General features: G+C 70.3%; 60 protein-coding genes and 1 riboswitch (1 of these 61 cut by a window edge). Of the genes, 22 read left to right on the top strand and 38 right to left on the bottom strand.

The genetic code is table 11. The annotated features are described in order from the left end of the window. Together V1318_RS19330 and V1318_RS19325 are read left to right on the top strand one after the other, a co-directional pair. Positions 1–39, top strand: partial view of a hypothetical protein gene (locus tag V1318_RS19330; protein WP_332941395.1) — the 3' portion only. It extends 336 nt beyond the left edge of the window; 39 of the gene's 375 nt are visible here — the last part of the coding sequence; its start codon lies off the left edge, out of view; its stop codon occupies positions 37–39. A gap of 128 nt (positions 40–167) precedes the next feature. After that, positions 168–1,982 carry an SLC13 family permease gene (locus V1318_RS19325; RefSeq protein WP_332941394.1) on the top strand — a complete coding sequence of 605 codons (1,815 nt, stop codon included), beginning with the start codon at positions 168–170 and terminating at the stop codon, positions 1,980–1,982. A 67-nt stretch (positions 1,983–2,049) separates the two neighbouring features. Here V1318_RS19325 and V1318_RS19320 read toward each other — a convergent pair whose 3' ends face one another. After that, positions 2,050–2,394 (bottom strand): hypothetical protein, encoded by a 345-nt coding sequence (locus tag V1318_RS19320; protein WP_332941393.1) that lies wholly within the window; start codon positions 2,392–2,394, stop codon positions 2,050–2,052. Positions 2,395–2,526: 132 nt separating this feature from the next. Here V1318_RS19320 and V1318_RS19315 point away from each other — a divergent pair, with 132 nt between their 5' ends. Then, the gene (locus tag V1318_RS19315; RefSeq protein WP_332941392.1) at positions 2,527–3,147 is read left to right on the top strand and encodes a GIY-YIG nuclease family protein; all 621 of its coding nucleotides are present in this window, start codon (positions 2,527–2,529) and stop codon (positions 3,145–3,147) included. A gap of 12 nt (positions 3,148–3,159) precedes the next feature. Here V1318_RS19315 and V1318_RS19310 read toward each other — a convergent pair whose 3' ends face one another. Both V1318_RS19310 and V1318_RS19305 read right to left on the bottom strand, forming a co-directional pair. Continuing rightward, entirely contained in the window at positions 3,160–4,413 is a 1,254-nt protein-coding gene (locus V1318_RS19310) for a sigma-70 family RNA polymerase sigma factor (protein ID WP_332941391.1), read from the bottom strand. Further along, a complete protein-coding gene (locus V1318_RS19305) occupies positions 4,413–4,817 on the bottom strand; it encodes a YciI family protein (protein ID WP_332941390.1) in 405 nt (134 codons plus the stop codon). The genes V1318_RS19310 and V1318_RS19305 overlap by 1 nt, the downstream gene beginning before the upstream one ends. Before the next feature lie 259 nt (positions 4,818–5,076). Between V1318_RS19305 and V1318_RS19300 the strand changes: the two genes are divergently transcribed. After that, positions 5,077–5,340 (top strand): hypothetical protein, encoded by a 264-nt coding sequence (locus tag V1318_RS19300; RefSeq protein ID WP_332941389.1) that lies wholly within the window; start codon positions 5,077–5,079, stop codon positions 5,338–5,340. Between the two features lie 77 nt (positions 5,341–5,417). Further along, the gene (locus tag V1318_RS19295; protein WP_332941388.1) at positions 5,418–6,011 is read left to right on the top strand and encodes an HAD family hydrolase; all 594 of its coding nucleotides are present in this window, start codon (positions 5,418–5,420) and stop codon (positions 6,009–6,011) included. A gap of 48 nt (positions 6,012–6,059) precedes the next feature. Here the strand turns inward: V1318_RS19295 and V1318_RS19290 are convergent, their stop codons facing one another. Next, a complete protein-coding gene (locus V1318_RS19290) occupies positions 6,060–7,037 on the bottom strand; it encodes an alpha/beta hydrolase (RefSeq protein WP_332941387.1) in 978 nt (325 codons plus the stop codon). 141 nt (positions 7,038–7,178) lie between these two features. Here V1318_RS19290 and V1318_RS19285 point away from each other — a divergent pair, with 141 nt between their 5' ends. From V1318_RS19285 to V1318_RS19265, 5 genes are all read left to right on the top strand, one after another. After that, complete coding sequence (locus tag V1318_RS19285) at positions 7,179–8,015, top strand: helix-turn-helix transcriptional regulator (protein ID WP_332941386.1); 837 nt, start codon at positions 7,179–7,181, stop codon at positions 8,013–8,015. Between the two features lie 13 nt (positions 8,016–8,028). Then, positions 8,029–9,171 (top strand): histidine kinase, encoded by a 1,143-nt coding sequence (locus tag V1318_RS19280; RefSeq protein ID WP_332941385.1) that lies wholly within the window; start codon positions 8,029–8,031, stop codon positions 9,169–9,171. 362 nt (positions 9,172–9,533) lie between these two features. Then, on the top strand, positions 9,534–10,685 hold the full coding sequence (locus V1318_RS19275; protein ID WP_332941384.1) for a histidine kinase: 1,152 nt from the start codon (positions 9,534–9,536) through the stop codon (positions 10,683–10,685). Further along, the gene (locus V1318_RS19270) at positions 10,682–11,461 is read left to right on the top strand and encodes a LytTR family DNA-binding domain-containing protein (RefSeq protein WP_332941383.1); all 780 of its coding nucleotides are present in this window, start codon (positions 10,682–10,684) and stop codon (positions 11,459–11,461) included. The genes V1318_RS19275 and V1318_RS19270 overlap by 4 nt, the downstream gene beginning before the upstream one ends. Before the next feature lie 110 nt (positions 11,462–11,571). Further along, positions 11,572–12,672: a serine hydrolase domain-containing protein gene (locus V1318_RS19265; protein WP_332941382.1), complete on the top strand. Its 1,101-nt coding sequence runs from the start codon at positions 11,572–11,574 to the stop codon at positions 12,670–12,672. Between the two features lie 19 nt (positions 12,673–12,691). Here V1318_RS19265 and V1318_RS19260 read toward each other — a convergent pair whose 3' ends face one another. From V1318_RS19260 to gcvP, 11 genes are all read right to left on the bottom strand, one after another. Next, positions 12,692–13,063 (bottom strand): VOC family protein, encoded by a 372-nt coding sequence (locus V1318_RS19260; protein ID WP_332941381.1) that lies wholly within the window; start codon positions 13,061–13,063, stop codon positions 12,692–12,694. Positions 13,064–13,105: 42 nt separating this feature from the next. After that, positions 13,106–13,531 carry a hypothetical protein gene (locus tag V1318_RS19255; protein WP_332941380.1) on the bottom strand — a complete coding sequence of 142 codons (426 nt, stop codon included), beginning with the start codon at positions 13,529–13,531 and terminating at the stop codon, positions 13,106–13,108. Positions 13,532–13,603: 72 nt separating this feature from the next. Then, entirely contained in the window at positions 13,604–14,101 is a 498-nt protein-coding gene (locus tag V1318_RS19250) for an SRPBCC family protein (protein ID WP_332941379.1), read from the bottom strand. A gap of 12 nt (positions 14,102–14,113) precedes the next feature. Next, a complete protein-coding gene (locus tag V1318_RS19245) occupies positions 14,114–14,470 on the bottom strand; it encodes a metalloregulator ArsR/SmtB family transcription factor (protein ID WP_332941378.1) in 357 nt (118 codons plus the stop codon). Between the two features lie 229 nt (positions 14,471–14,699). Continuing rightward, complete coding sequence (locus tag V1318_RS19240) at positions 14,700–15,335, bottom strand: DUF998 domain-containing protein (protein ID WP_332941377.1); 636 nt, start codon at positions 15,333–15,335, stop codon at positions 14,700–14,702. Then, positions 15,332–15,733, bottom strand: a complete 402-nt coding sequence (locus V1318_RS19235) for a hypothetical protein (protein ID WP_332941376.1) — start codon at positions 15,731–15,733, stop codon at positions 15,332–15,334. Before V1318_RS19235 ends, V1318_RS19240 begins: the two co-directional genes overlap by 4 nt. A gap of 118 nt (positions 15,734–15,851) precedes the next feature. Beyond that, positions 15,852–16,619, bottom strand: a complete 768-nt coding sequence (locus tag V1318_RS19230; protein WP_332941375.1) for a LytTR family DNA-binding domain-containing protein — start codon at positions 16,617–16,619, stop codon at positions 15,852–15,854. Continuing rightward, positions 16,612–17,880 carry a histidine kinase gene (locus tag V1318_RS19225; RefSeq protein WP_332941374.1) on the bottom strand — a complete coding sequence of 423 codons (1,269 nt, stop codon included), beginning with the start codon at positions 17,878–17,880 and terminating at the stop codon, positions 16,612–16,614. The genes V1318_RS19230 and V1318_RS19225 overlap by 8 nt, the downstream gene beginning before the upstream one ends. A 160-nt stretch (positions 17,881–18,040) precedes the next feature. Next, the gene (locus V1318_RS19220) at positions 18,041–18,907 is read right to left on the bottom strand and encodes a hypothetical protein (RefSeq protein ID WP_332941373.1); all 867 of its coding nucleotides are present in this window, start codon (positions 18,905–18,907) and stop codon (positions 18,041–18,043) included. A 21-nt stretch (positions 18,908–18,928) separates the two neighbouring features. Continuing rightward, complete coding sequence (locus V1318_RS19215) at positions 18,929–20,440, bottom strand: XVIPCD domain-containing protein (protein ID WP_332941372.1); 1,512 nt, start codon at positions 20,438–20,440, stop codon at positions 18,929–18,931. Between the two features lie 220 nt (positions 20,441–20,660). Continuing rightward, complete coding sequence (gene gcvP, locus V1318_RS19210) at positions 20,661–23,540, bottom strand: aminomethyl-transferring glycine dehydrogenase (protein WP_332941371.1); 2,880 nt, start codon at positions 23,538–23,540, stop codon at positions 20,661–20,663. A 100-nt stretch (positions 23,541–23,640) separates the two neighbouring features. Next, positions 23,641–23,807, bottom strand: a riboswitch (glycine riboswitch). A 424-nt stretch (positions 23,808–24,231) separates the two neighbouring features. Between gcvP and V1318_RS19205 the strand changes: the two genes are divergently transcribed. The 5 genes from V1318_RS19205 to V1318_RS19185 all read left to right on the top strand — a co-directional run bounded on the left by V1318_RS19205 (position 24,232) and on the right by V1318_RS19185 (position 29,449). Beyond that, positions 24,232–24,954, top strand: coding sequence for a hypothetical protein (locus tag V1318_RS19205; RefSeq protein ID WP_332941370.1), 723 nt, complete (start codon positions 24,232–24,234; stop codon positions 24,952–24,954). A gap of 113 nt (positions 24,955–25,067) precedes the next feature. Next, the gene (locus V1318_RS19200; RefSeq protein WP_332941369.1) at positions 25,068–25,505 is read left to right on the top strand and encodes a VOC family protein; all 438 of its coding nucleotides are present in this window, start codon (positions 25,068–25,070) and stop codon (positions 25,503–25,505) included. Further along, positions 25,505–26,767 (top strand): multidrug effflux MFS transporter, encoded by a 1,263-nt coding sequence (locus tag V1318_RS19195; protein WP_332941368.1) that lies wholly within the window; start codon positions 25,505–25,507, stop codon positions 26,765–26,767. The genes V1318_RS19200 and V1318_RS19195 overlap by 1 nt, the downstream gene beginning before the upstream one ends. A 17-nt stretch (positions 26,768–26,784) precedes the next feature. Beyond that, positions 26,785–27,987, top strand: coding sequence for a DegT/DnrJ/EryC1/StrS family aminotransferase (locus V1318_RS19190; RefSeq protein WP_332941367.1), 1,203 nt, complete (start codon positions 26,785–26,787; stop codon positions 27,985–27,987). A gap of 94 nt (positions 27,988–28,081) precedes the next feature. Continuing rightward, the gene (locus V1318_RS19185) at positions 28,082–29,449 is read left to right on the top strand and encodes a M1 family metallopeptidase (RefSeq protein ID WP_332941366.1); all 1,368 of its coding nucleotides are present in this window, start codon (positions 28,082–28,084) and stop codon (positions 29,447–29,449) included. Here V1318_RS19185 and V1318_RS19180 read toward each other — a convergent pair. From V1318_RS19180 to V1318_RS19130, 11 genes are all read right to left on the bottom strand, one after another. After that, positions 29,425–30,717, bottom strand: coding sequence for an amino acid permease (locus tag V1318_RS19180; RefSeq protein WP_332941365.1), 1,293 nt, complete (start codon positions 30,715–30,717; stop codon positions 29,425–29,427). The two genes, V1318_RS19185 and V1318_RS19180, sit on opposite strands and share 25 nt — an antisense overlap. Continuing rightward, positions 30,714–31,814 (bottom strand): aromatic ring-hydroxylating dioxygenase subunit alpha, encoded by a 1,101-nt coding sequence (locus V1318_RS19175; protein ID WP_332941364.1) that lies wholly within the window; start codon positions 31,812–31,814, stop codon positions 30,714–30,716. The genes V1318_RS19180 and V1318_RS19175 overlap by 4 nt, the downstream gene beginning before the upstream one ends. A 121-nt stretch (positions 31,815–31,935) precedes the next feature. Beyond that, positions 31,936–32,160 (bottom strand): hypothetical protein, encoded by a 225-nt coding sequence (locus V1318_RS19170; protein ID WP_332941363.1) that lies wholly within the window; start codon positions 32,158–32,160, stop codon positions 31,936–31,938. Position 32,161: 1 nt separating this feature from the next. After that, the gene (locus tag V1318_RS19165) at positions 32,162–32,791 is read right to left on the bottom strand and encodes a TlpA disulfide reductase family protein (RefSeq protein ID WP_332941362.1); all 630 of its coding nucleotides are present in this window, start codon (positions 32,789–32,791) and stop codon (positions 32,162–32,164) included. A gap of 505 nt (positions 32,792–33,296) precedes the next feature. Continuing rightward, entirely contained in the window at positions 33,297–35,288 is a 1,992-nt protein-coding gene (locus V1318_RS19160; protein WP_332941361.1) for a M2 family metallopeptidase, read from the bottom strand. Positions 35,289–36,440: 1,152 nt separating this feature from the next. Continuing rightward, complete coding sequence (locus tag V1318_RS19155; protein ID WP_332941360.1) at positions 36,441–36,941, bottom strand: hypothetical protein; 501 nt, start codon at positions 36,939–36,941, stop codon at positions 36,441–36,443. Positions 36,942–36,945: 4 nt separating this feature from the next. After that, positions 36,946–37,719, bottom strand: coding sequence for a hypothetical protein (locus V1318_RS19150; protein ID WP_332941359.1), 774 nt, complete (start codon positions 37,717–37,719; stop codon positions 36,946–36,948). Next, entirely contained in the window at positions 37,716–37,976 is a 261-nt protein-coding gene (gene minE / locus V1318_RS19145) for a cell division topological specificity factor MinE (RefSeq protein ID WP_332941358.1), read from the bottom strand. Before minE ends, V1318_RS19150 begins: the two co-directional genes overlap by 4 nt. 2 nt (positions 37,977–37,978) lie before the next feature. Further along, on the bottom strand, positions 37,979–38,788 hold the full coding sequence (gene minD, locus V1318_RS19140) for a septum site-determining protein MinD (protein WP_332941357.1): 810 nt from the start codon (positions 38,786–38,788) through the stop codon (positions 37,979–37,981). A gap of 25 nt (positions 38,789–38,813) precedes the next feature. After that, positions 38,814–39,593, bottom strand: coding sequence for a septum site-determining protein MinC (gene minC, locus V1318_RS19135; protein WP_332941356.1), 780 nt, complete (start codon positions 39,591–39,593; stop codon positions 38,814–38,816). Then, positions 39,590–40,201: a GNAT family N-acetyltransferase gene (locus V1318_RS19130; RefSeq protein WP_332941355.1), complete on the bottom strand. Its 612-nt coding sequence runs from the start codon at positions 40,199–40,201 to the stop codon at positions 39,590–39,592. Before V1318_RS19130 ends, minC begins: the two co-directional genes overlap by 4 nt. Before the next feature lie 195 nt (positions 40,202–40,396). On the opposite strand from V1318_RS19130, the gene V1318_RS19125 reads away from it, so the two are divergent. From V1318_RS19125 to V1318_RS19105, 5 genes are all read left to right on the top strand, one after another. Next, complete coding sequence (locus tag V1318_RS19125; RefSeq protein ID WP_332941354.1) at positions 40,397–41,602, top strand: sensor histidine kinase; 1,206 nt, start codon at positions 40,397–40,399, stop codon at positions 41,600–41,602. Further along, positions 41,599–42,276, top strand: a complete 678-nt coding sequence (locus V1318_RS19120) for a response regulator transcription factor (RefSeq protein WP_332941353.1) — start codon at positions 41,599–41,601, stop codon at positions 42,274–42,276. Before V1318_RS19125 ends, V1318_RS19120 begins: the two co-directional genes overlap by 4 nt. A 427-nt stretch (positions 42,277–42,703) precedes the next feature. Next, positions 42,704–43,780, top strand: a complete 1,077-nt coding sequence (locus V1318_RS19115) for an SRPBCC family protein (protein ID WP_332941352.1) — start codon at positions 42,704–42,706, stop codon at positions 43,778–43,780. Positions 43,781–44,101: 321 nt separating this feature from the next. Continuing rightward, positions 44,102–44,470 (top strand): DUF423 domain-containing protein, encoded by a 369-nt coding sequence (locus tag V1318_RS19110; RefSeq protein ID WP_332941351.1) that lies wholly within the window; start codon positions 44,102–44,104, stop codon positions 44,468–44,470. 3 nt (positions 44,471–44,473) lie between these two features. After that, on the top strand, positions 44,474–45,148 hold the full coding sequence (locus tag V1318_RS19105) for a DNA-3-methyladenine glycosylase (protein WP_332941350.1): 675 nt from the start codon (positions 44,474–44,476) through the stop codon (positions 45,146–45,148). Between the two features lie 146 nt (positions 45,149–45,294). On the opposite strand, the gene V1318_RS19100 is transcribed toward V1318_RS19105, so the two are convergent. The 12 genes from V1318_RS19100 to V1318_RS19045 all read right to left on the bottom strand — a co-directional run bounded on the left by V1318_RS19100 (position 45,295) and on the right by V1318_RS19045 (position 52,552). Further along, a complete protein-coding gene (locus V1318_RS19100; protein ID WP_332941349.1) occupies positions 45,295–45,987 on the bottom strand; it encodes a class I SAM-dependent methyltransferase in 693 nt (230 codons plus the stop codon). Continuing rightward, a complete protein-coding gene (locus V1318_RS19095) occupies positions 45,984–47,081 on the bottom strand; it encodes an acyltransferase (RefSeq protein ID WP_332941348.1) in 1,098 nt (365 codons plus the stop codon). The genes V1318_RS19100 and V1318_RS19095 overlap by 4 nt, the downstream gene beginning before the upstream one ends. Positions 47,082–47,174: 93 nt before the next feature. Further along, positions 47,175–47,660 (bottom strand): metal-dependent hydrolase, encoded by a 486-nt coding sequence (locus tag V1318_RS19090; RefSeq protein ID WP_332941347.1) that lies wholly within the window; start codon positions 47,658–47,660, stop codon positions 47,175–47,177. Between the two features lie 5 nt (positions 47,661–47,665). After that, positions 47,666–48,109 carry a GNAT family N-acetyltransferase gene (locus V1318_RS19085; protein ID WP_332941346.1) on the bottom strand — a complete coding sequence of 148 codons (444 nt, stop codon included), beginning with the start codon at positions 48,107–48,109 and terminating at the stop codon, positions 47,666–47,668. Next, complete coding sequence (locus V1318_RS19080; protein ID WP_332941345.1) at positions 48,106–48,411, bottom strand: NIPSNAP family protein; 306 nt, start codon at positions 48,409–48,411, stop codon at positions 48,106–48,108. Before V1318_RS19080 ends, V1318_RS19085 begins: the two co-directional genes overlap by 4 nt. A gap of 36 nt (positions 48,412–48,447) precedes the next feature. Next, positions 48,448–49,248, bottom strand: a complete 801-nt coding sequence (locus V1318_RS19075) for a M15 family metallopeptidase (protein ID WP_332941344.1) — start codon at positions 49,246–49,248, stop codon at positions 48,448–48,450. A 9-nt stretch (positions 49,249–49,257) separates the two neighbouring features. Further along, on the bottom strand, positions 49,258–49,803 hold the full coding sequence (locus V1318_RS19070; protein WP_332941343.1) for a hypothetical protein: 546 nt from the start codon (positions 49,801–49,803) through the stop codon (positions 49,258–49,260). 1 nt (position 49,804) lies between these two features. Continuing rightward, positions 49,805–49,951, bottom strand: a complete 147-nt coding sequence (locus tag V1318_RS19065) for a hypothetical protein (RefSeq protein ID WP_332941342.1) — start codon at positions 49,949–49,951, stop codon at positions 49,805–49,807. A gap of 76 nt (positions 49,952–50,027) precedes the next feature. Continuing rightward, positions 50,028–50,210 (bottom strand): hypothetical protein, encoded by a 183-nt coding sequence (locus V1318_RS19060; RefSeq protein ID WP_332941341.1) that lies wholly within the window; start codon positions 50,208–50,210, stop codon positions 50,028–50,030. Continuing rightward, positions 50,207–50,395, bottom strand: a complete 189-nt coding sequence (locus V1318_RS19055) for an Arc family DNA binding domain-containing protein (RefSeq protein ID WP_332941340.1) — start codon at positions 50,393–50,395, stop codon at positions 50,207–50,209. Before V1318_RS19055 ends, V1318_RS19060 begins: the two co-directional genes overlap by 4 nt. Before the next feature lie 72 nt (positions 50,396–50,467). After that, positions 50,468–51,334 (bottom strand): SPFH domain-containing protein, encoded by an 867-nt coding sequence (locus tag V1318_RS19050; RefSeq protein ID WP_332941339.1) that lies wholly within the window; start codon positions 51,332–51,334, stop codon positions 50,468–50,470. 300 nt (positions 51,335–51,634) lie between these two features. Further along, positions 51,635–52,552, bottom strand: a complete 918-nt coding sequence (locus tag V1318_RS19045) for a hypothetical protein (RefSeq protein ID WP_332941338.1) — start codon at positions 52,550–52,552, stop codon at positions 51,635–51,637. Between the two features lie 105 nt (positions 52,553–52,657). Between V1318_RS19045 and purT the strand changes: the two genes are divergently transcribed. Together purT and V1318_RS19035 are read left to right on the top strand one after the other, a co-directional pair. Next, the gene (gene purT / locus V1318_RS19040) at positions 52,658–53,857 is read left to right on the top strand and encodes a formate-dependent phosphoribosylglycinamide formyltransferase (RefSeq protein ID WP_332941337.1); all 1,200 of its coding nucleotides are present in this window, start codon (positions 52,658–52,660) and stop codon (positions 53,855–53,857) included. A 48-nt stretch (positions 53,858–53,905) separates the two neighbouring features. Then, the gene (locus tag V1318_RS19035) at positions 53,906–54,298 is read left to right on the top strand and encodes a hypothetical protein (protein ID WP_332941336.1); all 393 of its coding nucleotides are present in this window, start codon (positions 53,906–53,908) and stop codon (positions 54,296–54,298) included. The last annotated feature ends 591 nt before the right edge of the window (positions 54,299–54,889 follow it).

Below are 54,889 nucleotides of genomic sequence, written 5' to 3'. Positions count from 1 at the left end.
TTGTACGCGCCGATCTTCATGCTGGCGCAAACGATCTGATCGGCGCTGGCGGATCAATCCGTCCGCTGTCCAGGCTGTACGAATCGGCGCAGCTTTGCAGCACGCATGAATATCGCCTTCATGCGCATCGGCTAAGTTAGTACGCAGATTTCGGAACAGGGGCGGGGATGGATCCGCAGCAGATCGTATTCCTATTGATCCTGGCCGCGGCGCTGGCGCTGTTCATCAGCGAGAAGCTGCGCGTGGACCTGGTGGCGATGCTGGCGATGCTGGCCTTGACGCTGACCGGCGTGCTGTCGCCGAAGGAAGCGCTGTCGGGTTTCGCCAGCGAACCGGCGATCATCGTCGCGGCGGTGTTCGTGCTGTCGGCGGGCCTGTCCGCGACCGGCATCACCGACCGCATCGGCGCGGCGATCGGGCGCGCGGCCGGCGGCAGCGAAGCGCGCGCGATCGCGGTGATCATGCCCGCGACCGCGGCGATGGCGGCATTCTCGCACCATCTGATGGTCACCGCGATGATGCTGCCGATCCTGATGCGGCTGGCGCATGAACGTAAACTGGCGGCCTCGCGCCTGCTGATGCCGATGTCGCTGGCCGCCTCGCTGGGGACGACCCTGACCCTGATCAGCGCGCCGGCCTTCCTGCTGGCCAACGATCTGCTGGCGCGCAACGGCGGCGGGCGCATGGACCTGTTCGCGATCACCCCGATCGGCGCGATGCTGGTCGCGATCGGCGCGATCTACATGCTGGCCGGGCGCTGGCTGCTGCCCAAGCGCCAGGGCGAAAGCGGCAGCGTCGATTACCTCAAGCTGGAGCGCTACTACACCGAACTGCTGGTCGACCGCGATTCGCCCTGGATCGGCAAGACCCTGGGCGCGTTCGACAAGGCGTTCAAGGAGCGCCTGCAGGTGGTGGACTGGCTGCGCCACGGCATCCGCCGTCGCGAGCAGAGCGCCGACAGTCCGCTGGCGGCCGGCGATGTGCTGCTGGTGCGCGCCTCGCCGGACGAGATCGCCTCGGTGCGCGACGAGCCCGGCCTGTCGCTGCACGCGGTGGTCAAGTACGGCGAGAAGCCGCGCGAGGGCGGCAAGGTCGAGGAGCTGGGCGAGGAGCGGTTGGTGCAGGCGGTGGTGGCGCCGCGTTCGGAGTTCCTCGGCCGCAGCGTGTCGGAGATCGATTTCCTCAGCACCCTGGGCGTGGTGGTGGTCGGCCTGTGGCGCAAGGAAGGCTGGCTGCACGGCGAGCTGTCCGAGCTCAGGCTGGAGGAGGGCGACCTGCTGGTGCTGTGGGGCGCGCAGGCGCGCCTGGAGCAACTGGCCACGCACCGCGCCTTCCTGATGCTGATGCCCTTCCACGCGCGCGGCAGCACGCGCCGGCGCGCGCCGCTGGCGCTGGGCATCATGGCCGCGTCGATCGCGCTGGCCGCGACCGAACTGCTGGCGCCGCAGATCGCCTTCCTGCTGGGCGCGGCGGCGATGGTGCTCACGCGCTGCGTGAGCATCGAGCGCGCCTACGAGGAAATCGACGTGCGCATCTACGTGATGATCGCCGGGGTGATTCCGCTGGGCATCGCCATGGACAAGACCGGCACCGCCGATCTGATCGCGCAGTTGCTGGCCGTGCATGCGCAGGGCCTGCCGGTGCTGGGCCTGCTGCTGCTGATGTTCGCCGCGGCCGCCTTGCTCACCCAGATCCTGTCGGACGCGGCGACCACCGTATTGCTGGCGCCGATCGCATTGGCCCTGGCGCAGAGCCTGGGCCTGCCGCCGCTGCCGTTCGTGGTCTGCACCGCGATGGGCGCGGTGGCTTCGTTCCTGACCCCGATCGGCCACCACGGCAATCTGCTGATCCTCAACCCCGGCCAATACACCTTCGGCGATTTCCTGCGCGTGGGCATGCCGCTGACCAGCCTGATCGGCCTGACCGTGGCCTGGATGGCGCGTTGGCTGTGGCTGGAGGGGCCCTTGCTGCCGTGGGTTTGAAGCGACGGTACGCGAAGCCTGACGCGATGCTTCCGGCGCGCGGATCGCGCCATACCGGGCGAACGGATCAGGCCGAGGCGGACGGCGCCGGCACGTACGACCCCATGTCGGCACGTATGCCCAGGCCGTGCATGAAGCCGGCCGGATCGAAGCCTTCTTCGGCGTAGCGTCGCTGCATCGCCTCCTTGGCCGCGGCCAGCGCCTGCGCGCTTTCCCATTCGACCAGGGTGGCGATGTCGTATTCGCCGCTGGCGCCGATCCGGCTCAGGATCAGGTTCTGCCGGCAGCCGGGCATCCCGTCCAGGGCCTGCTGGGTGTAGCGCAGGCGCTCGCCGAAGGCCGCCATCGCCGCGGCGGGCACGATGAAACGGTCGAGGCGATAGACCGGGGCGGAGGGGGCGGGGTTGGACATGCGCGATCCTGGTCGGTGGCGGCCGCAGCGGCCGGCGAGGCGCGCAGTCTGCGACCTCAAGTATAGTTGAGGTCAACAGGGCGGCCGCCGCGTACCGATGCGACGCCGCGCGCGAGGATTCAGGCTGCAGCGATGGCATTCCCGAGCACCGGCGATCCCGACGTCACCCACAGCGCCAGCGAGGGGCGCTGCTATCTGTACGTGCTGCCCTGCGCCTACGAGGATCTGCTCAAGCTGGGATTTTCGCGCAGTCCGCTGCGCCGCCTGGGCGAGCTGCAGACGCGCTATTACGAGACCTTCGACCTGGAGCGCGCCTTTCTGGTCGAGACCGAAACCGTGCGCGACGCGCGCGATCTGGAACTGGCGCTGCGGCACGCCCTGCGCGAACACCAGGCGCCGGCGCCGCTGCTGATCCGGCGCGAGGCCGCCGGCCATACCGAGTGGTACCGCGGCGCCTACGCGCGCCTGCGCGCGCAGGCCGATGCGCTGGATGCGCGCGGCTACCGCGTGCATGCGCCCTTGCGCGGTTGGCTGGCGCGGGAACTGCAGGCGCATTCCGATGCGCTGTACGCCTGGGCCGCTAGCCTGCTGGACGCCTTGGGCGGCGACCCCGAGCAGTTGGACACGCCGGCCCTGGCCGGCTTGCGCGCCCGGGTACTGGACACGCTGGACGCCTACCCGGCCTTGGACCTGGTGTTGGACGATCACCTGCCCGTAGCGCTGTTCGACTGGCACCGAGCGCGCCGCGCCTGAGCGCGGGCCCGCTCAAGTCCGTTCGCGCAAGCGCGTCGCCTGGCGGCCGAGGTAATCGCGTTCCGGAATGCTGGCGGTGCGCGCGGCCGCGCTGCGGTAGCAGGCGATCGCGGCCTCGCATTGGCCGGCGCGTTCGTGCAGGTGCGCACGTACCGCATCCAGACGGTAATGACCGCTCAGGCGCGGGTCGGCGTCGAGTTCGCGCAGGCGTTGCAGGCCGTGCTCGGGGCCGTGGACCATGGTCGCGGCGATGGCGTGGTTGAGCGCGACCATGGGATTGTCCGACATCCGCAGCAGCAGGCCGTAGAGCGCGAGGATCTGCGCCCAGTCGGTGTCTTCGTAGCGCGGGGCCTCGTCGTGCACCGCCGCGATCGCGGCCTGCAATTGATACGCGCCGACCGCGCCGCGTGCGAGGGTGCGGCTGATCAGGGCCACGCCCTCGGCGATCGCGCGCCGGTTCCAGCGCGTGCGGTCCTGCGCCTCCAGCGGAATCAGCTCGCCGTCGGGTCCGCTGCGGGCTTCGCGGCGCGCGTCGGTGAGCAGCATCAGCGCGAGCAGGCCCGCCGCTTCGCCGTCCCGCGGCAGGCCGCGATGGACTTCGCGCGCGAGCCGGATCGCTTCCTGGGCCAGATCCTCGCGCTGCAGGCGCGCGCCGACGCTGCTGGCGTAGCCCTCGTTGAAGATCAGGTACAGCACGTGCAGCACCGACGCCAGGCGTTCGTCGCGCTCGCGCGGATCGGGGATCGCGAACGGCACTCCGGATTCGCGGATGCGCTGTTTGGCGCGGCTGATGCGCTGGGCCATGGTCGCCTCGGGCACCAGGAAGGCGTTGGCGATCTCGGCCGTGCTCAGGCCGCCGACCGCGCGCAGGGTCAGGGCGATCGCCGATGGCGGCGTGAGGGCGGGATGGCAGCACATGAACAGCAGGATCAGGGTGTCGTCGTGGTCGCCGCGCGATTCGTCCGCCGCGGGCGCCAGGCGTTCGTCCTCCGGCGTTTGCCGCAGCGCCTCGGCCTCGCGCTGGCGACGCGCGAGTTCGCTGCGGATATGGTCGGTCATGCGCCGCGAGGCGACCTGGATCAGCCAGGCGTGCGGATGCTCGGGAACGCCCTGCCGCGGCCACTGCAGGGCCGCGGCTAGCAGCGCCTCCTGCACCGCGTCCTCGGCCGCGGCGAAATCGCTGTAGCGGCGCATCAGCGCGCCCAACACCTGCGGCGCGAGCGCGCGCAGCAGGTGCTCGGAGCGGTCGCTGGCCTGGGTGGGCATCACGCGTCGTGGCAGGCGCTGTGCTCCATCACCTGGCGCACTTCCACCGGCAGGTTCAGGGCCGCGCCGCCGGGGCCGGGGCCGGCCGACCAGCGCGCGGCGATCTGGTAGGCGCGTTGGGCGCTGTCGACGTCGACGATCATGTAGCCGGCGAGGAATTCCTTGGATTCCGGGAACGGCCCGTCGGTGACCGCCGGGCTGCCGTCGGCGCGCGCGTGCACCATCGTCGCGGCTTCCGGACCGGTCAGGCCCTGGACCTGGACGAACTCGCCGGACTCGACCAGCTCGCGGTTCATCCGCTGCAGATGGTCCATGTGCGCCTTCACGTCCTGCTCGGGCCACAGCTCCATGCGCGAGACCTTCCAGCTGGCATGGGGGAACTGCATCATCAGCATGTACTTCATGGCGGGACTCCGGTTGGGCGCCCGGAATGGGCGCCGGCATGCAGTAGTCGTAGCAGGGCGCGGCTTCTCTACATCCCGGCTAAAAATTTCATCCGGCTTGGGTGGGGCGGAATCGCGGCCGCGTTCACGTTTGGCGTGCTCGGCCGTTGGCTATGAGTGGGGAGCCCAGACCAGGCATCGGTCGGCCCCATCGGCAGGTCGCGCAAGCGGCTGCCGCCACGGCTCCACGAACGGAGCCCACCTTTGGAGAGCTAATCCCATGCCCGTAGCAGGAGCGGTAACGTTCACCCGCACGACCGGCAAGGTCAACGGCCCCTATGCCGCCACGTTCAGCGCGGACGACAACATGCTCGACGTCACCAAGGGCGGCAAGGACTATCCCACGCCGCTGGACTTCAACAAATTCAAGACGGTGGCGTCGATCACCTTCAAACCCGGGGTCGGCAAGTCCATCACCTGGACCAGTTGGACCTACTTCAACAACGGCCAGTGGGCGGTGGACCGCTTCACCAATCTGGCCTGACCGCGCGCCGCGCATCGCCGCCTGGTCGCGGCGATGCCGGCTATGCTGCGGTTCCCTCACAGGCGAACCGCAGCGGCATGAATCTGGCGCTATTCGATTTCGACGGCACCATCAGCGACCGCGAACTGTTCGCCGACTTCGTCGCCTGCGCGGTGCCCGCGCAACGGTTGCGTCTGGGGCGCTGGCGGTTCCTGCCGATGGTGCTGGGCTACAAGCTGGGCCTGGTGTCGGGCAGCACGATCCGCGCCAGCGTGGCGGCTTACGGGTTCCGCGGATTGAACGGCGAACGCGTCGAACAGTCCGGCCGTCGCTTCGCCGACGAGGTCATCCCGAACGCGATCCGCCCGGAAGCTTTGCGGCGCATCGCCTGGCATCGCGAGCAGGGCGACACCGTGGTCGTGGTCTCCGGTGCGTTCGATCTCTATCTGCGCCATTGGTGCGAGCGCCATGGCTTGGACCTGATCTGCTCTAGCCTGGAGTCGCAAGACGGCGTACTGACCGGTCGCTATCGCGGCGCGCAATGCGTCGGGCCGGAAAAGCCGCGCCGCATCCGTGAGCGCTACGACCTGTCGCGCTACCAGCAGATCTACGCCTACGGCGATACCCGCGAAGACCTGGATATGCTCGCGCTCGCGCATCGCCGCTGGTACCGCTGGCGGGAAGTCGCCTAACGCGTGTCCGGCGTCCCGGTCGCACCGGGACGCCGGACACGCACGCGCTCAGGCCGCATCCCACAAGCGCAGGGCTTCCTCGGCGACCACGTCCGGACGTTCTTCCGGCCAGAACAGCTTGCTGCCCTCCAGCCGGCGCAGGCCCTGGAAACGGCCGAAGCTGCGTTCGAGGTGCTCGGCGCCGGCCGGGGAGAAGATCGTGTCGCCCATGCCCCAGACCACGCGCACCGGCGCGGTGCCGCGCTTGAGCGCCGCGCCCACGCCTTCGAGCACGTTGTGGTCCAGCGCCACCGCATAGGCATGCACGCGCGCCTTGCTCTGCGCCGAGGCCAGCAGCGGCAGGAAATAACTGTCGATGGCCTCGTCGGTCGGGTTGGCGGGGTCGAGGTAGCACATGCCGCCGATGCCCTCCGGCGAGCGCGCCAGGCGCTTGTCGGCCTGCCAGGGCGCCAGCCACTGGTCGACGAACTTGCCTTCGCGCGACAGCGCGATCACCGGCAGCATCGCCGCGGGCGGGCATTCGATCTCGGTGTCGCAGTTGGCCAACAGCAGCGAACGCACGCGCTCGGGGTGGCGCGCCAGCAGCAGCTGCGCGACCGCGCCGCCGCTGTCGCTGGCGATCAGGTCGGCGCTGTCGATCGACAGCTTGTCCATCAGGGCCAGCAGCATCTCGACCTGGGCGTCGGGGGCGACGCTCTGGCCGTCGGCGACCTCGGTGTGGCCCAGGCCCATGAAGTCCGGCGCCACGCAACGGCGGTAGGGCGCCAGGCGTTCGATCGCACCGCGCCATTGGAAGCTGTTGAGCGGGAAGCCGTGCAGGAACAGCGCGGCGGCGCCGCGACCGCGCTCGACGTAGGCGATGCGGCCGAAGCGGGTGCGCACGAAGCGGCGTGCGGCGCGGAAGCCGGCGGCGTCGAGCGGGCCGTTCGCGGCGGGGGCGGCGGCAGCGGCCAGGCTCAGGCCGCCGGCGAGGGCACCGGCGGCCAGAGCGCCGGTGGAGAGTGCGAGAAAGCGCCTGCGATTCATGGGGAGTCTCCGTCGAAGGACCGTCCTTCGTTGGAGCACATGATTCGCGTCCGAGGTCATGCGCTCAATGTCGTCGCAGGTCATGCCGTCATGACCTGGCAGGTCATGGTTTTCGCTACCGGGCGTCGTAAGATGCTTTCGATGCACATCGCCGCCACACGCCTCGCCCCGTCCGCCGCGCCCACCCAGGTCGGCGCCCTGCTGCGCGAATGGCGCGCGGCGCGACGCCTGAGCCAGCTCGATCTGGCCCTGGACGCGGGCCTGTCGGCGCGTCATCTGAGCTGCGTGGAAACCGGCAAGGCCCAGGCCAGCCGCGAGGTGATCGCGCGCCTGGCCGATGCGCTGGAAATGCCGCTGCGCGAGCGCAACGCGCTGCTGGTGGCGGCCGGTTACGCGCCCAAATACCCCGAGACCGCGCTCAACACGCCCGAGCTGTCGCAGGTGCGGCGCGCGATCGAATTCATCCTGGCCCAGCAGGAACCGTATCCGGCCTTCGTGCTCAACCGGCGCTGGGACGTGCTGATGGCCAACGCCGCGGCGATGCGCGTCAACGCCTACGTGATGCGCGGCAAGCCCAGCGCGCACGCCAACATGATCCGGCAGATCTTCGATCCCGCGGACCTGCGCCCGGCGGTGGCGAATTGGGAGGAGGTCGCCGGCGACCTGATCCGCCACCTGCACGACGAGGTCGCGGCGGCGCCCGGCGACGCCGCGGCGCGCGCGCTGCTGGACGAGGTGCTGGCCTATCCGGGCGTGCCGGCGCGCTGGCGCCATCGCGACCTGGGCGCGGCGCCGACGCCCTTGCTGACCACGGTGCTGCGCCGCGACGAACACCTGTTCCGGTTCTTCTCCACCATCACCACCTTCGGCACCCCGCGCGACGTGACCATCGACGAGCTGCATATCGAGTGCTGCTTCCCGGTCGACGACGCCACCGCGGAGTTGTGCCGGGGGCTCGCGCGCGAGGCGGCAGGTTAGCGGCCGGGTCTGCATGGACCGCAAGGCATCCCGCGAGGACGAACTGAGCGCCGCGTTGGCGCTGCCCGGCGCGCTGGTGAGCGCGCTGCAACCGTCGCCGATGTCGCCGTACTGGCTGCCGGTGCTGGCCGGTCTGCCGTTGGCCGCCTGCACCCTGATCCTGGCCCTGCCTTCGCTGCAGAGCGAGAACGCGCGCGTGTATTGGTGGTTGTTCCTGTGCTCCAACCTGTTCTGGATGTGGCCGCTGACGGCGATCCAGGACCGCATGCGCCGCCGCGGTTCCGGCAAATGGGCGCTGGCGCTGGCGCTGCTGACCGCCGCCTACCTGATGTCCCTGGCCAATAATCTGGCCGCCGACGCGGTCGCGCGCGCGCACGGCTGGCCGTCCGAATACGCCCTGGATTGGAGCCTGCTGCTCAGCGCCTTCGACATCTGCTGGCTGGTGATGATCGCCTACTGCCTGGTGCATGCGGGGGTGGCCTATTACGCCGAGCTGCAGGACGCCAAGGCGCGCAACCGGCAGGCGCTGGCGCTGACCCGCGAAGCCGAGCTGCGCGCACTGCGCTATCAGCTGCATCCGCATTTCCTGTTCAACACGCTCAATGCGATTTCCAGCCTGGTGGCCGAGGACCGCAGCGGCGACGCGCGCCAGATGATCGCGCGCCTGGCCGAGTTCCTGCGCGCCACCCTGGAGAGCGGCGACCGCCACGAGGTCGCGCTGGCCGAGGAACTGGCCCTTACCGAGACTTACCTGGCGATCGAGCGCGCGCGCCTGGGAACGCGCCTGCGCCTGCGCTGGAGCGTCGGCCCGGACACCCTGCGCGCGCGCGTGCCGGCGCTGCTGCTGCAGCCGCTGGTCGAGAACGCGATCCGCCACGGCATCGCGCCGCGCACCGAGCCCGGCCAGCTCGAGATCCGGATCGAGCGCGACGGCGACCGCCTCCACCTGCACGTGGGCAACGACGGCGCGGGCGAGAGCCGGCCGCAAGCCGACCGCAGCGGCGCTCCGCTGGGCCTGCGCAACATCGCCGAGCGCCTGCGCACCCTGTACCCGCAGGCGCATTCATTCGCCGCCGGCGGACGTGCCGACGGCGGCTACGAAGTGCGCCTGTCGCTGCCGTTCCAGGACGCCGCGGCCGCGCCCGCAAGCGGCTGAGGGGCTGCGCCGCGGCGCAGGTGCCCCGGACCGGCGCCCGGCGGCGCGGGGCGCCCGGGCCGGCGCGGCTTCGTCCCGTCGCATGCGGCTACCGCTTCGCCGCAAGAGCGCGCGCGCGCCCTGGCCGCGCACGGCGCGCTCAGGCCCAATGAAGCTTCGCTCGAACCGGCTCCGCCGTTCCGTCACGCGTCCACGGCGCGGCGGCGTCGTTTCGGGCGCCTATTGCGTTGCCAGGGACGGCGACTCTTTCTGCCGCTACGCCGGCCTGCGCGCCGGCACGCGATCGGCGCATCGGGCTTGGTCGTAGGCGGTATACGCTGGAGAATCGGCTTGCCGCTCCATTACGACCTGCCGAACCCGATATGACCACCCCCGTCGCGATTCCGGATCCACGCACCGAGCCGGCAAGCGCGCAGGCGCCGGCGCAGGATCCGCCCGGTTCGGGACGGCTGTGGCTGTCGCTGCTGGCGCGCCTGCTGCTGGGCGTATGCACCCTGCTGATCGCGCTGCCGTCGCTGGAGGACCCGCGCGAGACCGCGTACTGGGCGACCTTCCTGCTCGCCAACCTGATCTGGATGTCGCCGCTGACCGCGATCCAGCACCTGTTCTGGCGGCGCGGAACCTCGAAGTGGACCATGGTGATCGCGCTGCTGGCGATCACCTACGTGATGTCGGTGCTGAGCAATCTGGCCGCGCACTGGATCGCCAACACCCAGGGCTCGCTGTACCGCGACTCCACCGACTGGACCTTGATCTTCGGCGGCGTCGGCGGCTGCTGGCTGGTGCTGATCGCGTACTGCGCGATCCAGTCGGTGATCACCCACTACGCCGATCTGCAGGACGCGCGCGAGCGCAATCGCCAGGCCCTGGTGCTGGCCCAGGACGCCGAGCTGCGCGCGCTGCGCTACCAGATCAATCCGCATTTCCTGTTCAACACCCTCAACGCGATCTCGGCCCTGGTCGCCGAGGACCGCAATCGCGAGGCGCAGCAGATGATCACGCGCCTGGCCGGTTTCCTGCGCGTGACCCTGGACGGCGGCGAAGGCCACGAGGTGGCGCTGGCCGACGAACTGGCGCTGACCGACACCTACCTGGAAATCGAGCGCGCGCGCCTGGGCCAGCGCCTGCGCCTGAAATGGAACATCGGCCCGGACACCCTGCGCGCGCGGGTGCCGGTGCTGTTGCTGCAGCCGCTGGTCGAGAACGCGATCCGCCACGGCATCGCCCAGCGCAGCGAACCCGGGCGCCTGGACATCCGGATCGAGCGCGAAGGCGATCGCCTGCACCTGCACGTGGGCAACGACGGCGCGCCCGCGCCCGCCGCCTCGGAAGAGGACGCGCGCCGGGCCGGCGCGATCGGCCTGCGCAACATCGCCGAGCGCCTGCAGGCGCTGTACCCGGACGCCCATTCCTTCGCCGCCGGCGCGCGCGCCGACGGCGGTTACGAAGTGCGTATGACGCTGCCGTTCAACGAGGCGCCGGCGGCGCTAGTGGTCAAGGAGACTGAAGCATGATGCGAGTAGCGGTGATCGACGACGAACCCCTGGCGCGCAGCGGCGTGATCACCCGCTTGGCCGCGCACGCGGACATGCAGGTGGTGGGCGAATTCGCCGACGGCCCTTCGGCGCTGGCCGGCATCGCCGCGCTGGCGCCGGACCTGGTGTTCATCGACGTGCAGATGCCGGGCATGACCGGCCTGGAGGCGCTGGCGGCGCTGTCGCCCGAGCAGCGGCCGCTGGCGGTGTTGCTGACCGCCTACGAGAATTTCGCCGTGCGCGCCTTCGAACTGCACGCGATCGACTACCTGCTCAAGCCGATCGACGACGAGCGTTTCGCCGAGGCGCTGGAGCGCGCGCGCCAGGCCCATCCCTACCGGCGCGCCGGCACCCAGCTGCCGGGCGCCCTGGTCGCACCGACCGCGAACAACGACGACGAGGGCGCGTGGCTGACCCGGTTCGTGGTGCGCGTGGGCCGGCGGGTGGCCTTCGTCGAGGCCTCGGAGGTCGAGTGGATCCAGGCCGACGGCGATTATGCGACCTTGCACGTGGGCGATCGCGGCTATCTGTTGCGCGAGTCGATGGGGCGCCTGTCGCGACGCCTGGACCCGGCCCAGTTCGTGCGCGTGCACCGTTCCACCATCGTGCGCGTGGACTGCGTGGCCGAACTGCAGCCATTGTCCAACCGCGACGCCATGCTGCGCCTGCGCGACGGCACCCCGGTGCGCGCCAGCCGCACCTACATCGAGCCGCTGCAGGAGCGCCTGCGCGGCCGCGCGGGCTTCGTCGGCTAGCCGCGCCGGGCCGCGGCCCGCGAACGGCCGGCGCGCTGCAACCATGCGCGCCGCCGCGGTATCTCCGGTTCCGACCTTGGCCTTCGCGCCAAGCCCTGGGGAGCGGAACCGTGACGAAATCCTGGATATTGAGCATCGCCCTGCTGTGGTCCGCCGCCGCCGCCGCGCAGACGCCCGCCGCCGCGCCCGCGATCGACGCCTTCGTCGCCGACTACGCGCGCGCCCACGACTTCAGCGGCACGGTGCTGATCGCGCGCGACGGCCGGACCGAGTATCTGGGCAGTTTCGGCCTGGCCGATCTGGCGTTCCGCGTGCCCAACACGGCGCGCACGCGCTACAAGATCGCCTCTATCACCAAGAGCTTCACCGCAGTGCTGATCCTGCAGCTGCGCGATCAGGGCAGACTGGATCTGGAACGCCGCATCGGCGACTACCTGCCCGATTACCGCGGCGAGGGCGCGCATCGGGTCACGCTGCGGCAATTGCTCAACCACAGCTCCGGGCTGGCCAATCTCGACACGGTCAAGGACGCCCAGACCGCGATCCGCGACGGCCTGCCGGTGTACCAGCTGCCGCACAGCAGCGATGCGCTGTTGTCGCAGTACTGCAGCGGCAAGCTCGCCGCCGAGCCGGGGACGGCCTTCGACTACAACAACTGCGACTACATCGTGCTGGGCAAGATCGTCGAACGCGTGACGGGGCAGACCTACGAGCGGGCGCTGCGCGAGCGCATCCTGCAACCGCTGGGCCTGGCCGACACCGGCCTGCTGCGCCAGGACCGGGTCGTCGAGCGCCTGGCCGAGACCTATTTCGCGCGCGAGGAGCGCGGCCCGATGACGCCGGACCTGCCCGCGTATCCGGAGAACTGGTACGCGGCCGGCGCGATGTACTCCAGCGCGCGGGACCTGGCCAAGTTCGCCGACGCGCTCTACGGCGGCCGCCTGCTCAGCGCCGATTCGCTGCGGCGCATGCTGGATCCGGGCCTGGACGACTACGGCTACGGCCTGTGGAGCTACCGGATGAAGATCGGCGGCCGCGAACTGTGGGTGGCCAAGCGGCCCGGGCAGATCATGGGCGCGCGCAGCCAACTGCTGCGCGTGATCGAGCCGCGCATCAGCGTGGTGATCCTGGGCAACGCCGGCAGCGCCGACCTGGACGAGTTCGCAGCGCAGATCGCGCGCCGCGTGGGCGCGCCGTCGCCGTCGCGCTGAGGCCGTCGCATGGCCGCGCTCAGGCTTTGGGCTTGAGCTGGTGCAGCAGGATCGAGTTGCCCTCCGAATCCAGGCACACCGCCATGCGGCAGACCGGGCTGTGGATGATGTCGCTCTTGAAGACCACGCCCTTGGCCTTGAGGTCGGCGATCAGGGCGTCGAGGTCCTCGACTTCCAGCGCGATGGTGCCGCCGGCGGCGTCGCTGGGCGCGTCCGGCACGAAGTTGGTCAGGGCCAGGCAGCCGCCGTCGGGCAGGTCGTATTCGATCCACCAGTTGTCGCCCTGGTGGCCGCTGGACCCCGGCTTGAGCCCGAAGGTTTGCTCGTAGAACCTGCGTGCGCGCGGCACGTCGCGGATCGGGTACATGGTGAACGCGACTTTCCTGAACATGTGCGGCTCTCCTGATGCGTACGAGGATGCGGACGAAGCGATTCAGCGCCGGCGCGCGTACAGCAGGCCGCCGATCAGGCAGCCGGGCAGGCCGGTGAGCGCGACCAGGATCGGGTACCAGGCCGGGCCGAACTCGGGGCCGCGGCCCCAGGTCGCGACCACGCCGGCGATGCCGAACACGGTGCCGACCAGCCCCAGCGTCCACGCATGCGCCATCGGCCGGTGCGGCGCGTAGCGTGCGGTCAGGTAGCCGCCGAGCACGGTGTAGAGCGTGCGGTAAGCGAGCGCGAACAGCCACAGGCCGGTGCTCATCGGCTGGAACCACGGCGGGAACACGCCGCTGGCATGCATGACCACGTCGGTGACGGTGGACAGCACCATCACCGCGATCAGGCCCAGCAGCACCGCGCCGATGCTGCGGCCCAGGCGCCGCCGCGGTCGCTCGGGAATTGTGGTTCGGGTGTTCATGGATGGGCCTTCGCGCCGCGCGTCTGGACACTACGAGGGAAGGCGCGGGCGGCGGCCGCCCGCGCGCAGGGTTCAGCCCGACACCGTGGAGGCGTCGGCCAGGAAGGCATCGAGCTTGTCGTAGCCGGCGGCGATGCCCTGTTCCATGTTGCTGGCCAGCGCGCCGTCGCGGGCCTCGCGCGAGGCGTAGACCACGGTGGTGACCAGGGTGGTCTTGCCCTCGCGTTCGCTCAGCACCGCGGTGCCGACGGTTTCGCCGCCGGTCCAGTCCATGTCGAAGCGTTCGGTGCGCACGATGCGCCGCGGGCGTTCAATCTCGCGGTGCTCGCCGCCCATGCCCATCTCCACGCCTTCCGGCCCGCTCCAGACGAAGCGGTAGGCGCCGCCGACGCGCAGGTCGACCTCGCACACCGTCAGGGTCCAGCCGTCGGGACCGTGGAACCAGCGCTTGAGCAATTCGGGTTGGGTCAGGGCGTCGAACACCAGTTCGCGCGGCGCGTCGAAGGCGCGTTCGATCACGATCTCGCGCTCGCCGGGGGCGGTGAGGCGCAGGGCGTTGTGGGCGTGCATGGTCGGAACTCCTTAGCGTTTCTTGCGTGGCGGAGTGGGGCGCTGTTCGGCCTGCAATTGACCGAGCAGCGCATCGAGGCGCTGGTAGTTCTGTTCCCAGATCCGGCGGTAGCGCTCCAGCCAGACGTTGGCCTCGGCCAGCGGCTGCGCTTCGATCCGGCAGGGGCGGCGCTGCGCGTCGCGGCCGCGGCTGATCAGGCCGGCGTGTTCGAGCACCTTGAGGTGCTTGGAGATCGCCGGTTGGCTCATGGCGAAGGGCTCGGCCAGTTCGGTCACGCTGGCTTCGCCGCTGGCGAGGCGGGCCAGGATCGCCCGTCGCGTGGGATCGGCCAGGGCGGCGAAGGTGGCGTCGAGACGTTGGGGCTGCATTGAATATAACCTGATAGTTACATAACTTTAGGGTTATATACAGCCGGGCGGGGCCGGCGTCAAGCGCCGCTTTTGCGAATTCGACAGAAGGCCAGGCCGGCCCCCCGCAGGTTCGGCGTGGCGGGTCGCCCGGATTGCGAGGCCGCTCAGGGCGGCGCGGAGGGATCGGATTCGGCTCGGGCCTTGCGGCGCGTCGATGCGATGCGGTGCGCATCGCGCCGGCGGGCGTTCACGCGCGCGTGGTCTGCGCGCGCAGGCGTCGCGCCAGGAACCACGCCACGATCCCGATCGGCGGATAGATCGCCAGGGTCGCCAGACGTTGCAGCAGGCCGGTGCAGGCGCGCGTGTCCAGGCCGGTCCAGTGCGCCATGAACGGAATCAGGGCCAGGATCCACAGATTGGTCGCCAACAGATAGAGCTTGATCGCGCGGCTGCGCTGCAAGCGCCACAGCGCCAGCATCGCCAGCGTCGGAAACGACAGGATGCCGATCATCAACGGCCCAGAACCGTGGCGCGGATGCGGCAGCGGGAAATACGCGGCTTTGAACGCGACCGCCGCGTTGACGAGCAGCGCGATCAGCACCAGCGCGGTCGGCAGTGCGCCACCGCCCAGCCGGCGCAGGGCCAGGCCGATGCCGCAGGCGCCGGCCAGGGTGGCCAGGCCGGTGAGCGCCGCGCCGCCGTTGAAGATCCACGGCAGCGGCGCGCTGTCGGAGCCCAGCGTGCTCGCGGCCTGGCGCAGGAAGCTGTAGCCGGGAAAGAACGGCGCGGCGATCAGCTGGGTGGCGTAGTAGACGAAGGGCACCGCGATCGCGCAGGCGAGCGCGGCCCGCAGCGTCGCCGAAGCGCCGGCGCGCGCGTTCAAGGCGCTACCGATGCGGCGGCGGCCACGGTTTCCGAGCGCAGCGATGCGCAGTCCGGGCCCGGCGCGTCGGCCGGCGCCTGCCGATCCACGCACAGGCCGAAACTTGCGGGCAGGCCGACGATCTCGCGACTGGCGCCGACGGCCATGCTGAAACGTTCGAAGGCCTGGGCGCGACAGCCGGGTCGGTCGCGTGCGCAATCGGACTCGAACAGGGCGTAATGGCAGCGTCCGCTGTCGCTGGCGATGCACTCGAAGCGGCCGATGCCGGCCTGCACGCGGGTGCGCGCATGCAGGCGATCCTGGCCGTCGACGCGGGTGCGTGTGACCAGGGTGGCGCCGCCGGCGTCGCAGCCCAGCAGCGCGAACAGGAAATAGACCAACGCGATCAGATTGCGCATGGAGCACCTCGGAGTGTGGGCGAACGCCGCCCGCACGCGACGGGATCGCATGGGGCGGTACTGCGTTGCGGGCTTGCGGCGGGGCGGGCTTGCGGTGGAGCGGACGTTCGCGGCGCAGTTACATATGCCGGAACAGCGCCATGAACGGCTGGCTCACGCTCAGCGTTTCCGCGCGCTGCTTGAGCCGCACCGTGCCGCGGCCGCTGTCGTCGCGCACGATCGCGGCGATGGCCTTGAGATTGACGATGGTCGAGCGGTGGATCTGCTTGAACGCGTTCGGGTCCAGCACCGCCAGCAGCTCGCGGATCGGCGTGCGCAGCAGGGCCTCGCCGTCGGCGGTGACCACGGTGGTGTATTTGTGATCGGCGCGGAAGTAGGCGACGTCGTCGACCAGGATCAGGCGGGTTTCGCGGCCGGCGCTGGCGGTGATCCAGGTCAGCGGCGGCGCCTGCGTGCGCGGCAGGCCGGCGCCGAGCTGGCGCAACAGGGCGGCGAGCGCGGCGCTGTCGGCGCTCTCGGCGCTGCCGCGCGCCTGCAGCCGCTGCACCGTCGCGGCCAGGCGCTCGGCTGCGATCGGCTTGAGCAGGTAGTCGATCGCGCCACGCTCGAAGGCGTCGACCGCGTACTGATCGTAGGCGGTCACGAACACGATCCGGGTCTGCGGGCTGGTCTCGGCCGCGGCGGCCGCGACTTCCAGCCCGCTCAGCCCGGGCATGCGGATGTCGAGGAAGGCCACGTCCGGGCGATGGCCGGCGATGGCTTCCAGCGCCTCGGCGCCGTCCTCGCACTCGGCCACCACTTCCAGCTGCGGCCAGGCCTCGGCCAGCAGCTCCAGCAGGGATTGGCGCAGCAGCGCTTCGTCTTCGGCGATGACGGCCTTAGCCATGGCGTGCGTCTCGATCAAAAGCGGCGGGGACCGTAAGGGTCGCGGCCACGCCGTTGGGGAAGTTGGCGACCACGGCCAGCGACGCGTCGGCGCCGTAGACCAGCCGCAGGCGTTCGCGCACGTTCTTCAGGCCGATGCCGGTGCCGCCGGGCTGGCTGCCGAAGCCTTCGCCGTCGTCGGCCACGGTCACCGCGACCGCCTTGCCGTCGCGGCGCGCCAGGATCCATACCATGCCGCCGCCGCTGCGCGGCTCCAGGCCGTGCTTGATCGCGTTCTCGACCAGGGTCTGCAGCATCATCGGCGGCAGCGGGGTGTGGCGCAGCGCCTCGGGCACGTCGACCTGCACGGTCAGGCGCGGCCCCATGCGGATGCGCAGGATTTCCAGATAGGCCTGCGCGCGTTCCAGTTCCTCGCCCAGGGTCGACAGCGCGTCTTCGGTGCGCGGCAGCGAATGGCGCAGGTACTGGATCAGGTGGCCCAGCATCTCGTCGGCGCGCGCCGGATCGGTGCGGGTCAGGTACTGCGCGCTGGCCAGGGTGTTGTAGAGGAAATGCGGTTCGACCTGGGCGTGGAGCAGGCTGAGCTTGGCGACGGTGAGTTCCTTCTCGGTCACGGTCTGGGCGACCGCGGCCTGTTCGTTGCGGCGGCGCTCGGCGACGCGGCGGGCGATCGCGCGGGTGATCGCCTCGGCGTTCTCCAGGTTGGTGCCGTCGTCGACCCGGAACCAATCGCTCCAGGCGCCGCTCTCGGGCTCGCAGACCAGGGTCAGGCTGCCGCTGCCGTCGCGCGGCGTGACCAGGGCCAGGATCTGGTTGCGCGGCACGCCGAACCAGTTGAGCGGGTTGTAGCGTCCCAGCGGGCGCCGGCCGTAAGTGTCGGGGCGGCGCACCTTGGCGCGCACCTGCAGGCTGTCGCGTGCGCTCTCGATTTCCTCGCTGCGCGGCAGTTCGCGGATCGCCGCGTCGAGCAGGTCGAAGGCCTCGCCGGCCTCGAACGGCACTTCGATCTGGCGGCGCTGGCGGTTGGCCAGGGTGCTGCCGTCGATGTGGCCGGCGATCAGGCGCACCCGCCGCAGGTGCGAGAAGGCGCCGGTGATCACGAACGCGCCGACGATCAGTCCGACCAGGAACACCGGCCAGGGATCGTTGTCGCCGTAGGTGCCGCTCAGGCTGGGCAGCGCCGACCAGGCCAGGGCCAGGATGAAGAACAGCACCGTCCAGGCGGCGATGATGCGGACTAGGAAAAACCAGCTCTTGATCACGGTGCGGCCCGGCTACGTCGTTGCAGGCAAGCATAGCGACGCGCCGCGCCGGGGCCAGCGGCGCGCGACGAAAGCGGGCGTGGAGCGACGAAACGGCGCGGCGCGGGTATCGGGCGAAGCCAGGCGCACCGTTCGGCGCGCCTGCGATGGGCCTGGGGGGCTACTTCTTGCCGAGCACGTAACGGTCTTGCGGGTCCGGGCAACCCTCGTCGCGGGGTGGGCAGGGCCATAGCTTGCGCGGCAGGCTGTCGCGCACCTCGAAGCGGTCGCCGTTCCAGACCACGAAGCCGGCGTGGGCCTTCATGCCGCCCTGAAAGCTGCGTGTGTCCTTGGCCGGCAGCGGCCGCTCGGGGTCGGCTTCCACGACCCAGCGCAGCACCGGCACGACGCCGGCGCGACTGTCGTCCAGCGCGATCGGATTCGCGCCCAGCGCGCGGTAGCGGTCGAGGCGTTCGCGCCCCAGGCTCAGTTCCGGTGCGCGCAAGCTGGCGGTGACGTCGGCCGGCGCCCGGCCCGCCGCGACGAGGTAGGCGCGCAGTCCGCTATCGGCGAACTCGGCCTGGGGCCGCGCGCAGGCGCGCCGCGCCGCCGCCAGGTCCTCGGTCGACTCGGTCTGCACGGTGGCGAGGCTGGCGCAGGCCATGCGCATTTGCACGAGATAGCCGGCGGTTCCGCGGCGATTGCCCTCGAAGCTGCGCAGCCACAGGCTGTAACGGGCGCCGTTCTTGTCGGCCAGCAGATACTCCGTGCGGCCGCCGGCGCCCGCAACGCTGCTCAGATAGACCTGTGCGCCCATCAGGCGTTGGCGCAGCTGCTTGGGCAGCAACACGTCCCGGGTCGGCAGCGAGGACACGAAGGCGACGATGGCCTCCGGGGCGGCGGCGTAGCGGCCGTTCTGGATCACCGGCCCGCTGACCGGCGAGAACCCCGCCAGGCCGGCGCTCCCGGCCTTGGGCGGCGCGGCGCCAACGCTGACGCATGCGCCGAGCAGCGCGGCGGCGAGCAGGATCTTCGAACTGGGGGGCACGGGCGGACTCCTGTAGCGGTACTAGTGCGCGCGACGCGGCGCTTCCTGCTGCTGCGTGCGCTGCGGATCTTCCAGGGCCGGCGCGGGCGCGGCGGGCTGGTTGCGACTGAGCGCGTCCAGGCGGTTGATGCTGGCCTCCGGCGCGGCATGGGTCGCCACGTCGGCCGACACCGCGACGCGCGCGGCGGCGGGATCGCCGGGCCGGCCCTGGACCATGAACAGGATCTCGCCGGCGGCCCGCGTTCCAGTGGCGTTGTTGGTGGCGATCGCGCTGACGTCGGACAGGTTGGCCTGCTTGGCTTCGGCCAGCAGGTGCAGGTTGACGCCGTCGCGATTGCGATCGTAGGGCGGGCCGAGCGCGCTCAGGTGGCCGTCGATCTGCGTATACATGCGATGGTCGGCATGGTTGGGATCGCGCGGGTCGCCGGGCGTGCGGGCCGGAGCGGCGCCCTGCGCCGGCGCCTGCTCGGCCGGCGCCTGATTGCGCTCCTGCTGTTGGCCCGGCGCGACCGAGGTCAGCACGTACTGCCAGCGGGTCTGGTCCGGATTGGCGCGCACCGTGTCGATGAAGGCGCTGTGTTCGCCGCCGCCGATGGTCTGGCAGCCGGCGGAGTCGGTGTTGGTGTTGCTGCCGCGATGGATCTTGAACGTGTTGTTGAGGTCCTGGACGCCGCTGACGTCGCGCGAGTCGAACCAGCCGTCGGCATTGGTGTCGCGTTCGACCATGTTGCGGCCGTTGCGTACCGCCTCGTCGGAGGGCCGCAGCGAGAACTCGCGGCCGCTGCGGGTGTGGCCGTTGCTGGCGTGCTCGGTCCTGACCATCTCGACCGTGCCTTCGGCCAGGCGCCCCAGGTCGCGCACGTTGTCGCCGTTGACGTCGTCGCCTTCGACCTTGCGCCGGGCGACGTTCTCGTAGCCGGGCGAGGTCGCCATCCGCGGAACCTGGCGCTCGGTGTCGGCATAGATGCGGTTGCCGTCGCTGCCGGCGTGGTGGTCGTACTGCGCGGTGGGCTCGGTGGTGGCGTGGTTGAACTCGCGCGCATGGCGGCCGCCGTCGGCGTCCTTCCAGACCACGACGATGCGGTCGTCGTACTCGCCGCGGCCGCGATGGTCGGTGGTGGCGTTCTCGTTGCGCATGCCCAGGATCACGCGGTCCTGGGTGTTGAGGGCGTCGCGCGCGGGCTGGGTGCCGCGCGCACCGATCACGCTGGCGTAGACGTCGTACTGCTGCGCCTGCGACAGGCCCTGGGTCTCGGTGTCGGCGGGAAAGCGCGGCGCCGCGGTGGCGCCGCGCAGGCGTTCCAGGGTCGGATTGAGGGTGGCCGCGTCCTCGGCCGAAAGCGCGTCGGGCGCGCGCAGGGCGGTCAGGCGATCCTGCGCGCGCACGGCCACGTAACGGTCCAGCGCTTCCTGCACCACCACGCCCTGGTCCTGGCGCAGGGCGTCCAGTCGCGCCGCGGCTTCGCGGTTCTGGCCTTGGTTGAGCAGGGCGACGACTTCGTTGGCCGAGGCGTTGATGTCGAGTTCGGGCATGGGAAAGTCCTTTTCCGGTTGAGCGGTCGCGTGGTGTGCCGGTGGCGCCGGGCGCCGGTACGCCGGCGCCGCGGGCCCAGCCTAGCACCGGCTCGTGGCGCGCAACACCTGGGGCGCGTCCGGCCGTGGGACCGCTGCGCCGAAACCACGGTCCGCGGCGGTCGGCGGGCAAGAAAAAGCCCCGCGGCGCGGGGCTCTTCCCTTATCGCAGCCGGGCCGCTCAGGCCTCGGCTTCTTCTTCCTTGTAGGCGTCGACCGGGATGCAGGCGCACATCACGTTCTTGTCGCCGTAGACGTTGTCCACGCGCGCGACCGGCGGCCAGTACTTCTGCTGCTTCAGGCTGGGCAGCGGGAACGCGGCCAGCTCGCGCGGGTAGGCGTGGGTCCACTGGCTGGCCGAGACCGCGGTGGCGGTGTGCGGGGCGTGCTTGAGCGGGTTGTCCTCGCGGTCCAGCGTGCCCTGTTCGACCGCGCGGATTTCGTCGCGGATCTGGATCATGGCGTCGATGAAGCGGTCCAGTTCGTGCTGCGATTCGCTCTCGGTGGGTTCGACCATCAGCGTGCCGGCGACCGGGAAGCTCAGGGTCGGGGCGTGGAAGCCGAAGTCGATCAGGCGCTTGGCCACGTCCTCGGCGCCGATGCCGGTGGCGTCCTTGAGCGGGCGCAGGTCGAGGATGCACTCGTGCGCGACCAGGCCGTTGCGGCCGGTGTAGAGGGTCTCGTAGTGCGGGGCCAGGCGCTTGGCGATGTAGTTGGCGTTGAGCAGGGCGACCTGGGTCGCCTTGCGCAGGCCGGACGCGCCCATCATGGTGATGTACATCCACGAGATCGGCAGGATCGAGGCCGAGCCGAAGCTGGCCGCCGACACCATGCCGACCGCGCCTTGGCCGCCGAGCGTGCGCGGCAGGAACGGTGCCAGGTGCGACTTGACCGCGCACGGGCCCACGCCCGGGCCGCCGCCGCCGTGCGGAATGCAGAAGGTCTTGTGCAGGTTGAGGTGCGACACGTCCGAGCCCCACTTGCCGGGCTTGGCCACGCCGACCAGGGCGTTCATGTTGGCGCCGTCGGTGTAGACCTGGCCGCCGTGGGCGTGGACGATCTCGCAGATCTCGACCACGTCCTCTTCGAACACGCCGTGCGTGGACGGGTAGGTGATCATCAGCGCGGCCAGGCGGTCGCTGTACTTCTCGGCCGCACGGCGGATGTCCTCGACGTCGACGTTGCCGTTGCTGTCGCACTTGGTGACCACGACCTGCATGCCGCACATCTGCGCCGAGGCCGGGTTGGTGCCGTGCGCCGATTCCGGGATCAGGCAGATGTCGCGGTGGCCTTCGTTGCGCGAGCGGTGGTAGGCGCGGATCGCCAGCAGGCCGGCGTATTCGCCCTGCGCGCCGGAATTGGGTTGCAGGCTGACCGCGTCGTAGCCCGTGCACTCCACCAGCATGGCTTCGAGTTCGTCGATCAGCTGCTTGTAGCCCGTGGCCTGGTCGGCCGGCGCCAGCGGATGGATGTTGCCGAACTCCGGCCAGGTCACCGGGATCATCTCGGCGGTGGCGTTGAGCTTCATGGTGCAGCTGCCCAGCGGGATCATGGTGCGATCCATCGCCAGGTCCTTGTCGGCCAGGGTGCGCATGTAGCGCAGCAGTTCGTGCTCGCTGTGATGGGTGTTGAACACCGGGTGCTGCAGGAACGCGCTGCGGCGGCGCAGGCCGGCCGGCAGGGCGTCGGCGGTGGCGGCGTCGAGCGCGTCGATGTCGTCGATGCGGGCGCCGAACAGCGCGGCCAGTTGCACGACTTCGGCGCGGGTGGTGGTCTCGTCCAGGCTGACGCCGACCCGGCTCGGATCGCCGCAGTAGTTCAGATTGATGCGCGCGGCGGTGGCCTTGGCGTACAGGGCGTCGGCATCGACGCCGATCACGTCCAGGGTGTCGAAGAAATCCGGGCCCACGGTGAGGCCGGCCTGGCGCAGCGCGCCGGCCAGGATCGCGGCCAGGCGGTGCACGCGGCGCGCGATCCGGGTCAGGCCCTCGGGGCCGTGGTAGACGGCGTACATCGAGGCCATCACCGCCAGCAGCACCTGCGCGGTGCAGATGTTGGAAGTGGCCTTCTCGCGGCGGATGTGCTGCTCGCGGGTCTGCAGGGTCAGGCGGTAAGCGGGCTTGCCTTCGGCGTCGATGGAGACGCCGATCAGGCGGCCCGGCATCGAGCGCTTGTAGGCGTCGCGGCAGGCCATGAAGGCCGCGTGCGGGCCGCCGAAGCCGAACGGCACGCCGAAGCGCTGGCTGTTGCCGACCACGATGTCGGCGCCCCATTCGCCGGGCGCGGCGATCAGGGTCAGGGCCAGCAGGTCGGTCGCCACCGCGACCAGCCCGCCGCGCGCGTGCACGGCCTCGGCCAGGGCCTTGTGGTCGCCGATCTGGCCGCGGGTGTTGGGGTACTGCAGCAGCACGCCGAAGCTGTCGGTGGCGAGCGCCTCGCCGTCGTCGCCGACCTTCAGGTCGATGCCCATGGCCTCGGCGCGGGTGTGCAGCACTTCCAGGGTCTGCGGATGCACGTCGCGCGAAACGAAGAACAGATTGGACTTGGACTTGGCCGAACGCTTGGCCAGGGTCATGGCCTCGGCCGCGGCGGTGCCTTCGTCCAGCAGCGAGGCGTTGGCGATCTCCATCCCGGTCAGGTCGGCGACCATGGTCTGGAAGTTGATCAGCGCCTCCATGCGGCCCTGCGAGATCTCCGCCTGGTAGGGCGTGTAGGCGGTGTACCAGGCCGGGTTCTCGAGGATGTTGCGCAGGATCACGTTGGGGGTCAGGGTGCCGTAATAGCCCTGGCCGATGAAGCTGCGGAACACCTGATTCTTGTCGGCGACGGCGCGGATCTTGGCCAGCGCCTCGACTTCGGTCATCGGCGCCGACAGCGCCAGCGGCGCGGGCGACTTGATCTTGGCCGGCACGATCGCGTCGGTCAGCGCTTCCAGCGACTCGTGGCCGACCGCGCGCAGCATGTGCGCGATCTCGGCGTCGTTGGGGCCGATGTGGCGTTCCAGGAAGGCGTCGTGGTGCTCGAGCTCGCGCAGGGAAGGGCGATTGACAGCTGAAGTCATGGCAGGGGGCGTCCGTAGGCAAAAGGAGGGGCGTTCCGGCCCGCCGGCCTCACGGCCAACGGGCGCTCGCGGGCTCGCGGCCATGCCGCTCGAAAGCCCCGCTCGCCCCTCTGTCCTTTTGCCTGAGAGTTTGGAAGCGCCGCTGCGCACAGGCAGCTGGGGGAGGGCATCCTGGGTAGGAATCGCTCCTGTACGGCTCGCTTCGTGCCCCTTCGGCGCCGGTTCCGTCCGATGATCCGGGCGGTCGGTCTCTCCAGAGTTTGTACACGCGGCGGTATGGGGCCTGAGCGATTACGGGCGTTGCGCCTTCGGCAGCGGTCGGCGCCCTTGCGGGTCCGGCCGGCTTCTCCCACCGCGTGTTTCAAGCCCGGGATTATAGCCGGATGCCGGCGCCGGGTCAGGAGGCGGCCGGTTCAGTTTGCGACGCCAGGCCGTACCATGGGGTTTCGCCGTTCGTGGGTCATGGGTCGTCTATGCAGCCGTGCCGAGTCGTAGGGAAGGGGCATCGCCCCGGCGTGCGCCGGCGCTGCGCGCTCGCTGCTGCATGCAGGCCGCCGGGCGCGCGGCGATGAGCGACGGATCCGGGGCGCCCGCACGGGCCAAACGGCGCAAGCGCGCGGGCCACGGCGTGCAGGGACCGGCCAAGCCTGCGTTCGCGTCTGGCGGGGGCGGGGCGGCTGCGATCGAAGCCGTGGCAGGCGCCGAGCCCGAGGCCTGGGCGGTGCGCGTGTGGCGCCGCCTGATCGGGGAGCCCAGCCTAGGGCTGAGCGTGGCCTACCTGTTGATGTCGATGATCGGGCTGTGGACCAACTACTGGTTCTATCGCCAATTCGGTCTGCCGATCCTGGAGTACATGCACGCCGGCGATTATCTGGTGGCCGGCCTGCGCGACCCCGGCTACGCCCTGGTGCTGGCCGGGTCGGTGCTGGTGGCGTGGCTGGTGAGCTGGCCGGAGATCTACCGCAAGCAGCATCCGCGCCGCGTGCGCGAGATCCAACGGCGCTGGTGGGGGCGGCTGGTGTTCCCGGAAGCGGCCGTGTTCCGCTGGACCCTGCTGCGGATGAAGCCGGAGACCGGCATTGCCTTGATGGTGTTCGTGGGCATGGCCATGACCACATGCTCCTATGTGATCGGCAAGGCCGCGCGGATTCGCGAGCGCGCCGAGGGCCACGTGGTGCAGGTGAGCCTGGCGGGCGAGTCCGCGCCGCTGCCCGGCGACGCGCGCCTGCTCGGCACCAGCAGCGCCTATGTGTTCCTGTGGTGGCCCGGTGCGCGGCGCGCCGAAGCGCTGCCGATCGAAAGCGTCGGCCGTTTGCAGACGCCGCCGCTGTTGCGCCAGCGCGGCGCCTCGCCCGCAAGACCTCCCGCCGAGACGCCAGTGCCCGCATCGGCCGCTGCCGCGACCGCGCCTTGAACGCCGCTGCGATCGCGACGATCAAGCGACCGATCCGGACAGTCGCGCATGCCGCCGTCGCGGCGACGCGGTTGTATGCTGTCGTCATCTCCACGATGCCGCGGTTCCATCGCATGAGCGCACCCCCGTTCCGCTTGCTGCAACTCGATCACGTGGTGTTGCGGGTACGCGATCCCGAGGCCATGGTCGCCTTCTACCGCGACGTGCTGGGCTGCAGCGTGGAGCGCCGCCAGGACGAGATCGGCTTGATCCAGCTGCGCGCCGGCCAGTCGCTGATCGATCTGGTCGGCGTCGACGGCAAGCTCGGCCGCATGGGCGGCGCCGCGCCCGGCGCCGAGGGCCGCAACATGGACCACCTGTGCCTGCGCGCCGACCCGTTCGACCGCGCGGCGATCCTCGCCCACCTGGACGCGCACGGCGTGCGCATCGGCGATTTCGGCTCGCGCTACGGCGCCGAAGGCGAGGGGCCGTCGCAGTACCTGTTCGATCCGGAAGGCAACCTGGTCGAACTCAAGGGCCCGCCGGACGCCGGCGCGGCGGCCGCGCACTGATGTCGGATCCGGCTGCACCGCGCGCGCTCGCCAAGCCCGCGCGCTATCTCGCTCCGCTGCTGGCCGGCCTAGCGATGTTCGGGCCGTTCTCGATCGACACCATCTTCCCGGCGTTCCCGGCGATGGGCGCCGAACTGGGCGCCGACAAAGTGGCGATGCAGCAGACCATCAGCGTCTACCTGATCGCCTACGCCCTGATGAGCATCGTCCACGGGCCGCTCTCGGACGCGATCGGGCGCCGGCGCGTGATCATCGGCGGCCTGTTCGTGTTCACCCTGGCCTCGGTCGGTTGCGCGCTGTCGCGCGACCTGGGCACCTTGCTGGTCTTCCGCGCGGTGCAGGGCCTGTCGGCCGGCGTCGGCCTGATCGTCGGCCGCGCGGTGATCCGCGACGTGCTCCAGGGCGACGACGCCCAGCGCCTGATGAGCCACGTCTCGATGATCTTCGGCATCGCCCCGGCGATCGCGCCCATCATCGGCGGCTGGATCCTGGGCTGGAGCCACTGGCCGGCGATCTTCTGGTTCCTGGTCGCGTTCTCGGTGCTGCTGCTGATCGCGACCCTGCGGGTGCTGCCGGAAACCCATCCGCCGGCCTCGCGCCTGCCGCTGGTGCCGCGCCGCTTGCTGCGCGACTACGTGGCGATCTTCGTCAATCCGCGTTTCCAGCGCCTGACCGCGGCCAGCGCCTTCAACTTCGGCGCGCTGTTCCTGTACATCTCCTCGGCGCCGGCCTTCGTGCTCGACCTGCTGCGCCTGGACGAGCGCTCGTTCGCCTGGTTCTTCGTGCCGATGATCGGCGGCATGGTGATCGGCGCCTTCGTGTCGGGGCGCACCGCCGGCAAGGTCGGCGGCCAGCGCATGGTCCGGATCGGCTTCGCCTGCACCATCCTGGCGATGGCGCTCAACGTCGCCTACAACCTGTTCGACGCGACCCCGCAGGTGCCGTGGGCGGTGATCCCGATTTCGCTGTGCTCGTTCGGCGTGGCCCTGGTGTTCCCGATCGTGACCCTGGCGATCCTGGACATGTACCCGCGCCAGCGCGGTTCGGCCTCGTCCCTGCAGGCCTTTACCGGCCTGGTGCTCAACGCCCTGATCGCCGGCGTGCTGTCGCCCTTGGTCAGCGGCAGCGGCGCCTCGCTGGCGATCGCGGGGCTGGCCTTCGTGGTGGTGGGCTGGGGATTCTGGCGCTGGGAGTCCGCGCGTTCGATGCTGGAGCCGCCGGCCTCGGACGTGCCCGCGATCGAGCCGCCGGACACGCTTTAGCCAGGAGCGCGCCCGCGATGCTGCCGCGGCAACGACCCGACATCGGCTGGCTCGACCTGCTTCACGGCGCGGTCTATGTCGTGCGCGGCGGCGATCCCGAACGCGCCCAGGCCGCAGTCGAGGCCGGCGCCGATGCGCTCGCGCGCGACGGCCGCCACAGCCTGGCCAGCCTGTCGGTGCGCAGCGGCTTCGATCGTCTGCTGGCGACCCTGCAACTGCCGCCGGGCAGCGAGGTGCTGGTGTCGGCGGTGACCATCCGCGACATGATCGCGGTGATCGAACAGCACGGCCTGCGTGCGGTGCCGGTGGACGTGGACGCCGACAGCCTGCACGTGGACGAAGCCGCGCTGGCCGCGTCGCTCACGCCGCGCAGCCGCATGCTGCTGGTCGCGCACCTGTTCGGCAGCCGCATGCCGCTGGACGGTTTGCTCGCGTTCGCGCGCCGGCACGGCCTGTTGCTGGTCGAGGACGGCGCCCAGGCCTACACCGGCGACGGCTGGTTCGGCGAGCCGGCCTGCGACGTCAGTCTGCTCAGCTTCGGTCCGATCAAGACCGCGACCGCGCTCGGCGGCGCGCTGCTGCGCTTCGTCGACCCCGACCTGCGCGACCGGGTGCGCGCGGCGCAGGCGCGCCAGCCACTGCAGGCGACGCGCGCCTTCGCGCATAGGGTCGGCAAATACGCCCTGCTCAAAGCCTTGACCGGGCGTGCCGCCTACAGCCTGTTCTACCGCGCCTGCCGCGCGCTCGGCGTCGACCACGACGCCCTGATCAACCGTTCTGTACGCGGTTTTTCCGGCGGCGAGCTGTTCCTGCGCATCCGCCACCGCCCCTGCGCGGCGCAGTCGCGGCTGCTGCTGCGGCGGCTGCGCGGCTACCCGCAGGCGCGCGTGGCGCAACGCGCGCAGCGCGGCCAACGGTTGCTGGCGGCACTGCCGCTGGCGCGGCCGGGGCGTGCGCTCGCCGACTCGAGCCATTGGGTGCTGCCGGTGCTCAGCGCGGACCCGCCGCGGCTGGTCGCCGGCTTGCTGGCGTGCGGTTTCGACGCGACCCGCGGCGCGTCCAGCTTGTACGCGGTGCCTGGCGATACGCCGCCTGGCGCCGGCGATCTGCGCCGCGCCATGGCGGCGGTGGTATACCTGCCAGCGCCCGAGAGCGAGCGCGACCTGCGCCGGCTGAGCGAGGCGCTGCGCGCGAGCGCGACGGACGCAGCGTCCGCATGAACCGCGGCCCCGGGCGCCGGTACGGACGCGTTCAAACGCGCGCGCGCCGGTGACGCTAGACTTCGCCCCGGTCAAGGCGGCATCACGGAACGGCATGGCAGTGGGCAGGGATAGGAACGCGGTCGCGACGCGCGCGCGCCGGGGCTGGATCTGGCGGATGGGCCTGGCGCTGGCCTGCGCCGGGGCGTCGGCGACGCCCGCGCTGGCGCGCGACATCGACATCCGCCACTACGTCGCCCGCATCGAACCCGATCCCAAGGCCCGCAGCCTCAAGGGCGAGGTGGCGATCCGCTTCGTCGCCACCGTCGACGCCACCGATCTGATCGTGCTGGACCGCGACGGCCTGGAGATCGACCGCGTGCGCGACGGCGAGCGTTCGCTGTCCTTCGACCAGACCGGGCGCGTGCTCAAGGTGCGCCTGTCGCGGCCGGCGCTGCGCGGCCAGTTGCGCGAGATCACGGTCAGCTACCACGGCACGCCGCGCTTCGGCCTGCAGTTCCATCCCGAGCGCCGCCAGCTCTACACCCTGTTCTCCACCGCGCAGTGGCTGGTCGGCATCGACGCGCCCGACGAGCGCGCCAGCCTGGATCTGAGCGTGGTCCTGCCGACCGGCCTGAAGGCGGTCGGCAACGGCTATCTGGTCGGCCGCCGCAGCCTGGGCAACGGCAGCGAACTGCACCGCTGGCGCCAGACCGTGCCGATGCCGGCCTACACCTACGGTTTCGCCGCCGGTCCCTTCGAGGAAGCCAGCGACCGCGGCAGCCGGGTGCGCCTGCGCTATCTCGGCGCGGGCTACAGCCAGAGCGAACTGCGCCGCATCTTCGCCGACAGCGGCGACATGCTGCGCTATTTCGAACGCCGCGCCGGCGTGCCCTATCCGGGAGGCGTCTACACCCAGGCCCTGGTCGCGCGCACCATCGGCCAGGAACACGCGGGCTTTTCGCTGTTGTCGGAGGAGTACGGCCGCAGCGTGCTCGCAGACCGCCGCGACGAATCGCTGATCGCCCACGAGGCCGCGCACCAGTGGTGGGGCAACCTAGTCACCTGCCGCGACTGGACCCACTTCTGGCTCAACGAAGCCTTCGCCAACTTCCTCGCCGCCAGCTACATGGAGCAGCGCTTCGGCCGCGAGGAATACCTCAAGCAGGTCGACGGCTGGCGCCGCCGCTACGAGAAGCTCAAGGAAGCCGGCAAGGACAAACCGCTGGTATTCCCGGACTGGGACAAGCCCAGCGGCGACGATCGCGCGGTGGTCTATCAAAAGGGCGCCTACGTGCTGCACCTGCTGCGCGAGGAGCTCGGCGAGGCCGCGTTCTGGAACGGCCTGCGCGAGTACACCCGCGCCCATCGCGGCACCGCCGTGGTCAGCCAGGATTTCGAGCGTTCGATGGAACAGGCCAGCGGCCGCGACCTGTCGGCGTTCTTCGCGACCTGGGTTTATCCGCCCGCGCCGGCGCGCTGAGCGCGCCAGCGCAGCAGGTAGTGCAGCGGCAGCCCGGCGCCGACCAGGGCCGCGCCCCATAGCAGGGCCTGCGCACCGGTGCCGACCAGCGCGTACAGGCTGAACAGCAAGGCCGCGGCCGCGATCGCCCGACTGCCGCGGCCCTGGCCGCGCAAGGCCCAGGCCGCGCTGCCGGCCACGTAGGGCAGCAAGGTGGCCGCGGTCGACAGCAGGATCGAGAAGGTGAACAGCTGCACCAGCGAGCGGCTGTAGTTCGACAGCACCAGGGCCGAGGCCAGGGCGCTGCCGATCAGCACGCCCGCCACCGGCGTGCCGCGCGCGTCCACGCGCGCGAACACCTGCGGGAACAGGCCGTCGCGCGCCGCCGCCAGCGGCAGTTGCGCCGACAGCAGCACCCAGCCGTTGAGCGCGCCGAAGCAGGACACCGCGGCCACCAGCGCCAGGGCGATGCCCGCCTGCGGCCCCCACAGGGCGCGCGCGGCGTCGGCCATCGGCGCCTGCGAGCTGTGCAGCACCGAAGCCGGCAGCACGCCCAGCACCGCGGTGCAGGCCAGGATGGTGGCCGCGCCCGCGATCAGGGTGCCGAACACGGTCGCGCGCGGCACCGTGCGTTCGGCCTCGCGCACCGCCCCGGCCGGCACGGTCGCCGCCTCCAGGCCGAGGAAAGCCCACAGGGTCAGCGCGGCGGTCGCGTGCGCGACCTGCGGCAGCGACTCTCCGCTGGGGTTGAAGGCCGCGCCGGCGTGGCGGTCGGCGAACCACAGCGCGACCCCGCCGAACAACAACAGCGGCAGCAGTTTCAGGGCCGTGGTCAGCAGCTGCACTCGTCCGGCCTCGCGGATGCCGGCCAGGTTGACCGCGCTGCACAGCCATAGGGCCGCCAAGGCGCAGGCGGCGGCGCGCGCCGGGGTCGCGGTCGCGGCCGGGAACACCGCGCCCAGACTGCCGGCGAAGGCGACCGCGATGGCGGCGTTGGCGCACCAGATCGAGATCCAGTAGCTCCACGCGATCACGAAGCCCGGCGTGTCGCCGAAGGCCTGGCGCGCGTACACGTAGGGCCCGCCGCTGTGCGGCCAGCGCGCCGCCAGACGGGCGAAGGTCAGCGCCAGCAGCAGCGCGCCGCACAGGGTGATCGCCCAACCGATCAGGGTCGCCGCGCCGTAGGGCGCCAGCGCGGACGGCAGCAGGAACACGCCGCTGCCGATCATGCTGCCGACGACCAGCGCGGTGGCCGACCACAGTCCCAGCGGCCGGCCGATGGCGCTCATGCGCCGTCCGGCGCCGGCGCGTCGCGGTAGCTGGCGCGCAACAGTTCCTGGAAATGGTGGACCGCGTTCTCGCGCAGCGGATTCAGGCGGCCGGCGACGTAGGAGCCCGAGGCCAGCCCGCGCTGCACGTCCTCGCAGATGGTCAGGTCCTCCAGCTGCACTTCGTCGCTGAAGGCCAGGTCGGCGTCGCGGCGCGCCCGCGCCTCGCCGGAGTCGTCGCGGCGGTAGTAGAAATCGAACACCACCCGGCAGCGGTCGACGCCGACCGGCACCACGCGATTGGTCTGCAGGCGGCCGGGCAGGATGTTGAGCATGGTGTTCGGCCACAGCCAGTAGTACAGCGCGTCGCCGTCGCCGTAGAGGCCGTCGCCGCTTTCCAGCGGACTCCACTGGTAGGAGTACCAGCGCGCGGTTTCGGTCACGTAGCTGCGGTAGTCGAGCAGGCGGTTGAGGCCGGGGTGGATGTGCGGGACGTGGTAGCCCTCCAGGTAGTTGTCGACGTAGACCTTCCAGTTGCAGCCCACGTCGTAGCTCACGCGGTGGTGATGGCCGTAGTCGGCCAGGCCGCGTTCGGCGCCGATGCGTCCGTCGATGTCCTGCACCAGTTCGTCGAAGCCCATTGCCGGCTCGCCTGCGCAGGCGAACACCATGCCCTGCCAGACCCGCGCCTGCAGTTGCGGCAGGCGCACGTCGCTCACCGCGAAGTCCGGCGTCTGGCCCATTTCCGGGGCCGAGCGCAGCACCCCGTCCAGGCCGTAGGTCCAGCCGTGGTAGCGGCAGCGCAAGGAGCGCGCGGCCAGGCCGTCGCAGCTCGCGATCGGGCCGGCGCGATGGCGGCAGACGTTGTGCAGCACGCGGATTCGGCCGTCGTCGCCGCGCACCGCGATCACCGGCAATCCGGCCAGGTCGGCGACGACGTGGTCGCCGGCCTGCTGCAGCTGGCACAGGTGCGCGACCAACTGCCAGCCCGGGTCGAAGATCAGGCGCCGGTCCAGCGCCGCCATCGCCGGATCGGTGTAGTAGCGCGCGGGCAGGGCGGTGGCGTGTTGCAACGGCTGCGGCGCCAGTTCGGCGGCGGGGTCGGGGCGCGGGCTCATGGCCGCAGTATTGCGCCGCGCACGCGCCGTCCGCAAAGGGGCGGCGCTGACGCGACCGGCCGGCGGATCGCTCCGCCGGCCGGTCGTGGACTGCGATGCTGCTTTGGGTCTGGAGCGGGGCTTAGCCGCAGCAATAGCACTGCAGGGGCTGGCCCGGGCCGCCGGGGCCGAGGTCGCCGCCGAAGCCCTCGCATTCCTGGCGACAGGCCCAGGCGCTGCAGGCTTCGTTTTCGGCTTGAACGCCGCTGCCGTCGCCGGCGACGACCTGGAATGCGCCGAAGCTCATCGCGGTGGAGAACAGCAAGGCAGCCAGGGCGATGCGCACACTGCGTGTCCGATGCTTCATCTCAACTCTCCTTGGTGGTGGGGCCCGCCGCCGACGCCTCCGTGCGCCGCACCGCGGTCAGTACGCCGTTGACGCCTTCCTTGGTATTGATCACGCCCACGCGCGCATAGCGCACCCGGCCGTCGCGGCCGATCACCAGCAGCAGGGGCACGTTGCGCGCGCGGAACAGCATCGCGCTGCGTCGGTCCTGGGTGGCGATCACCGGAAAGGGAAATCCATGCTCGCGCGCATACGCGCCCGCGGCGGCGGGCGGGTCCAGGGCGACGCCGATCATCTCGGCGCGTCCGCCCGAGGCGGCGTCGAGCTGGCCGGCGATGGCCTTCACCAGCGGCGCCGAGGCGCGGCAGTGCGGGCAGCCGGTGGTGAAGAAATACAGCACCTGGTAGTCGCCGGCGGGCTCGCCGAGCTTGCGGCCGGCGCCGTCCAGCGAGGCCATCGCGATGCGCGGCACGTACATGCCGATATAGGGCTGGGTCGCGCGTTGCGACAACCAGCGCTGGTTCTCGCGCGCCTGGTGCAATTGCCAGCCCAGCGCGACCACCAGCACGCTGGCCAAGGCGAGCGCGGCCAACAGCAAGGGCAGGGTCCAGCGCGAGACCACCCGGCTGTCCGTAGGCGTGGGGTTCGACATGTCGGCGACCGTAGCAGCGCGTGCTCGCGCATAACTTGACGATGCTCACATCGAAGCGATGCCAGGCACGATGCACGCTCGCACTGCGCGATGCACCGCACTCTCTCGCAGCCGCCTGCTTCCCCCTTTGAAGAAGGGGGCTAGGGGGATTTGCTTTGCTCTCGCACGAGCAACAGCAAATCCCCCAGCGCCGCGAGCAAAGAATCGAGACCGATTTGTACGGGGCGTTCGTCCCCTTTTTCGACGGGGGCGATGAATGGTGCTTCCCCCCTTTGGAAAAGGGGGGCTAGGGGGGATTTGCTTTGCTCTCGCACGAGCAACAGCAAATCCCCCGGCGCCGCGAGCAAAGAATCGACACCGATTCGTACAGGGCGCTCGACCCCTTTTTCGAAGGGGGCGATGAATGGCGCTTCCCTCTTGGAAGGGGCATCGTTCGTCGCGGTCCATCCGAAAAAAACGAAGGCCGGCGAACGCCGGCCTTCGTCGGGAACGTGGTGCGCGGCGCTCAGCCCTTGCCCGCCGCGGGCTTGGCCGCGGCGGCGACCTTGCCGTCGGGCTGCCAGCCGCAGGTCTTGCCTTCGTTCTGCTGCTTCAGCCAGGTCTGCAGCGGCGCGAAGTATTCCAGCACCGCCGAGGCGTCCATCTTCTCGCCGCCGGTGAGTTCCTTCAGGGTCTTCTGCCAGGGCTGGCTCTGGCCCTTGCTCAGCATGGCCTGGAACTTGGCGCCGGCTTCCTTGTTGCCGTAGAAGCTGCACTCGTACAGCGGGCCCTTGTAGCCGGAGGCGTCGCACAACGCCTTGTAGAACTGGAACTGCAGCACGTGCGAGAGGAAGTAGCGCGTGTACGGGGTGTTGCCCGGCACGTGGTACTTGGCGCCGGCGTCGAAGAACTCCTCGCCGCGCGCGCTCGCCGGGGCCACGCCCTGGTACTTGGCCTTCAGGTCCCACCAGGCCTTGTTGTAGTCGCCCGGCTTGATCGAACCGTCGAACACGCCCCAGCGCCAGCGGTCGATCATCAGGCCGAACGGCAGGAACGAGACCTTGGCCAGGGCCATGCGCATCTGCGCGTTGATCAGCGCCTCGTTGCTCTGCTGCTGATCGCCGACCAGGCCGATCGACTGCAGGTACTTGGGCGTCATCGCCAGCACGATGGTGTCGCCGATGGCCTCGTGGAAGCCGTCGTGCGCGCCGCCCTGGAACAGCGGCGGCTGCTTGTTGTAGGCCATGTAGTAATAGACGTGGCCGAGCTCGTGGTAGATGGTGGTGAAGTCTTCCTCGGTGTGCTTGATGCACATCTTGGTGCGCACGTCGCCGGCCATGTTCATGTCCCAGGCGCTGGCGTGGCAGGCCACGTCGCGGTCGCGCGGCTTGATGAACTGGGTCCTGCTCCAATAGGTCTCGGGCAGCTTGGGCATGCCCAGCGAGACGTAGAAGTCCTGCGCGCGCTCGGTCATCTGGCGCGCGGTCGCCAGTTCGGCGTCGACCTGCAGCTGCGCCTGCTGCTCGGGCTCGCGCGAGTCCGGGTTCTTGGCCATCTGGGCGTCGAGCTGCTGCTGGTACTGCGCGGCCAGGGCGCCGTTGACGTCCAGGCTGCCGGCGTTCTTGTACGGCGCCAGCACGTCCCAGAGGTTGCCCCAGTCCTGCTGCCACATGTTGCCCATCAGGTGGGCGGGCAGCATGTTGCCGGCGACGTGGCCCTTGTCGGCGCCGTAGGTGGCCTCCAGCTTGGTGCGGGTGTAGCAATGCAGCTGCTCGTACAGCGGCTTGACCTGGCCCCACAGGCGGTCGGTCTCGGCGGCGATCTCGGCCGGGCTCATGTCGTAGCCCGAGCGCCACATCTCGCCGGTGTCGGCGTAGCCCATGTCGCGCGCGCCTTCGTTGACCAGTTCGACGAAGCGGGTGTAGTCCTTGCGCATCGGCTGGGCGATGGTGTGCCAGCCCTGCCAGGCGTCGAGCTGGGCCTCGTAGTCGCGGCTGTTGCGCAGCACGTCCTCGAGGTCGCCGAGCTGGCGGCAGGTCTTGGCGTCGCCTTCGCCGGTGCAGTACTTGCCGGCGCCGTACATGCCGTCCATCTTGGTCGCGATCTTGGTCAGCTCGGCGAGCTTGGCCGGGTCCTTCGGAGCGGGCATCGCGGTCAGCAGCTTGAGCAGCTGGATCGAACGCGCGGTGTCGGGCGACATCGGCTGGCCTTCGAAACGCTTGGACTGCTCGATCCAGCTGTTGAGCTGGGTCAGCCAGCGCTCGTTGCTCTTGGCCGCGATCATCGCGCTGTCGTCGTTGATGAAGGTGTTCGACAGCCACTGCGCCGAACTCATCTCCGGGTACATCGCCTTGTATTCGGCGTTGACGCGGGCGATGAACTGATCGGCGGTCTCGCCCTGGGGCGCGGTGGTCGGCGCGATGCCGGTGGTCGGCGGGGTCGGTTCTTTCTTGCAACCGGCCAGACCGATCACGGCGGCGGTGATGCTGAGCGCGAGCAGGGCGCGTAAGGGCTTCATAGGGGCGTTCTCTCCGGGATTGCACCGCGCCGGGCGCGGGGTGCCCCGAGGCTAGAGGCCCGTCGGATGCGGCGCAAGGCCGAAAAGACCAAGCCGTGCGTGCCTTCACGGGTAGCCATGGGCGCCGTCGCGGCAGGCTTGTCCGGGTTTGTCGGGCCGCTGTGCGCGAACGGTGTCGTGAGCTTGGCCTCTTCTGTCGCCGGTCCGGTGCCTGCGGCCGCCCGCGCCCGCGCATCCCCTGCCTGGGGCGGCTGGGCGTCCAACGTATTCGGCGACGCATAGCGGCAACAGTCGTGCCAATGACATTTATCTAACGTTCATTTTTATGTGAAGAATGAGTGAAGATCAACTTGGTTATGTCATTAATGTCCCGCCTTCGTGGCCTCTAAAGACGCTAACTCCGGACAAAGCCTCGATTCCACCCTGCCGCGGTCCGGCACTTGTTGCGCCTGGGGACATGGACTAAAACCGACGGCAGTCATAAAAAAATCATTTGATTTGTGACCAAGAAGCGGGAAAGGTGACGCTCCAGGGCAGCGCTGCAAGGCCCTGGGGATGGTTGCCCGGTACGCCACGGAAGGTCTGAACTCGCGCAGGCGCGCCCAGCGCGCCGCGCAGGACCGACCAATCGAGACGCCGGGGAGGGCGTCGGGAGTGCCGGGCGGCGGTGTCGCCCGATCGTGAAAGGGGTTTCAGGGAGCGGTAGCAAATGCTCGACGGCGCAGGCCTGGATGGCCGCGCCGAGCCATGGATGCTCGTCCGGTATCGCTCTGCGGAGCGCTCGGACGCGAGGTAGGAGATGGACCGGTCGTCGGCGGCTAGGGAGGCCGTCGGGACGTCAGCGGCGATGGCGGTGGGTGGGGAGTTACAGACTCGGCGGCAGCCTCCGGAGGACGGCGGCCGCGGCGAAGGATCGCACGGGCTGCGCAGGCTTCAGGCCGCGCACGCGGCGGGTACCCATTGGATCGACCGTGCCAGGGACGGTATTCGGATGCGGGGCTGTAGCGAGCCCCAATGCGTGCGCCCGCGGGGCGTGCGCGACGGCCGCGGTGGCCGTCGCCGGGCAGCGCCTGTGGGCGCGCTGCGCGGCGGCGCCGCGGCAATCGTGGGGCAAGCGTCCTGGATCAGCCGTCTTGGATCATGCGTCCTGGATCATGCGATAGCGGTCGACGCCGCCGCCGGCAGCAGCAGGGCGCGCCGGGTCGCATCGGCCAGGCCGCGTTCGTGCAGCCATTGCCAGGCGGTGTCGGCGTCGTGCTCGACATAGGCGCGCGCCGAGCCCAATCGGAAGGTGTAACCCCATTCGTCCATGTCGGCGAGCACGCGTTCGCGGCCGACGCCGGGCAGGGCGTCGCCGAGCAGGCTCTGCAGCACGCACACCGCGTCTTCTTCCTCGACCGAATCGGTGGCGTCGGTGTGCACCTGGGCGCGGCGTTGCGGCGGCAGCACGATCAGGTGTGCGGCTTCGTGCAGCAAGGAATGCACCGGCGTGTCGCCGCGCGCGTACACCCGGCTGCCGATCAGGCCGGCCTCGCATTCGCCCCAGTAGCTTCCCGGTATGGCCTCGCCGTCGGCCACGCGCACCAGGCTCAGGCCGTAGCGCGCGAGCAGGGCGGCGGCTTGTTCGGCGTCGATGTCGGCCAGGGTCAGCATGCGCTCAACCGCAGCCGTCGACGTTCTTCAAGGCCGGCGTTTCGTCCATCCACAGCCAGCCCAGGCGGCCGTCGGGCAGGCGCACCTGCGCCCACCATTGCGATTCGGGCTCGGTATTCCAGACCAGGCCGGCCTCCGGGTTGCGGTCGAAACCGTCGCGATGCTCGAGCACCCATTCGCGCTCGTCGATCAGGCGCAGGTCGACCACGCCGTCGTGCCAGATCCGCCACAGGCCTTCGCCCACGCCGTCGAGCACGATCACCTTGTCGCCTTCGGCGACTCGGCGAACCGAATCGTCGCCGCTGGCGCCGCTGCCGATCTGGAGCGGCTTGAGCGCTTCGGCCTCGCCGAAACGGGTCAATTGCAGGAAGCCGCCGCGCGCCCGCAGCCGGGTGCCGGCCGGCACCGTGGTCAGCACCTGGGCGCTGTCCAGTTCGCGCGAGTACACGCGGGTCTGGGCGGTGGCGATCCAGGCGTCGTACTTGCAGCACTCGAACGGGCAGGCGCCTTCGATCCGCATCGGCACGCGCGGGCGCTCCGGCATCGGGCCGACTTCGGTTTCGGCATAGCGCGGCGCCGGATCACCGGGCTCAGGCGCGAGCTCGGGCTCGGCGACGGGTTCCGGGGCCGCCGGCGATGGCGATGGCGAGGCCGTCGCGGGGGCTGCCGACGGCGATGCGCCGGCGGCGCCGGCGGGCTCGGGACGCGCGCAGGCGGAAGCCAGCGCGGCGCCCAGCGCCGCCGCCGACAGCCAGCGGATCGCGTCGCGCGCGCTCACGCCGGGCTGGGGCGGTCCGGCAGGGCCACGGAGATGTCGAGCACGTCGTGCTCGCCTTCCTTGACCAGGTCGACCTTGACCGACTCGACGTCGACGTTGACGTACTTGCGGATCACTTCGAGCAGCTCGCGCTGCAGCATCGGCAGGTATTCCGGGCCGCCACGGCCGGCGCGCTCGTGCGCGACGATGATGCGCAGGCGATCCTTGGCGACCGAGGCGGTCTGCTTCTTGGCCAGCAGGAAGTCGAACAGTCCCATGCTCAACCTCCGAAGATCTTGCTGAAGAAGCCTTTCTTTTCCACTTGCACGAAGCGCATCGCACGGGTGTCGCCGAGCAGGCGCGCGACCGCGTCGTCGTAGGCCTGGGCGGCGTCGGACTCGGTTTCCAGGATCACCGGTTCGCCCTTGTTGGAGGCGTTGAGCACGTCGCCGGATTCGGGGATCACGCCGATGGTCTTGAGGCCGAGGATTTCCTCGACATCGCCGACGCTGAGCATCTCGCCGGTTTCCACGCGCTTGGGGCTGTAGCGGGTCAGCAGCAGGTGTTCCTTGACGCGCTCGCCGTTCTCGGCGCGGCGGGTCTTGGACGCCAGCAGGCCCAGGATGCGGTCGGAGTCGCGCACCGAGGACACTTCCGGATTCACCACCACCACCGCCTGGTCGGCGAAGTACATGGCCAGGAACGCGCCCTTTTCGATGCCGGCCGGCGAGTCGCAGACGATGTAATCGAAGCCCTCGGCGATCAGGTCGTCGAGCACCTTCTGCACGCCTTCCTTGGTCAGCGCGTCCTTGTCGCGGGTCTGCGAGGCGGCCAGCACGAACAGGTTGTCGAAACGCTTGTCCTTGATCAGCGACTGCTTGAGCGTCGCCTCGCCGTTGACGACGTTGACGAAGTCGTACACCACGCGGCGTTCGCAGCCCATGATCAGGTCCAGGTTGCGCAGACCGACGTCGAAGTCGATGACGGCGACCTTGTGGCCGCGGCGGGCGAGGCCGCAAGCGACGCTGGCGCTGGTCGTGGTCTTGCCGACGCCGCCCTTGCCCGAGGTGACTACGATGATTTCGGCCAAGTTGTATTCCTCCTAAAGTGCGGCCTCAATCAAGGGCCGCGATCATGATCTGTTCGTCTTCGAGCCAGACCTGCACGGCCTTGCCGCGCAGGGTCTTGGGGATGTCTTCCAGCACTTTGTAGTGGCCGGCGATCGCCACGAGCTCGGCATGGAACTCGCGGCAGAAAATGCGCGCTTGCGGATTGCCCTGGGCGCCGGCGAGGGCGCGCCCGCGCAGCGGACCGTAGATGTGGACCGAGCCGTCGGCGATGACCTCGGCGCCGGCGCCGACCGCGGTAAGCACGGTCAGGTCGCGGTTTTCGGCGTAGATCTGCTGGCCCGAGCGCACCGGCGCGGACTGGATCAGGCCGGGCGCGCCCGCGGGGGCGGCGGGCTTGGCCGGCGCTGCGGCGGCCGGGGCTTCGCGGCGCGCCGGCGCAGGCGCGGCGGCCGGCGCGGGCGCAGGCGCGGCTTCCTCGTCGCCGCGCTCGTACTGGGCGCGGAACTTGGCCAGCAGCGGCAGGCCCAGGGCCTCGGACAGGCGCTCGGTCTCGCTGGTGCCGTAGGCCAGGGCGACCGGCAGCACGCCGGCGGCGCGCAGGCCGTCCAGCAGCGCCTGCGCGGTGGCGGCGTCCGGGGTATGGCTGAGGCCGCCGAAGTCGATCACCACCGCGGCGCGCCCGAACAGCTTGGGCGCGCGCTGCACGCGGCCGCGCATTTCCTCGATCAGGCGCGCGACGTCGAGGGTGCGCACGCGCAGGTTGGCGATGCCGACCTGGCCGATCTTGAGTTCGCCCGCCTGTTCGTAATCCACCGCCACGCTCATGGACAGGTGCCCGTCGGGCGCTGCGCCAGGGAGTCGTGGGCGATGGCGATGCGCGGACGGGTCAGCCAGGGCTGATCGGGCAATTGGTCGCCGTAGGTGTCGCGCACCCAGGCATAGCTGCACAAAGGCTTCATCAGCATCGCCGCGCGCACGTCGGCCTCGGCCATCACGTGCTGGCCGACCTCGCGGAAGCCGAAGCTGCCGTGGAACAGCAGGGCCGGGTCGTTGCCGCCTTCCAGGAACACCTCGCAGGCCAGCTGCGGATAGCGCAGCTCGGCATAGCTCTGGGCGTCGGCATAGAACGCGCGCCCGACGCCGCCGCCGCGACGGCGGCTGGCGACCACGATGCGATCGATGTAGAAAAAGTCAGGGTAGCGCTCGCGGAACCAGCGGAAATTGCTGCTGTCGTGCTCGCAATGGCTGCCCATGCCGATCAGGAAGCCGGCCATGGTCCCGTCGCGTTCGGCGACCCGGAAGTACTCGGCGCGGTCGAAGAAGTGGCGCAGTCTCGCCGCATCCAACGGCAGGATCGCGGGTCCGGCAGCGTTGTTCAGTGCAAGGACGGAATCCAGCTCGTGCTCACGCACGTCGCGGACGACGATCGACATTCCGGGCTCCAGTATTCGCAAGCCGGCCACGAAATAGGTGGCCGGCGGGCCGATTATCGCATGGCCGACCCCTCCGGGCGACCGCCGCGAACGCGGGGCCGGCGGAATGCCGAATCGGGCCGCTGGGCGGCGCCCGCACGCGTTCCATTACTTTCGGACGGCTCCGGGCCGGGCCGCAGCCGTTAGCATGCGTTCATGCTGGCTCGCCTCACCCACACCCGATTGCTGCGCTATGCGGGCCTGTTCACTTGGGGCCTGCTGGGCTGCTGGCTGCTCTCGATCTGGCTGGACCCGGGCTATTTCCAGCTCGAGCCGGGCCAGTCGCTGGTGCCGGTCTACCTGCAGGTGCTGCGCTGGGTCGCGGTCTACCTGACCTTCGGCGTCGTCTACTGGTGGATCACCCGCTCCCTGGGCGAGCGCCAGACCGGCATCGTCGACCACCTGCTGCTGCTGGTGCTGACCGGCTGCGCGATCGGGGTCAGCTACTACTCCAATACCGGCCTGGGCAGCGTGCTGTTCATGGTCATCGCCGGCCTGCTGCCGTGGATGCTGCCGCTGCGGGTGGGCATCGTCTGGCTGCTGGTGGGCAACCTGGCGATCACCCCGGTGTTCGTGCAGGCCCTGGACATCCCGCCGCTGGTCGCGGTGCTGCAGTCGCTGCTGTACATGGGCTTCTCCAGCTTCGTGTTCGTGACCGCCCTGGTCGCGTTGCAGCAGACCCAGGCGCGCGAGGAGCAGCGCCGCCTCAACGCCGAGCTGCGCGCCACCCGCGCCCTGCTGGCCGAAAGCGCGCGCATCAACGAGCGCACCCGCATCTCGCGCGAGCTGCACGACCTGCTGGGCCATCACCTGACCGCGCTGAGCCTGAACCTGGAAGTCGCCGGCCACCTCTCCGACGGCCGCGCCAAGGAACACGTGCAGCAGGCGCATACTCTGGCCAGGTTGCTGTTGACCGACGTGCGCGAGGCGGTCAGCCAGCTGCGCGAGAACGGCGCCATCGACCTGGCCGTGGCCCTGCGCCCGCTGGCCGAAAACGTGCCCGCGCTCGATATCCGCATGGACATCGAGAGCCCGCTGACCCTGGACGATCCCGAGCGCGCCCACGTGCTGATGCGCTGCACCCAGGAAATCATCACCAACGCCGTGCGCCACGCCGGCGCGCGCCATCTCGACATCCAGGTGCGTCGTCTCAAGGACTGCATCGTGATGGACGCGCGCGACGACGGCCACGGCGCCGACAATCCCGTCTCCGGCAACGGCCTGCGCGGCATGCGCGAGCGCCTGGTCCAGCACGGCGGCGATCTGCGTATCGAAACCCGGCCTGAGGCGGGCTTCTGCCTGCACCTCACGTTGCCGGCCTCGGCGGCCGCGGCCGCCGCTTGTGAAGGAGTCACCGCATGACCCCCAGCTCCGAGAATGCCCGTCCCGTCCGCACCATCCGCGTCATGCTCGTCGACGACCAGACCCTGGTCCGCCAGGGCGTGCGCTCGCTGCTGGCGCTGGCCGAGGGCATCGACGTGGTCGCCGAGGCCGGCGACGGCCGCCAGGCGGTCGAGATGGTCCCGCAGGTGCGCCCGGACGTGGTCCTGATGGACATGCGCATGCCGGTGATGTCCGGCCTGGAGGCGCTGCAGGCCCTGGCCCGGGCCGGCAACCTGCCGCCGACCATCATCCTGACCACCTTCGACGACGACCAGCTGGTGCTGGCCGGACTGAAGGCCGGCGCCAAGGGCTATCTGCTCAAGGACGTGTCCCTGGAACAACTGGTCGGCGCGATCCAGGCCGTGGCCGACGGCGGCTCGCTGGTGCAGCCGGCGGTGACCCAGCGCCTGCTCTCGGGCCTGGAGCACATGCGCAACGATTTCGTCAGCCTGGACCGCCCGGACCCGCTGACCGAGCGCGAGACCGAGATCCTGCGCCTGATGGCGGGCGGCTTCTCCAACAAGGAGATCGCCAACTCCCTGGGCGTGGCCGAGGGCACGATCAAGAATCACGTGTCCAACATTCTGTCCAAGCTCGGCGTGCGAGACCGCACCCGGGCCGTACTCAAGGCCTTCGAGCTGCAGCTGGTCTGATCGCAAGGCGTCCGGCCCGGCGCAGCGCGCCGGGCGTTCGCGGCCGTGCGAGCCGGTGGTTCGCAAGCGACGGCCGCTCACCCAAGCTCGGCGTGCGCGACCGCACCCCGGCCGTACTCAAGGCCTTCGAGCTGCAATTGGTCTGAGCCCCGCGATGTCCGGCCCGGCGCGGGCGGCGCATCGGCTGTCCGTTGCGCGCCTGTTCCGCCCCCGATCGATGCGGCTCGCGGCGCGTTCGCCGCGTGCGCCGCCGCCGTGCCTAGCCCTGGCTTGCGATTTCGCCCCGGGGCGGCCCATGGCGGCGGCCCGGCCGGGCTTGCCCGCATCGGCCGGTTGCGACGGATGACTGCCCCGACCGCAGCTTCCTTGATACGATTGTGGGTCTGCGCCCCGGCCCGATCCGGGTCCCGGCCTTGGAGAAACCTGAATGACCCGTCTGATCGAGTTTTTGATTTCCCTGGCGATCGTCGCCGTGCTGTTCCTGGTCGTCGGCGTCGTGCTGCCGTCCAGCCGCCACCTGTCGCACTCGGTTGAGACCAACCGCAAGATGACGATCGTGTTCGACACCTTGAACAGCCTGCGCCGGTTCAAGGATTGGAACCCGCTGGTCATGAAAGACCCGAACATGCAGCTCAAGCTGGCCGGCCCGGATGCCGGCGTCGGCGCGCGCCTCGAGTACTCCTCCAAGGAAAAGAACCTGGGCAACGGCAGCTGGGAAATCACCGCCTCCGAGCCGGGCAAGCGCGTCGCCTACAAGATCGACGACATCCTGCGCGGCAGCAACAAGCGCACCGAATTCACCCTGCGCCCCACCGGCCGCAACAACCGCAACGTCGAGATCACCCAGACCTACGACGTCGAGTACGGTTGGAACATGCTCGGCCGCTATTCGGGTCTGTACGTCAGCAGCAGCGTCGGCGAAGACATCAAGCTCGGCCTCTCGCGCCTGAGCAACATGCTGGCCGCGGTGCCCAACCTCGACTACGCCGACCTGAGCAAGGACAACCCGGCCAACAAGCCGAAGTTCGTCCAGCGCGAGTCCGAGAACCTGCTGATCGTCACCGCCGCCGTGGACCGCGACAACGCCAAGGTCCAGGCGCAGATGAACAGCAACATCGAGTGGATCAAGAAGGTGATGGCCGCCAACGGCCTGGAAGCCGCCGGCCCGGTGCGCATCATCACCAACGAATTCGGCACCGAGACCTACTCCTTCGACGTCGCTCAGCCGGTGCGCAAGATCGGCGCGACCGGTCCGGCCACCGAGCTGAAGGTGAACCTGGAAGGCCCGGTCAAGTCGGTGTTCCTGGGCCCGGCCAAGGTCGCCACCGTCCCGTTCAAGGGCCACATGGCCAACCTGGCCAAGGTCCGCGACGCGCTGCGCGCCTGGGCCATGACCCAGGGCGACGAGACCATCGACCGTCCCTACGAAACCTGGAAGGCCGGCGTCGAGAAGAGCTTCACCGAGGAAGGCGACTACGACGTGTATTGGACCGTCAAGGAATAAGCCTTCCGGTCATGAGCTGCACCGAACGCGCCGCGGATTCCGCGGCGCGTTTTTTTGTGGGGTCGTTCGGCGGATGGATCGGCTCCAGCACCGGAGCGGCGATCGCGGCTCACGCCGCTCCCACAGAAAGCTGAAGCCGCGTCGCCGCTTTCTGTGGGAGCGGCGTAAGCCGCGATTCGTGACCAGACCGAATTTGACCGACGACGTTTCCATCCGACCGTGCCGAGGTCCCAAAACATCGCCACGCCGAACCGCAAGACCCAGCGCTTGCGACGTCTATCCCGCCTGCTATCGTGCCGACACGCACGAGCGGACCCCAGCATGACGTCGCCCACCTCTTCGCTTCCCACCACGCGTGCGCTAGCCGTCGCCGGCGCGCTGCTCGCCGCGCTGGCGGTGGCCTTGTCGGCCTATGCCGCGCACGTCGCCGATCCGGCCGCGCAGTCGCGCCTGCAGATGGCGGCGCTGTTCGCCTTCGGCCACGGCATCGCCCTGGCCGCGCTGGCGCCGGCCGCCGCGCGCCGCCTGGCGCGGATCGCGCTGGCCGCGCTGCTGGTCGGCGTGCTGCTGTTCGCCGGTGGCCTGGCCTCGGCGTATTTCCTCGGCACCAGCACGCGTCTGCTGCCGTTCGGCGGCAGCCTGATGATCCTGGCCTGGCTGCTGTACGCGGCCGACGCGGCGAGGCGCTGAGCGATGCCGCGGCATAGCCGGGGCTTCGACACCGAGGCCGCCTACGCGCACCTGGCCAAGCGCGATCGCAAGCTCGCGGCCTGGATGAAGAAGGTCGGCGCGATCGCGCCGGATCCGCGCTGGCGCAAACGTTTCGATCCGGTCGACGCGCTGGCGCGCGCGATCCTGTATCAGCAGCTCAGCGGCAAGGCCGCGGCGACCATCGTGGCGCGAGTGGAGGCGGCGATCGCCAGCGACCGCTTCCACTGCGACACCCTGGCGCGCTGCGACGATGCGACCCTTCGCGCCTGCGGGGTGTCGGGCAACAAGCTGCTGGCGCTGCGCGACCTGGCGATGCGCGAATCGCGCGGCGAGATTCCCGACCTGCGCCGCATGAGCCTGATGGACAACGACGCCATCGTCCAGGCGCTGGTGCCGATCCGCGGCATCGGGCGCTGGACGGTGGAGATGATGCTGATGTTCCGGCTCGGCCGCCCCGACGTGCTGCCGGTGGACGACCTGGGCATCCGCAAGGGCGCGCAGGCGGTGGACAAGCTGGCGGCGATGCCGACGCCGAAGGAACTGCTCGACATCGGCGAACGCTGGGGCCCGTACCGCACCTACGCCAGCCTGTATCTGTGGCGCATCGCCGACCTGGCCACGCCGAGCAAGGCCGAGACCAAGTGCTCGCAGGATTGATGCCGCCTCGCGCAAGGCGACCCCCGGCGACCCGTAGGATGCGGTGAGCGCAGCGAACCGCATCGCGACGCGCGACGAAACCCTCGCTGTTTCCGCGTGTCGCGACGATGCGGTTCGCTGCGCTCACCGCATCTTACGATTGCGGATCAGGCCGGGGCCGCGCGCTTGAGCCGAGCGATCAGGATCAAGGACGCCGGCTGCCCGCTGCCCGGATGGATCGGCTCTTCGAGTTCGACCACGCGCAAACCGCAGCGTTCGAACACGGCGAACCAGCCACCCAGGGTGCGGAAGTACCACGGCGCCGGATCGGCGAAGTCGCCCTCGCAACCGGCCCAGGAGCCCGCGCGCCAGCCGTCGGCGTAAGGCAGCCCGGTGCCCGCGCTCAGCGGATGCAGGGTCTGCACGATCGCATGGCCGTCCTCGTGCAGCAGGCCGGGCAGGGCGCCCAGCAGGGCTTCGACCTCGTGTTCGCCGATCAGCGAGAAATTGCACACCGCCAGGTCGTAGCGCCCGTCCAGCGCGCCTTGCGCGATCTGCGCATAGGACAGGCTCAGGTAGCGCTCGCCGGTGCCGGCCGCGCGCGCGGCTTCGATCAGTTCGGCGACCGCGTCGGTGCCGGTGACTTCGACGCCGTGCGCGCTCAGGGCGCGCGCCAGCCAGCCTTCGCCGCAGCCCAGGTCCAGCACCTGGCGCGGCGCCTGCCGCAGCACCGCGTCCACGATCGCGCGGTCGGTCGCCAGGCGCCGGCTCTCGATGCCGCCGGCGCGCACGGCCTGCGTCCAGGGCGCGGCGTTGCGGCGCCAGGCCGCGAGCACCGCGTCGTCGTCGGACGCGTTCATTCGCTTTGCGCCGTCGCCGGCACGGCCGCGGCGTCGCCCGCCACCGCCAACGCTGGCGCGTGCGGATCGCTGCGGCTGCCGAAACGCGATTTCAGGCGCAGCGCAGGCCGTTCGACCAGATGCCAGGACAGCGCCGCCAGCGTGCCCGCGATCAGGGTCGCCCACAGGGTGTTCATCAGCGGCCCGGTGCTGGGCGCGAGGTACTGCACCAACTGTTGCGCGGGCCAACCGTAGAGGTACAGGCCGTAGGACAGGTCGGTGCGGCGGATCTGCGGCAGCTTGGGCACGAAGGCCAGGAACAGCGTGGTATAGCTCAGGGCGACGAAGTAGCCCAGGTAGTAGTAGCTGCTGCCGCGCAACAGCGCCGCCAGCACCAGCACCGCACCCAGCAGCCACCAACGCAGCGGCACCCGATCGCGGTTGACCCAGGCCAGGCTGCCGGTGAGGAAATAGGCGGTGCAGTACAGCCAGTTGATCTTCTCCGGCGACAGGGTCTGGCCGCCGTATTTGACGAAGCCGAAGATCAGCAGGCCCAGGCACAGCAGGTTGAAGCGCAGCCGCGGCAGCAGGCGCAGCTGCCCGATCAGGGCCAGCCACAGGTACAGGCGCACTTCGATCGGCAGCGACCACAGCGAGCCGTTGATCGCGTGGCTGGGCAGGGTTTCGAACACGCCGGGCAGGAAGTACTGGGTGTCGCGGCTGAGCAGGGCGTTGGCGCCCAGGTATTTCCAGGTGATCGGCGAACGCCAGTAGTCGGCCGCGGTGGTCAGCAGCGGGCCCAGCACCAGCACCGACAAGGCCACGCAGACGAACAGCGCCGGGAAGATGCGCAGCGCGCGCGCCGCCAGATAGCCGGGCAGACGGTTGCGTTCCAGGCTGGCCGCGATCAGGAAGCCGCTGATCACGAAGAACATGTCCACCGCGATGCCGCCGGCGAACTTGATCCGCACCGCTTGCAGCAGCAGGTCCTGGCCTCCGCTGGCGGTGACCGCGTAGCTGTGGCCGTAGATCACCAGCCAGGCCGCGAACAGGCGGATCAGGTTGAAATTGTTGCGGGGCTGGGCGTGGCCTTCGGCCAGGGTGCGCGGCGTCATGGGTCGTGAGCGGTGGGATTCGGTGGCCGGACACAGCGGGTCCGACGCATTGTGCCCGAAGCCGGGCCGGCCGACGCTGCGGGCGCGGCCCGCCTATTCCAGGCGGTTCCAGGCCGCGCGCAGGATCATCCAGCCGGCGCCGAACAGGCCCAGGCCCACGCAGAGCAGATGCAGTTGATCCACCGAGATCCAGCGCAGCAGCGGATTGGCCAGCGACAGCGGCCAGGCCGGCTGCATGTCGTAATGCATGATCGCGTCCAGCAGCACGTGCGAGTAGGTGCCGAGCAGGCCGCCCGCGAACGCGGCGCGCCAGGTGAACGGCGCATGCGGGACGCGCAGCCAGCGCAGGCAGACGGCGCTGATCGGGCGCCCGATCGCGCCCGCGAGCAGGCCGATCAACAGGGCGCCGAGCAGGCTGTGGGTGCGGCCGTGCAGCACCGGCCAACCGCGCAGGATGCCGATCAGCGGTTCGATGTCCATCAGCACCTGGGCGCCGCCGAACACCATGAAGCTGAAATGGCGGCCGCCGATGGCCTTGAGCGCGAGGCCGGGGCCGAGGTGGATGGGCGTGAACGGCATGCGCTTCAGCCCGCGCGGTCCAGCGGCAGCGCCACCATCACCATCGCCGCTTCCTGCCCGCCCAGCGACGCGTACAGGCCGCGTGCGGCGGCGTTGTCGAGTTCGGTGCCCACCCAGGCTTCGACGCAGCCCAGTTCGCGCGCATGCGCGAGCAAGGTCTGGACCAGGCGCCGGCCGATGCCGCGGCGTTGCAGCGCCGCGCTCACGCCGACCTCGTTGACCCACAGCGTCGGCGGCTTGTCCGGGTGCACGTAGTGCAGGGCCGAGGCCATGCCGACGACTTCGCCGGCGCGCAGGGCGACCGCGAGGTGATGGCGCGAATCGGCGAAGAACTCGCCGGCCCAGCGCGGGTCGATCGGCTGGTCGAACACGTCCGCCGCGACCCGCTCCAGCACCGCGATCTCGCCGCGGCCGAGCAGGCGCACCTCGACCTCGTCGCTGGCGTTCACTCCAGGACCGGGCGGTAGAAGCTGCGTTCGTAGCTGAGGAAGCAGCGCGTGTCTTCGTAGTAGCGCATCGCGGCCTGGCAACCGGGATCGTCGGCGGCACGGCCGCGGTAGCTCTCGTAGGCGGCCAGGCTGGGGAAGGAGAACAGGGCCAGGGCGATGTTGCTGGGGCCTTCGCCGGGCAGGAAATAGCCGTGGTGGGTACCGCCATGGCGTTCGACCAGCGGGATCCACATGCGCGCGTAGGTTTCGAATTCGGCCAGCTTGGCCGGGTCCAGCACGTAGCGCAGATAGCAGGTGATCAAGGCGGAATTCCTTGGGCGGCGGGTGGCGCGGGAGGTTCAGGGCGCAGCGAAACGCCAATGCCAGGGCTCGTAGACGATGCCGTGCGGGTTGTCGCGCGGGTAGCTCATGACGAAGCCGTAGCCGCCGGCCTGCGCGCGCAGCCAGGCGAAGGCGGCGGTGGTCTCGAAGGATTCCTCGGCCGGCGGCTGGTCGGGCGCGCCGATGTCCAGGGCCAGGCCGGAGTGATGTTCGCTGTAACCGGGCGCGGCGTTGACGGTGAGGATCTGTTCGACGCTTTGGCCGCGCGCGAGCTTGCGCTCGAAGATGCCCAGTTGGTAATCGTGGCTGCGATAGCCGGAGATCGCTTCCAGCACCACGCCCTCGCGTAGCGCGGCCGCGTGCAGGTGGGTCCAGGCGCGCGCGGCCAGCGGATGCAGCCACAGCGGGCGGCGGTAGCGGTCGTGGCCGGCGAAGGCGAGCCGGTCGGGCTCGGCCACCAGCGGCAGGCCGCTGCGTTCGCCGTAGCCGTGGTCCAGGCCCAGCGCGTGCAGGCGATCTTCCAGCCGATCCAGCGGCAGTTCGCGCACCCGCTCCAGACCGGCGCGGCGGCTTTGGCTGTAGTGCTCCAGCGCGTCCAGCGCGGCGTCCAGGCCGGGCTCGTGGCCCAGGCGCGGGATCAGCGGCAGCAGGCCCTCGGGCAGGTCGGCGGCCAGGTACTGGCCGTCGCGTTTGCGCCGCAGCACGTGGCGCGCACGCGCCAACGCGCGCGCGTCGTGGCTGCTGCGCGCGCGCAGCAGGCCGCCGGGCCAGAGCTCGATCTCGGGCGTATTGATCAGTGCCGCAACGATGCCGCGCATGCGCGCAGATTAACGGCTGCGGCCGCGCCTTGCCACGTCCTGCAGCGCGTCCAGCAAGGCTTGCGGTTGTTCCAGCGACAGCAGCAGGCTGGGGCCGTCCTCGCGTTCGGGCAGCCACAGCACGCGCCGGCGCTGGGTCAGCAGGTAGAAGGCCTTGTGCCAACGGTCGCGCATGCGGAACCAGCCCGCCTGGTAGCCGGGCAGGGCGGTGCCGAAGGTCTTGATCGAGGGGCGCAGGCCGGTGTGCTCGTCGAGGTCGACGATGCGCGCGCGTTCCAGGTCCAGCGCCGCCACCGCCACGCGCACGGTGTGCGGCCCGGCCTTGACCGTGAGCAGGCCGGATGCCAGTTCCACCGAACGCCGGCGCGCGCCCAGCCAGATCAGGCCGCCGACCACGGCCAGCGCCGGCAGTGCGATCCACAACAGCTGCAGGACCTTGGGGTCCTGCGGCGCGCGCAGCACCGCGAAGGCGATGCCGACCAGGACCAGCATCAGTGAGATCGTGGGCGCCAGCGTGGCGCCCGGACCCGGCGCGGAAACGGCGTAGCTGCGCATTTCAGCGCAGTTGCAGCAGCACGCCGGCGATCAGCGCGGCCGCGGACAGGGCCAGCAGGGCGACCGTGGCCAGCCGGGCCGCGGGCGTGGGGCGGGCATCGCCCTGACGCGGGTACCGGCGTTCGATCAATTTGACGATGTGCAGCATGACTTTGTCTCCCGGTAAGGGGTGCGCGTTCGGCGCGAAGCGATCGAGGCCGCGGCGGCTCGGGCCGCGGACTCGCTCAGGCCGGCTTCTTGAAGAACAGCCGGGTGTTCGAGCTGTTGGAGTCGTGCGCGGCCGACACCAGTTCCCAACCCTGCGCGCCGCGTTTGCTCAATTCCTCTTGCATGCGCTCGGTGGCCGAGGGGCCGAACAGCTTCAGCGAAATTTCGCTGACCAGATGATCCCATTTGGTGTGGTTCATGCGTCGTTTTCATCCGTGTTGGGTGGACAGGTGCGGTCGGGCAGCCGACCGGCCTTGCGCAAGGCGTCGCGCAGGGCGTATTCGATTTGTGCATTGAGCGAACGCAACTCGTCGTCGGCCCAGCGCTGCGCCGCGGCCAGCACCTCGGCATTGATGCGCAGCGGGTAGGCTTTCTTCTCGCTCACCGCGGCAGCGACCGGTTATCGCTGGCGCGCGCGGGCGGGGCGGGCTGGGCGTGGGGCGCCATCACGACCTCCTCAGTACAAGGTGCCGGTGTTGACGACCGGCTGCACACCGCGGTGGTCCGAGCACAGCACGATCAGCAGATTGCTGACCATCTGCGCCTTGCGCTCTTCGTCCAACTGCACGGTGCCGTGCTTCTGCAGTTCGGCCAGCGCCATCTCGACCATGCCGACCGCGCCGGCGACGATGCGCGTGCGCGCGGCGATCACCGCATTGGCCTGCTGGCGCTGCAGCATGGCCTGGGCGATTTCCGGCGCGTAGGCCAGATGGCTGATGCGCGCGTCGATCACCTGCACGCCGGCGTCGGCCAGGCGCTCGGCCAACTCGTCCTTGAGGTGCTGCGAGATCTCGGCGGCGTGGCTGCGCAGGGCGAGCTGGCCTTCCTCGTGCTGGTCGTAGGGATAGCTGGTGGCCATCGCGCGCAGCGCCGATTCGGACTGGATGTGGACGAAGCTTTCGTAGTCGTCGACGTTGTAGACCGCCTCGGCCGAATCGACCACCTGCCAGACGATCACCGCGGCGATCTCGATCGGGCTGCCGTCGAGTTCGTTGACCTTGAGCTTGCCGCTCTCGAAGTTGCGCACGCGCTGGCTGATCTTCTTCTTGGCGTAGAAGGGGTTGTTCCAGCGCAGGCCGTTGTCCTTGACCGTGCCGACGTATTTGCCGAACAGGCTGAGCACCGCGGCCTGGTTGGGCTCGACCTTGTACAGGCCGATCAGGCCGAAGAAGGCCACGATGCCCAAGCCGACCGCGGCGAAGGTCTGCGGCGCGGACTTGCTCTCCACCGCGTCGATGAACAGCCAGAACACCAGGACGCCGGCCAGGAACAGGAACAGCAGGGTCGGGATTCCGGGCAGGGAGTGGGTCGGGTTCTCTTTCATGGCGCGCTCTCGCGTCGTGGCGGTTGATAATTTGATATCAAATTGATATCAAACGACGCAAGCGGTTTCGGACGAGCGGTCGCGGCGCGGGCCGGCCGGCCGCGGGGGAGAGGCGCGGCCGCAAGCCGCGACCGCGGGCCTGCACGATCGTGCCGCCGCCGGGCGGCGGCACGGTCCACGCGTGGCGGGCGATGACGGTCCGGGAGGCGGGCTGGCCCTGTGGGGCGGCGGCGCCGGTTTCTCATTGGCGCGGTCGCGGCTCACGCCGCTCCTATCCCGAGGCGGGGACGGGCGCGGGGCTCAGGGCGTGATGCGGTACAGCGGCGCGGGCACGAATTCGCCGGTCGCGTACAGGCTGCGGCCGTCGGCGGCCCAGCCCAGGGCCTCGGCCTGCGGCAGCCAGGGCAGGGTCACCTGCTTGGGCGGCGCGGCCACCGCCGCGCTCCAGCTCTGCCCCTGGCGGCGCGGGTACAGCAACAGGTAGCGGTAGGTCATCACCGCCAGGGTGCGCCCGTCCGGGGATACGTCGGCGGCGGTGACCTGGCTTTGCAGGCGCGCGCTGCGCGGCTTGCGCTTGAGCGCGTCCTCGCTGGGTTGCGGCACTCCGGCCAGGGCGCCGCTGCGCTGGGCGGTGAGCAGGCCGGTGCCGGCCGGGCGCAGCGGCAGGACGAACAGCTCCGGCGGCTGGCGCTTCTTCGAGATCAGCAGGATGCGGCCGTTGGCGGCGTCCACCGCGACCGCCTCGCAATCGCGCGCGCCGTCGGGCCAGCGGAAGGCGATCGACCAGGCCGGGCGCAGGCGCGCGTTCTCCAGCTTGGCCGGTTCCTCGACCACGTGCAGCTGCAGGCTGCGGCGCAGGCCGCCGTTGTCGCCGGTGTCGGCGATCAGCAGATAGTTGCGGCCGCCCAGGCGGAACGAGGAAATGTCTTCCCAATCGGTCTTGGTCACGCCCTCGATGCGGAAGGTGGCCAGGCGTTCGCCGTCGTCGGCGACCGCGAACAGGCGCTCGGGATTGCCGCCGTCGTCGATCATCCACAGCACGCCGGGGTGGCGGCGCGAGGCGGCCAGGCCGCTGATCTCGTCGAGCTGGCCGTCGACCAGCATGCCGCTGAGCTCGCTGCCGGGCTCGCCGGGCTCGTGGCGCGCGCAGGCGCTCGCCACGGCCAGGGCTGCGGCAAGTACGACGGCGCGCAGCGGTAGCGGCACGGAACGCGGCATGCCCACAGCATCGCATGCGGCCCCCGCGCCGATACAGCTTTGGACCCGGTCGGGCGCGCGGAAAGTTAGACTAGCGTCAGCCTACGGCCCCTCTCAGGAACGCGCATGATCACCCTCGGTACGCCTTTGTCCCCGCACGCTTACCGCGTGCTGCTGCTCGGTTCGGGCGAACTCGGCAAAGAGGTTGCGATCGAACTGCAGCGTTTCGGGGTGGAGGTGATCGCGGCCGACCGTTACGCCGATGCGCCGGCGATGCAGGTCGCGCACCGCAGCCACGTGCTCGACATGCTCGACGGCCAGGCCGTGCGCGCGCTGATCGCGGCCGAGCGCCCGCATCTGATCGTGCCCGAGATCGAGGCCATCCACACCCAGACCCTGGTCGAGCTGGAGCAGGAATTCGCCGAGCGCGGCACCCACACCCGGGTGATCCCGACCGCGCGCGCCGCGCGCCTGACCATGGACCGCGAAGGCATCCGCCGCCTGGCCGCCGAAACCCTGGGCCTGCCGACCTCGCCCTACCGCTTCGTCGACACGCTGGACGATTACCGCGCCGCGGTCGCCGAGATCGGCGTGCCCTGTGTGGTCAAGCCGGTGATGTCGTCCTCGGGCAAGGGCCAGAGCCTGGTGCGCAGCGCCGACGACATCGACAAGGCCTGGGACTACGCCCAGACCGGCGGCCGCGCCGGCGCCGGCCGGGTCATCGTCGAGGGCTTCATCGATTTCGACTACGAGATCACCCTGCTGACCGTGCGCCACGTCGGCGGCACCACTTTCTGCGCGCCGATCGGGCATCTGCAGCGCGACGGCGACTACCGCGAAAGCTGGCAGCCGCAGCCGATGTCGACGCGCGCCCTGGCGCGCGCGCAGGGCATCGCGCGCGGCATCACCGACGACCTGGGCGGCTGGGGCGTGTTCGGCGTCGAACTGTTCGTGAAGGGCGACGAGGTCTGGTTCAGCGAGGTCTCACCGCGACCGCACGACACCGGCCTGGTCACCCTGGTCTCGCAGGACCTGAGCGAATTCGCGCTGCATGCGCGCGCGATCCTGGGCCTGCCGATCCCGCTGATCCGCGAACACGGCCCGTCGGCGTCCTGCGCGGTGCTGGCGCAGGGCCACGGCGTGCCGGTATTCAACGGCGTCGACGCCGCGCTGAACCAGGCCGACACCCAGTTGCGCCTGTTCGGCAAGCCGCGCGTGGAAGGCCAGCGCCGGGTCGCGGTGACCCTGGCCGTGGCCGAGGACATCGACGGCGCGCGCGAACACGCGCGGCGCGCGGCCTCGGCGCTGGACATCGAGTTGCGCTGAGCGCGTCCATCCTTCATTCGAACCACGATCCTGACAGGGGGATTCGCGATGGAAGAATCACGAGGCTATGCCGTATTCCTTTTCCCGCAGGCGCTGGAGGCGCTGGGCGAGGCGATCAAACCCTATCTGCTCGACGGCCCGGCCGGGCCGCACGTGCTGTGCCGCGAGATCGACACCGCGGGCGCGCTGATCGAAATGACCCTGGAGATGCAGACCAGCGAGGGCCGGCCGGTATCGCTGGAGTTGATGGTGCCGACCAGCATGGTGCGCATGATCGTGTCGGCGCGCAGCGACGGCGCCTTCGGTTTCGGTCCGCGTCCGCTGCACACGCCGGCCGCGCAGGCGGTGGTGGTGCCGACGGTATCCGCGCCCGCGGCTGCGCCGGCGGAGCCGGCCGAAGCGGCGCCGGCGGCCGCGAAAGCGACTCCGCCCGAGGGCTGAGCCGGCGATCCGCCGGCACCCACCTGCAGGAGCGGCGCAAGCCGCGACCGCGAACTCGGGCTGCGTCGTTGGTTTCGGGTGAGCCGGCTTTCTGTGGGAGCGGCGTGAGCCGCGATCGCGAACTTCGGTCACTGCGGTGGCCGGGCGCGCTGGGAGATTCGCTGCTGCTCTTTCTTTGCGCGTTTGGCGCGAAGGTCAACGGCTTCCGCCCGCTGCGCGTGCGGGTCAATTCTCTCGCCAAGCTCCCTGTAGGAGCGGCGTAAGCCGCGACCGCGAATTCCAGCCACGTCGCTGGTTCCGAACGGGCTGGCTTTCTGTGGGAGCGGCGTCCCACGGGGATTTCCTTCGGTCATAAGCCGCGATCGCGAACTCCGGCTACGGCGTTGGCCGGGCGCGTCGGGAGATTCGCCGTTGCTTTTGCTCTGCATGGTTGGCACGAAGGTCAACGCCTTCCGCCCGCTGCGCGTGCGGGTCAATTCTCTCGCCCAGGCTCCCTGTAGGAGCGGCGTAAGCAGCGACCGCGAATTCCAGCCACGTCGCTGGTTCCGAACGGGCTGGCTTTCTGTGGGAGCGGCGTGAGCCGCGATCGCG

The organism is Lysobacter sp. CCNWLW3, assembly GCF_036697405.1.
Taxonomy (GTDB): domain Bacteria; phylum Pseudomonadota; class Gammaproteobacteria; order Xanthomonadales; family Xanthomonadaceae; genus Lysobacter.
Note: the sequence above shows the minus strand (reverse complement) of the source record. Positions and strands in the feature narration are given on the sequence as shown.

Coding starts and splice junctions, on each gene's coding strand:
- V1318_RS19325 (WP_332941394.1), top strand. CDS start 168: ATGGATCCGCAGCAGATCGTATTCCTATTGATCCTGGCCGCGGCGCTG.
- V1318_RS19320 (WP_332941393.1), bottom strand. CDS start 2,394: ATGTCCAACCCCGCCCCCTCCGCCCCGGTCTATCGCCTCGACCGTTTC.
- V1318_RS19315 (WP_332941392.1), top strand. CDS start 2,527: ATGGCATTCCCGAGCACCGGCGATCCCGACGTCACCCACAGCGCCAGC.
- V1318_RS19310 (WP_332941391.1), bottom strand. CDS start 4,413: ATGCCCACCCAGGCCAGCGACCGCTCCGAGCACCTGCTGCGCGCGCTC.
- V1318_RS19305 (WP_332941390.1), bottom strand. CDS start 4,817: ATGAAGTACATGCTGATGATGCAGTTCCCCCATGCCAGCTGGAAGGTC.
- V1318_RS19300 (WP_332941389.1), top strand. CDS start 5,077: ATGCCCGTAGCAGGAGCGGTAACGTTCACCCGCACGACCGGCAAGGTC.
- V1318_RS19295 (WP_332941388.1), top strand. CDS start 5,418: ATGAATCTGGCGCTATTCGATTTCGACGGCACCATCAGCGACCGCGAA.
- V1318_RS19290 (WP_332941387.1), bottom strand. CDS start 7,037: ATGAATCGCAGGCGCTTTCTCGCACTCTCCACCGGCGCTCTGGCCGCC.
- V1318_RS19285 (WP_332941386.1), top strand. CDS start 7,179: ATGCACATCGCCGCCACACGCCTCGCCCCGTCCGCCGCGCCCACCCAG.
- V1318_RS19280 (WP_332941385.1), top strand. CDS start 8,029: ATGGACCGCAAGGCATCCCGCGAGGACGAACTGAGCGCCGCGTTGGCG.
- V1318_RS19275 (WP_332941384.1), top strand. CDS start 9,534: ATGACCACCCCCGTCGCGATTCCGGATCCACGCACCGAGCCGGCAAGC.
- V1318_RS19270 (WP_332941383.1), top strand. CDS start 10,682: ATGATGCGAGTAGCGGTGATCGACGACGAACCCCTGGCGCGCAGCGGC.
- V1318_RS19260 (WP_332941381.1), bottom strand. CDS start 13,063: ATGTTCAGGAAAGTCGCGTTCACCATGTACCCGATCCGCGACGTGCCG.
- V1318_RS19255 (WP_332941380.1), bottom strand. CDS start 13,531: ATGAACACCCGAACCACAATTCCCGAGCGACCGCGGCGGCGCCTGGGC.
- V1318_RS19250 (WP_332941379.1), bottom strand. CDS start 14,101: ATGCACGCCCACAACGCCCTGCGCCTCACCGCCCCCGGCGAGCGCGAG.
- V1318_RS19245 (WP_332941378.1), bottom strand. CDS start 14,470: ATGCAGCCCCAACGTCTCGACGCCACCTTCGCCGCCCTGGCCGATCCC.
- V1318_RS19235 (WP_332941376.1), bottom strand. CDS start 15,733: ATGCGCAATCTGATCGCGTTGGTCTATTTCCTGTTCGCGCTGCTGGGC.
- V1318_RS19230 (WP_332941375.1), bottom strand. CDS start 16,619: ATGGCTAAGGCCGTCATCGCCGAAGACGAAGCGCTGCTGCGCCAATCC.
- V1318_RS19215 (WP_332941372.1), bottom strand. CDS start 20,440: ATGCCCGAACTCGACATCAACGCCTCGGCCAACGAAGTCGTCGCCCTG.
- gcvP (WP_332941371.1), bottom strand. CDS start 23,540: ATGACTTCAGCTGTCAATCGCCCTTCCCTGCGCGAGCTCGAGCACCAC.
- V1318_RS19200 (WP_332941369.1), top strand. CDS start 25,068: ATGAGCGCACCCCCGTTCCGCTTGCTGCAACTCGATCACGTGGTGTTG.
- V1318_RS19195 (WP_332941368.1), top strand. CDS start 25,505: ATGTCGGATCCGGCTGCACCGCGCGCGCTCGCCAAGCCCGCGCGCTAT.
- V1318_RS19190 (WP_332941367.1), top strand. CDS start 26,785: ATGCTGCCGCGGCAACGACCCGACATCGGCTGGCTCGACCTGCTTCAC.
- V1318_RS19185 (WP_332941366.1), top strand. CDS start 28,082: ATGGCAGTGGGCAGGGATAGGAACGCGGTCGCGACGCGCGCGCGCCGG.
- V1318_RS19180 (WP_332941365.1), bottom strand. CDS start 30,717: ATGAGCGCCATCGGCCGGCCGCTGGGACTGTGGTCGGCCACCGCGCTG.
- V1318_RS19175 (WP_332941364.1), bottom strand. CDS start 31,814: ATGAGCCCGCGCCCCGACCCCGCCGCCGAACTGGCGCCGCAGCCGTTG.
- V1318_RS19170 (WP_332941363.1), bottom strand. CDS start 32,160: ATGAAGCATCGGACACGCAGTGTGCGCATCGCCCTGGCTGCCTTGCTG.
- V1318_RS19165 (WP_332941362.1), bottom strand. CDS start 32,791: ATGTCGAACCCCACGCCTACGGACAGCCGGGTGGTCTCGCGCTGGACC.
- V1318_RS19160 (WP_332941361.1), bottom strand. CDS start 35,288: ATGAAGCCCTTACGCGCCCTGCTCGCGCTCAGCATCACCGCCGCCGTG.
- V1318_RS19155 (WP_332941360.1), bottom strand. CDS start 36,941: ATGCTGACCCTGGCCGACATCGACGCCGAACAAGCCGCCGCCCTGCTC.
- minE (WP_332941358.1), bottom strand. CDS start 37,976: ATGGGACTGTTCGACTTCCTGCTGGCCAAGAAGCAGACCGCCTCGGTC.
- minC (WP_332941356.1), bottom strand. CDS start 39,593: ATGAGCGTGGCGGTGGATTACGAACAGGCGGGCGAACTCAAGATCGGC.
- V1318_RS19130 (WP_332941355.1), bottom strand. CDS start 40,201: ATGTCGATCGTCGTCCGCGACGTGCGTGAGCACGAGCTGGATTCCGTC.
- V1318_RS19125 (WP_332941354.1), top strand. CDS start 40,397: ATGCTGGCTCGCCTCACCCACACCCGATTGCTGCGCTATGCGGGCCTG.
- V1318_RS19120 (WP_332941353.1), top strand. CDS start 41,599: ATGACCCCCAGCTCCGAGAATGCCCGTCCCGTCCGCACCATCCGCGTC.
- V1318_RS19115 (WP_332941352.1), top strand. CDS start 42,704: ATGACCCGTCTGATCGAGTTTTTGATTTCCCTGGCGATCGTCGCCGTG.
- V1318_RS19110 (WP_332941351.1), top strand. CDS start 44,102: ATGACGTCGCCCACCTCTTCGCTTCCCACCACGCGTGCGCTAGCCGTC.
- V1318_RS19105 (WP_332941350.1), top strand. CDS start 44,474: ATGCCGCGGCATAGCCGGGGCTTCGACACCGAGGCCGCCTACGCGCAC.
- V1318_RS19100 (WP_332941349.1), bottom strand. CDS start 45,987: ATGAACGCGTCCGACGACGACGCGGTGCTCGCGGCCTGGCGCCGCAAC.
- V1318_RS19095 (WP_332941348.1), bottom strand. CDS start 47,081: ATGACGCCGCGCACCCTGGCCGAAGGCCACGCCCAGCCCCGCAACAAT.
- V1318_RS19090 (WP_332941347.1), bottom strand. CDS start 47,660: ATGCCGTTCACGCCCATCCACCTCGGCCCCGGCCTCGCGCTCAAGGCC.
- V1318_RS19075 (WP_332941344.1), bottom strand. CDS start 49,248: ATGCGCGGCATCGTTGCGGCACTGATCAATACGCCCGAGATCGAGCTC.
- V1318_RS19070 (WP_332941343.1), bottom strand. CDS start 49,803: ATGCGCAGCTACGCCGTTTCCGCGCCGGGTCCGGGCGCCACGCTGGCG.
- V1318_RS19065 (WP_332941342.1), bottom strand. CDS start 49,951: ATGCTGCACATCGTCAAATTGATCGAACGCCGGTACCCGCGTCAGGGC.
- V1318_RS19060 (WP_332941341.1), bottom strand. CDS start 50,210: ATGAACCACACCAAATGGGATCATCTGGTCAGCGAAATTTCGCTGAAG.
- V1318_RS19050 (WP_332941339.1), bottom strand. CDS start 51,334: ATGAAAGAGAACCCGACCCACTCCCTGCCCGGAATCCCGACCCTGCTG.
- V1318_RS19045 (WP_332941338.1), bottom strand. CDS start 52,552: ATGCCGCGTTCCGTGCCGCTACCGCTGCGCGCCGTCGTACTTGCCGCA.
- purT (WP_332941337.1), top strand. CDS start 52,658: ATGATCACCCTCGGTACGCCTTTGTCCCCGCACGCTTACCGCGTGCTG.
- V1318_RS19035 (WP_332941336.1), top strand. CDS start 53,906: ATGGAAGAATCACGAGGCTATGCCGTATTCCTTTTCCCGCAGGCGCTG.